Genomic DNA, 49,017 nt, shown 5'->3' with positions numbered 1-49,017 from the left:
TCTTTTTCTAAAGCCTGCAACTTTGAGTAAACTACAAAGACCAAGAACAGAAAAAAGAGAAGAAAATGTATCAGTAAAATTGCTAGAAGAGGTATTTTTAGGTATCATATTCATGGTGTGTTTTTTTATGTTAACTTTTTGTTTTAGCAGATAAAATTATAACATATTAAACACACCTTTTCATCGATATCTATCAGATATATAAGCCTTTTTTGCTTATAATCACACCTCTTCCCAAAAATAAATCAATACAAGTTTTTAAAGAGCATCAAACCTAGAGTGAATCTAGTTTTGTTTTAAATTTCCATGTGGGAAACTAGAGTTAGTAATAAATCCACAGTCTTTTAGCCTGATTGCCTTTTCTGGGGGATATTCTCCACTAAGGAAACTTTCAACTATATTCTCTGTCATTTTTTTCACATCCCTATTCTGTTTGTTATAAAAAAACTTTATAAATTATATAGATAAACAAAACGGTTTAAAAGATTTTATTGATATATAAGGATTTTTTTAGACTAATAAAAATGCTCTGAGCTTTGTGCTGTTAGAGGGATGGAATTCTTATAACTTGCTGATTTACTGATTATTTTAAGTTTATTGAAAAGACTTATGCAGGAAGGTTGCCCACCAGCTTTCACCGGTGAGCAGTACATGAGGTAAGGATTACAGCTTTGAATTAGCCCATCTGGTCAGAGGCTGCTCCAACAGATGATGAGCTGCAACTGCGGCAGCCAGAATACCGATACATACTAGGGAAATCAGCAGTACAGGATTCTCATAGCTCCACTTAAGGTCTGGCAGATTTACATAGTCTCTTAAAGCTCTGATCACAATGGTGTGAACCAGGAAGATAGCGTATGAGTACTTGCCTAAGGTTACTGACAGAGGATTGTTTAGACCTCTTGAGATGAAACCGCGGTTGCACAGGAACAGCCAGAACAGAGCCACAAAGCAGATCTGAAGCCATACTCCGTCTAAAGCCCAGCGGGTCAGCTCAGGGAACCAGGTCTGAGCGGTGAGAGTTGCAATCTGATCTGGTGGCACAGTAAGTCCCTCTGGGGTAGGAATTCCGGTTGAACCTCCGAAAAGACTGATAACTATTGTTAAAAGCAGAACCGCCTCAAGCGCACTAACCCCAGGATGTACCTTTGTCTGTGTCTCTGGCTTTCTGTCTGCGGTATATGATTTCCATACCTCACAGAGCAGGATGCCGAAACCGATGTAGGCAAAACCTCTTACCATAGGGAAGATGAAAGGCACGACGATAAATACACGTCTTGAATACATGTAGAAGCAGATAAAGGTAATGGTACCGATTGCCAGAAGAGCCTTGTCATGACCTAATGCTTTGAAAATACAGAAATATATTACAGATACAAAGAACAGGGCATTTGCAAACCAGGCTACATACAGGATGGTTGCATCAGGACCGAAGTGATGGGTATTCCAGTCTAAAAGCAGCAGAGAGTTGAAGATGTTGACGGACAGCGGATACTGCATGATGTCAAAACCGGCTGCAATATAGCCTACTATGGTCAGGGCAATAATGAATGGTGCCAGACGTAGCCACTTTCTTAATGCAAAGTGAAGCACAGTCTCCTCTGTTCTTACCTTGTAGAACAGGAAAAAGCCAGACATCAGGAAGAACATCTCCACAGCCTGCCAGCCGGAGGTCCATTTTACAAGCCAGGAGAACTGCTCGGCCCCTGACAGGTTCAGGTAGGCGATATGTACACCTACTACGGCCCAGATTAAAAGAAAGCGTAAAAATTCGAGGTTTTTAAAGCCTCTTTCACTGTATTTTCTCATTTGTTATCTCGATAATCTTTGTTTTTATGAATGTTTGCTGGTTAAGAAAATTGTTGGGAGATTGTATATGAAAACGTTTACATTCAGTGTTATTCAGATCACACATTATTAAACTGCCAAAAAAATTGCCTAACTGAAAATACAGCTTGAAAGCTACTTTTGGTCAAAATAGACTACAATGTCTTTCGGTATTCAGAACGATTTAACAATGGTCAGCCAACGGCTGCACCTGGCAGATTTTTATGGAATTTCTAACAGAACACGGCCTGGAACTTTTTACTACCTTTTTAGGCCTGATTTATCTTTACTATGAGTACAAAGCCTCTATCTGGCTGTGGCTTTTAGGTATCATCATGCCGATGATTGATATCTACCTGTTTGCTACCAGCGGCATGTATGCCTATGCCTTCATTTCCTTTGTATTCGTGCTGGTTGCAGTTTACGGTGTATTAAACTGGAAGTTTGGCGGAAAGGGACATACCGAGCGACTTATTACTCATATGACGTTTAAAAAGATTGTCCGTTATCTTCTGGCGACAGCTGTTATTTTTGGAATTACTTATCAGGTACTTGTCACCTTTACCGACAGTGAGGTTCCTGTAATGGACAGCTTTACCACAGCTGCCTCCTTTGTCGGTGTATTTGCGCTGGCCTATAAATATGTGGAGCAGTGGCTCGTATGGATTGTGGTGGATATTATTTCGGTGATTCTCTTTATCCATCAGGGCCTGCCTTTTAGAGCCGCACTTTATGCATTTTATGTGTTTGTAGCAATTCAGGGATATCGTAAATGGAACAGCATGGCAGTAACATTCCGGTAATTCTGGCAAACGGTGATTTTCCAACCCACAGAATTCCTCTGGGCATTCTAAAGAATGCCGACTATCTGGTCTGTACCGATGGCTCCTTAAATGCGCTGTTAAGATTTAAAAAGGAGCATTTATCCGATCTCAGCATTGTAGAACTTGAACCTTCTGCTGTGGTTGGAGACGGAGACTCTCTGTCAGATGAGCTGAAGGAAAAGTATTCTCATATCTATGTCGAATACGCAGAGCAGGATTACAACGACCTCACCAAGGCTACCCGTTTCTGTATAGAAAAGGGCTACTCTGAGATTAACTATCTTGGAATCAGCGGCAAGCGTGATGATCATGCCTTGGCCAATGTCTCTCTTTTAGTCTGGTATCTTAAGAACTTTAAGATAAAGGTTCGTGCCTATACCGATCATGGTGTCTTTATTCCCTGCTGCGGTGATAACACCTTTGAGGCGAAGAAGGGCACACAGGTAAGTATCTTTAATTTCGGAGCAAAAGGTCTTAAGAGTACAAATCTCAAATGGGATATCTACGATTTTGATGAGCTCTGGCAGGGAACCTTGAATGAGGTGACCTCTGAATCCTTCTCCATTAAGGCTGAAGGCTACTATCTGGTGTTTCTGAACTATTAGGCTTGGCTTTATGATCTCACGAAATAATCTCACCACTCTCTGCTATCTTGAACAGAACGGCTGCTATCTGATGCTGCATCGAACCAAAAAGGAAAAGGATATCAATAAGGACAAGTGGATCGGGATCGGTGGACATCTTGAAGAAGGAGAATCTCCTGAGGAATGTCTTGTCCGTGAGATGAGGGAGGAGACCGGTGTGACTCCTCTGTCACCAAAGCTTCGTGGAATCATCACCTTTGTTTCGGACAGGTACGGAACTGAGTATATGTTCCTGTATTCAGCCGAAGCTTATCAGGGGGAGTTAAGCTCTGACTGTCCTGAAGGTGATCTTCAATGGGTTGAAAAGGATAGAATTTCCTCTCTGCCTCTGTGGGAGGGAGATAAGATTTTTTTACGACTCATGTCTGAAAATCACCCATTTTTCTCTCTGAAACTCTCATATCAGGGGGATAATCTTGTCTATGCGGCCTTAGACGGAGAGGAGCTTAGGCTTTAATCTGTCTCTGGCCATATCTTCACAAAGAGAGGTTCGCATGATTAAGGTTTACTGCTACGAGAGGTGTACCACCTGCAAAAAGGCTCTTAAATGGCTGGATGATCATGGTGTCAGCTACGAGCTGCTTGATATCAAGACCGAGCATCCGGATGAGAAGACTCTAAGGGAGCTTCACGCTAAAAGCGGTCTGCCTCTAAAACGCTTCTTCAACACCAGCGGTCTTCTCTACAAGTCTCTTGAACTTTCCAAAAAGCTGCCTTCAATGCCTGAGGATGAGCAGTACCGACTTCTATCCTCCGATGGTATGCTCGTTAAGCGTCCTCTGGTGGTAACAGGATCTTCTGTACTGGTTGGTTTCAAAGAGCCTGAATGGCAGGTACTTCTGAAAAAATAGTCTATACAGGACTTCAGTGTTTAATTGAAGATTCGGTATTCTGGAGTGTAAGTGAAAGGTTATGACGTTATAGGTGATGTTCACGGCTGTTATGATGAACTGTGTGAGCTTCTGGATAAGATAGGGGAATCCTCCGAGCGTAAGCTTATATTTGTGGGTGATCTAATTGACCGCGGTCCTAAACAGAAGGAATGTGTCACTCTGGTTCGAAAGCTTGTGGAGCAGAACAAAGCTCTGTGTATCATGGGTAACCACGAATATAACGCCATTCTCAAACGTATGAACCTGAGACTTAAAAAAGATCTGTTCGCCCTTCCTTTCTGCGATTTTGTAGATTCCGACAGGGATTTCTACTATGACGCCATTGAGTGGATGAAGACTCTACCTCTATGGCTTGATCTACCATCTCTGGGTGTGGTTCATGCCTGCTGGAACTCCCGTCTGATGAGAATTCTGGCCTCATATCTGGACTCAGAGCGCCGCGTTAAGAACGATTCCTTTTTTGTTGATTCCTCTAAGGAAGCTTCCGGCTGTACTATCACCAAGATTGCCGATGCTGCTGAAATCATTCTCAAAGGCTCTGAACTTATCCTGCCTGAAGGGGAGTTCTTTGTGGATAAGGATGGCAAAAAACGTAAGGAAATCAGATATAAATGGTGGCAGACGGTAACAGAGGATACCCGCTACTGCGATATTGCCCTAAGTGTTGGCGATGCTGTAATCACCGATAAAAAACTGGGGCAGATAAAGGGCTGGATCGGCAAGGAGCCGCCTAAGCTTATTGTTGTAGGTCACTACTGGCTTCGCAGCCGTTCCCCGGACAATGTTTCTCTTGAGGATGCGGCCTTTTCTGATAAGGTCTTCTGCAGTGATTTCTCCTGCGTGAAACAGGGAAGACTTGCAGCCATCAGAGTTGATCTGAATTCTGATGACAGTGTAGGTGGCGTGTCTGTGGAAAGTGTGGCTTCAAGAGAGTTTTAACTCATAAATCTGCATAAATTTCACGATTTAAGAGGATTTTCCGTTATTTCTCCTCAATCGGAAAAGAAAATATATTTCTCCCAACATAAAAAAGCTCTTTTTCTGTTTTCTTTAAATTTCCATACCCAGGCTTTAAAAGAAAAATCTCTTAAGGACCTGGGTATGCTAAATTTCATTAAAAATGACAGAAAAGAGCCTAAAAAACACAAAAAATCTAATAAAAATGAATAAAAACGCTAAAAAATCTAAATTCTAGCGGTCGTTATTCATTCTCCAGGTGATACATCTCTGCAGATACTTGACGTAGTCAGGATTCTTGCACATTTCCTTGCCCTTAACATCGGAAATCTTGGCTACATCCATGCCGTTGCAGGCGGTAGTCTTCATTACAATGTTCAGAGGTTCCACCTTGGTATCATTTGACAGATAGGTGCCGATACCAAAGGCTACCTTGGCCTTGTGCTTGAAGTAGTGATACAGATCGTTTGCTCTCTTGAAATCCAGACTGTCACTAAAGAGTAGAGTCTTGTTCTTAGCATCAATTCCCAGTCGGTTATAGTGGGCCAGCATCTTGTCTCCCCACTCGAAAGGATCACCTGAGTCATGACGGGCTCCTGAGAACAGGGTAGCGTAGGTAAGCTGGAAGTCTCTTAAGAAACAGTCGGTGGTGATGGTATCGGTCAGACAGGTTCCGTTTAGAACTCCGTACTCCTTAACCCAGGCCTCCAGGGCAAACCAGTTGGAGTAGGCTGGATTGTGCTTGTGATTTCCCTGACCTACACACATAATCCACTCATGGGCCATGGTACCGATAGGGGCAACATTGAATTTCTTAGCCAGATAGACATTTGAGGTTCCGGCAAAGAAGCTGTCCTTAAGGTCTGCCTCTTTAAATCTCTGAACCACCATAGCCTGTGCCTCAGCAGACAGACGACGTCTTAAACCGAATTCACTGAAGCTTGAAATCTGGTATTTTCCGCTTGAAAGCCATTCAATCTTTTCATCAAGCTTGTCGCTGAAACTCTTTAGCAGATCGTCATAATCGTACTGATATCTGAAATAGACCTCATTGATGATGGCCAGGGTTGGAATTTCGTACATACTGGTGTTCAGCCAGGTACCCTTGGTCTCAATGGAAAGTCCGCAGTCACCTTCGTTGGTGATGGTGAAATCCTCATAGCGAGGGGACCAGAGTCTTAAAAAGTCCACATAGGAACCTTTAATCCAGCGGATCTTGTGGAGGTAATCCAGTTCCTCCTCGGTAAATCTCAAGGAGCAGTAAAGCTGAATCTGAGCTTTGATTTCCTCAACCATTTCAGGGGTGAAGAAGATCTCCTTATTGCGGCATTTGAAGGACCAGGTGGTTTTGTAGTCACTGAACTGGTGGTAGATAGCCTGTCCCATTGAAAACTTGTACATGTCGTTCTCAAGCAGGCTGGAAATAATCTTGGGTAGTTTATTTTCTAGCATAATATTTTTTTAGTTATATTTAATAGTGAATTCGGATTCCTCATCTTAACGCAAAAACGGCATTGCGGTGGGATTTTTATGTATATTTTGTCCCAAATCCGTGACCGGTCACAAATGTGAGGCTTCTCTCAGATTCATCCCTTGTTTAATAGAAAAAACACTCCTTCAGAATTTTCTGTTTTCTTATAAATCAAAAGGATATTGAGAATTCACGAAAAAAATAAAGCCTTATTTTCCGCCCCTAAAATTTCAGCCTTATGATCGCGGCCTCTATGGGGGAAAAATGCGACAGAGTAATTTGGCAAAATCAGATCCTAAAAACATCTACCTTTTTATAATGATCTTCAATTTAAGCTGGTTTATGGTGAATTTTATATTCACAGACCTGCTTTTTATGGTTTTTAACGGTATATTTCTATGTTTTACCGTAATTTCCTGTACCGTGTTCCTGGGCTTTGAGGAGTTCTACTTCTCCTCGAAGAATGTTTCCTCATTTTTTGAAATATCGGTTAAAAAACTTCAAAAAAAGCTCAAAAATGAGCTGATTTCTTTCAAAAACCGTAAATTTACCTCAAAACCTGTATATCTTGGGGTGGGCTATGAGTTCAAACCCAAGCACAGCAGAGAACTTCATACGCTGCTTGATCATGGCCTGACTGGGGCTACCGGTCCTAATCAGGGCAGCTTTCAGATACAGAATCTAGGCAGAAACAGAGATATCTTTACCCATGTAAAAGATCTTGAAGGTCATACCCTGATCTTCGGAACTCCAGGCTCGGGCAAGACCAGGTTCTTTGATCTGCTGATTACTCAGGCCATCTTCAGGGATGATGTGGTAGTTGTGATTGATCCTAAAGGAGACAGTGAGCTTAAAGATAAGGCCAAAAGGGCAGCAGAGAGTATGGGCAAACGCTTTGAGGTTCTGGATACCTATACTTTAGAGAACAACACCTCAGCCTTCAATCTTTTAGGCTCCTCCTCAAAGCCTACAGAGATTGCCGATCGTCTGACCTCCCTGCTTGATACCAAGTCGGATTTCTCCAACTACGCCTCGGAGGCTATCTGTGCGGCGGTGATCTCCCTTCATTATATGAGAAGAGCGGTTACCATCTCTGCTATCAAGAACGCCATGTCGCTGAAGTTCTACTTTCAGGGGCTGATTGCAAGGCTTATCAGCTATGCCTTTGAGAACAGCTCAAAGGAGGCGTTAGAGCAGCTTGCAGCCTTCTTTATTAAGAACAGAATACCTTTCTCTGATTTTCCCAAGCTGGAAAAATACATGAATATAAGCGGAAAGGATATTGAGGTTTCAAAGTCTGAAAAGACTGAAAATGCGGATACAGAGGAGGATAGTGCCGAGGAGGAGCCTAAGTCAGGGAAAACCTTAAGAAAGGGGACAAAAAAGAGTGCATCAAAGTCGGCCTCCTCCTCTGATCCCTATTCAGGGAGCTTAAAGACCAAGGCCAGACACCTCTATCAGATTTATGAGCTTATCCGCTCCCAGAATAAAAACAGCTCTCCTGCCGAGGAGGAGTTTGAGCATCTGTATTCCATGTGCTGCAAGGATGAGACCTATTTCCTCAAGGTATCCTCTTCGGTCAATCCGATTATGAGTACCCTGTCCATGTCCTCGCTGAGTACCTATTTTTCAAAGGAGAGCGGGGCTATCAGTATCCGTGACATCTATATGTCCAATGCGGTGCTGTATGTTTCCCTGAATTCCCTTAAAAACTCGCTTTTATGCTCCTATGTGGGAAGACTCATTCTCTCTGATCTCTGCTCCTTCTGCGGTGATATCTATGCCAGAAATCATCATGGTCCCAATATCAGTATCTTTGTGGATGAGGCCGCCGAGGTCTGCAACGAGTATCTGGTGCAGCTTTTAAATAAAGGTCGTGGTGCTAAAGCCTCGGTCACCCTGGCAACCCAGACCTTAAGTGACTTTAAAAAGAAGTTCGGATCGGATTATGCGGCAACCCAGTTTATAGGTAACTGCAACAACATGATTGCCCTGCGCATCAAGGATGCCGATACCGCCAGAGCCTTTACCTCAACTCTGGCTAAAACCTCGGTATACCGTCGCTCCAAAGCCGTCGCCTCAAGATATGACGTTTACACCCGAGGTGTCTCCGAGACCTGCAACTATGGAGTCTCTGCAGGGGAGGAGCCTATCTTTCCAGACTCAGCTCTTATGATGCTGCCTAACTTTGAGTATGTGGCAAAGCTCAATGACGGACGTTTCATCAAGGGAGTAATTCCGGTAGTGACTGAGTAGGAGGCGACTATGCTCTTTTATGTGATTGAAAAGCTTTTCTTCTTTACACTAGCCTGTGTGCTCTTTTCTCTGCTCCTTATGGGGCTGGATTTAAGGGATGAGCCTTCGGTAACCTTTATTTATCCTGAGCTGGATACTCTTAACAACTGTTTTGCCGAGGTATTCTTTGACAGACTTAAAGCTGCCCATCACCTGATGGAGCCTTTTGTCTTTTTAAGGAATACCGTGCTTTATGACATGCTGAACCTTGCGGTTATGCGTACGCTGTTTTTAGTATACGGCCACCCTCATATCCTTCTGCAGGTGCTGCTTTTAGGTGTCAGCTTCGGCTATGCCCTGGTCAGTATGTTCAGAAGCTCCATGTTCTCCCTTAAAAGTACCATCACGCTGATTAACTTCTGCTACAGACTTTTAAAGTATCTCTCGGTCTTTCTGCTGTTTCAGTGTTTTGCTGATCTGATTTATCTGACCGCCTTTGTGCTCCTGTTAAGTCTGTTTATCTTCGGGTGCAGGCTTGCCGTGATTTTCTTTGTAGGCTAGATACAAAATTTAGTGAGTTTTATATGTTTGATTTTATTAAGAATATATTTAAATCCTCCGAGAGAAATGTACTTATTTCAAGACAGGTTATCTCCCTTGAGGATAATGTGTTTGCAGACGGTTCCGTGTTTTACTCTGCAGAGGGAGACTGTGTCAGACGGGTAAGGGGGACCGAGGAGCTGATGGAGGAGTACGCCTTTTTAATTGAACTTATTAGAAACAGGGCCTTAAGCTCAGACTGTTTTATTGATTTTGAGCTGGAGGTACTGCCGGTTATAAGACGCTTTATCAGCATTGTAAGTATTGCCCCTTCAGAGCATGCCCTGAGCAATGTCTTCTCCACTTCTCTCATCCGTCAGGCGCTGCTGGGCATCCTGAGATTCTCAGATATCTATGACCGATCATCTCTGGCTGTCTCCACCGGCTCTCAGAATTTCTTTGAAAGTCTGTATCTGATGCTGACCTTAAATCTTTATCGTTTCTATAACCGCTTCAGGATAACGACTCCGGGGCGAAACTATGAATTTAAACTCTTTCGTCACGACTCCCTTGAGGAGTTTATAAGAATTCACAAAGCTACGCATTTAAGGTTCTATTTAAAAAAGGCCTTTGAGCCTGACATCAGCTTTGACAACTGCTTTATGCACCTTGCCGCAAAATGTGCTCAGACTCATGAGAGCCTCAGACGCTCACCTGAATATCTTAAAATCAGGAATCTAACCGCTACCCTTTGTTTTACAAAGGATGAGCTGCGCTTTAACTCGCCGGAGAAAAAGCCAGAAATTGATAATCTCTTTTTAATGGAGAACAACCTTAAGAACATGCTCTTAAAGGCTGATGAAATCAGTGCCTTTCTGTGTGCCCATGAGGGAGATATGGTTCTTGATCTGGGCGTCTATTTAAGACGCTTTTTATCCAGCGGTATTATCAGTGAAAAGACAGAGGGGGCCTTTGTACTTGAGGATGGCTTTGTCATCGAGGAAGGTTCGCCTGCGCATTTTCTTATCTATAAAGCCGTGGAACGTTATTACACGGATTTGAGCTTTTTTGCTGATTTTAGTGAAAATCTGAAGGATTTTGACCTGAAAAATGAATTTTCAGAGCTAAAAAATGAAAAATTCAGCAAAATTGATATGGAGGATAGCAGAAAGAATTTCTATGAACTCATTCTAAACAGTGAGTATCTGTTTTCCAATCTCTATAAAAAGAAAGCCCGCTGGATTTCCCTTTTAAGACAGCGTAAAACCTATCTGGTCCGAGGTTTTGAGATATATTTTGGTCATAATCAGGAGAGTCTCTCCGCTGATCCCTATACCGTGGTGGAGCTTCGCAGCATGAATGATCCTGCTCCTCTTTTAAAGACACTGCGCTGTACCACCATACGTGCCTATGATCCGACCTATATCGAGTTTAAGTCCATGAAAGGTCCGCTGCATTTCTACTTTTTAAAGGAGCCTTTAGACTCACTTATAGAACTCGATAAAATCCGCTTCTCGGTGATCCCTGAGGAGAGCGCCCTCAAGGTTAAAAAGGCGACATATGAGGAGGTGGAGGAGTTTATGCTGGATAATGCCGCTTTTAGTGATGAGGCTGAGACTAAAGCTGATAAGGCGGAGGCGGGAGCTTCAGAGGAGAAGAGGGGGTCTTCTAAGAGTGCCTCCTCAGTGAACAGAAAAACTAACTCAAGAAGTAAAAAGGACAATGTAAAAAGTGAAGCTGCCGTCAGTGCAGCAGAGATTAAGGTTAGTGCTGCCTCCTCAATGTCTGACTCTACCGGCTCTGATCTCAGTACCATGTCCTCGGAGGAGCATTGTGATCTGGAAAGATCACTAATTGAGAGTTTCAACTCAGAGCATAAGCTTGATACTGAGGCAGAGCATGTGAAGACTTCTGCATCTGCCAAAACTTGTCGCAGAACCGCCTAGTAAAGTAAGATGTTTCACTCTTTTGTAAGCCGCTGTCTTAAGCTTTATCATCACAATCCTCTATCCTCGGAGAGAGGGGCCGGATATTCCTTTATCAGAGGAAAAAGGTCAAAGGCTTCTACTGGTCTCGAGGATAACCGCTTTGAGGATTATAAACTTCTTCTAAAGGATGGCAGTGAGCTTTTTGAGGTTCTGCCCATAAAGCGTCTTATTGAGAATAACCGGGCACTTATCGCCTCCATAAGAGAGCGCTCCATGCTCGATGAGAGACTGTACATAAGGTATATAAGACCAGCCATCTGGACTCTTGCCGGCACGGTTTTCAATGCTCCGGCCTCCCATGTGCTGCATGATTCTGAGTGCGGAGGGCTTCTCTCCCACTCTCTTTTAACCGCTTTTCTGATCCTGGATTCCGCCCGAAGATTTGAGATCTTTGAGACTGTTTGTGCGGAGGATTATGAAAGGCTGGAGGTGTTTTTACTTATATTAGCCCTGATGCATGATGTGGGTAAGATAATATCGGACTACGAAATCACCACTCCGGGAAAGAAATATGTCTTTAGGACGGATGATATCTTAAAGGATACTCTGGAGGCTTTTGCCAGATACCATCGGGCGGATTATCTGCGCTATCAGTTCAAGGCAGGCCGCTCCAAGGTGCATGACAGGATTTTCTCGGTACTGATGCTGCAGTATCTAAACGACCGTCCAAAGCTTTGCAGCTATCTCTCCTGTGTCAGAAGAAAGGATGGCTCTACCCTAAACCTGTATCGGGAACTTATTGATTTTGATGAAAAATCTGAGTTTTATGAGGTTTTAAAGTCAGCTGATTCCAGAGCCTGCTGTGCCAGTATCTGCCGTTTCTCCTCCATGTACGGGGCAGGGCAGTATCTATTATCTCTGTTTTTAAATGACAGAATTGATCCTGCCCTGGAGGGCTTTTATCGTCTTAAAAACGGCTATCTGGTGGAGCATGGCTCTGAGGCCTATAGAGCTCTGGCGGTGGCCCTTGATCTCTATGGGGAAATTGAGCAGAAGGCTGCAGGCGCACTTGCCTTCTATGAGGAACATGAGGGAACTGAAGTTCCTGTGGCCATAAGAGATCACAGACAGCGCAGCTATGAGGTAAGTTCAGCCTACAGGAAAAGACTATTAGGCTGTGATTATGATACATATGCAGGTATAAACACCGATGTACTGGTCTTCAAGCGGGAGTCTTTCTTTAAAAGGCTGGCCTCCACAGGTTTTCTTATCAAAAAAGGCTACATCTCCTGCTTTAACTGGAATGAGGTGAAGTTCCGAGGTCAGAAACGCTATGTCTACGGTTTCTGTATCAATACCGGAAACAATCAGGGGGATAACTGCTATTCCCTTGTAGATCTTGAGTTTGACCGGCTGATAAAACAGCTTAAAAAGTCCATTCGTGTGGATAATGCCGAAAATATAACCTCTTTTTGTTTTAAAGAGGGGATGAATCTTAACAAGGTTCTGATGCATCTTAATGATCCGGATTATCTTGATCGGGCCATTGATAAAGACTCATTAAGGTTCAACTTCTATACGTCAATCAGAGCGTCTGAGCGTATTCGCCAGAAAAGATAGCGTACAGAAGTGCTCATTTTTTTCCTGGAACAGGAGCATTTTTCTATTCCTGCAAGTTCAATTTATAAAAATGTGAAATACCTTGCAAAATAACCTTTCATCATTTTGTTTTATAAGGATTTATATGGGTAGACTGTAGTGTAAAAAGATGCGTTAAAACGTGATGTTTATCTCATCTTTTAACAAAATAAGATTATCTTTAAAAGTAGGTAAAATATACGAGAATTTTTGTATTATACTTAAGTCAAAGGTTAAGGAAAGGAATCTGATTAAAACTTAAAAACAGCTTCCGCAAAGATTTTCTACATTAATAGGTGATTATCATGACAGTTTCAGCAGTATCTACTTCAGGTGTTAATGCAATCAAGGGTACCGAGTTCGAGGGCATGTCAATCCAGATGATGGCCGCAATGGTTATGCTGGAAGTAGGTGCTACCAAGAAGAAAGAAGCCGAGATGAAGATTTCTGATATGAAGGGCCAGAACGATAAAGCAAAGGCACTGAATAATCTTCTGGACAGAATGAATGCCAAACTTGGTGGCGTTACCAAGGATGAGGATTCAGATAAAGTCACAAGAGGTGTTATTCTTGGAACCTTTATGAAAGAAGCAAAAGATTTAGGTATAGACGTATCAGGCTGGAATAGCTCAAAGAGTTCAGAGCAGGTACGAGCAATTACCTCAGGTATCCAGCACATGGCTGAAAACTGCAACTCTGACAACCAGACTCAGATGGTTAAGCTTCAGGACTTTATGGGCCAGTACAACAGCTTTATCAGTGGCGCAAGTGATCAGGTTAAGAACGCCAATCAGATTCTGCAGGGGTTGGCAAAGAACTAAAGAATATAATCACCTTAGTGGAGGATGCCTTCAACACACAAAAGGCATCCTTTTTTATGATTTAAAAAATAATTAACTATCAGTTTCTTATAGCTTTAATAAGCTTATGTGAATCCTGTTACAAATCTAATCTAAACAGATAAAATTATCTAAAGTAGATGCAACAAATATAGAAAAGTATACTATACTTAAATCAAAGAGTTTTTAAGGAAGCTGTCTTTTGTACTTCCACAAAGTTTTTCTTTCAAGAGGGCACGACCATGACAGATTCAACCATTTACACTTCATATGTAAAATCAACCACAGTTGCAGATGTACAACAAATAGGCGTTAAGATGGCCACAGTGGTACATCTAATGGCAGCGTGTGGATCTGAGCAGAGTAAAGCCGTGGCATTTGTGAATGAGGTTAAGTCTGAACTCGGTAAAGCTCTGAAACTGAATGACTTTGCCTTCAGAATGGAGCGTCAGCTGAACAATGTTACCGGTGACAGTATTCAAGACAATAAGGAGAGACAAAGAATTATTAGCTCTTTCCAACAGGAGGCTGATGCTTTAGGAGTTGATACTTCTTCCTGGAAAGGAAACTCTGGAACAATTGAAAAGGATAAGTCTCAATCTATCGTCAAAACTATCGAGAATATGGCAAACAACTGTAAGGACAATGTCAAGAACACGATCATTAAGGCAGTAGATTCTCTTGGTAAGCTTGACAGCGTTATGAACAGTACAATAGAAGCCTTAAAAGAGTTTTAACCGCAGTTATCCGCTCTAAAAAAGATGTCCCATATACGGGATGTCTTTTTTTTCTGTCTGATACACTTCCTCTCTTATAGATCACCTCAAAATCTGACCTTATACAGATCCTCGGATTTTTAATGTGATTAAGGTCAATTTCTACTACTTTTACTAAAACATGAATCAACTCTATCACTTATACTGTATAATATTCCATTGCAACGTATTTCGACATAAGAGAGCTTTTATGAATACCGATTACGCAGAATTCAGTCGACTTGTAAGGGAGTCGTATCCAGATACCGTAGAAAGCAATGGCGGTGTGCTGTCACTGACCTTTGATACAGTAAGCCTTTCTATTATTCCTGTTCCTGCAGATCCTAATGCCGTACTCTTCAGACTCAGAGTACTTGATCTAAGAGGCCTCGCCCGTCCTTTTGAGTTTGCCCTTGCAGCCTTAAAAGGTAATTTCTTCTGGTCAGGAACCTCTGGCGCCACTCTTTCTGTAGGCAAGGACAACATCCTGTATCTAACAGAGAGACGTTATCTTAATGAGTTTCCTAATGCCCAGATTCTTGAGAACTGTTTTGAAGAATATGCACGCAGTGTCAATGACTGGCGTATGAGAGGTCAGACCTATGCTTAGAGATCAGTTTGCATCAGTTTTAAAGGAATTCGGCTCTCTGGTAATGGAAGATCTTTCACTGGATGAGACTGACAATACTGCAACCTTTACCGTGGATGATGACATCATCATCAATCTTAACTATCTGAATGAATCCGATACGATTCTGCTTTTCTCGCCTGTGGGTGCTTTTGGTGACCTTAATGCCTCTGATGCCGGTCAGAAGGCTCTGGCTCTTTTAAAGCTCAATGATTTAAGCGGAGCTGCCTGTGAGGTTACCCTGATGCTCGATGGAGAAGGTGAACTTGTGCTTGCCGCCGACAGACGCAGTGCCAATACCATCAGTTCTGCTGATGCCTTCGCCGCATGGGTGGAGATTATGGTTCGCTCAGTCAGAGCAACCAGAGAGTATTTTGCAAAATATTTTCCTCTTGAGAGTTAGGAGGATGAGCTATGAGCGAGCGTATTAACAACGGCCTCAATCCAGGCTTAAACAACATTATTCCTCAGGGTGAGAATGTCGTTAACAATAATATTATCAATGATAATTCCAACCCTAACGTTCAGCGTCAGGAGCAGATAAACGGAAATCAGCCTCCACTTGTGAATGAGCCTGATTCCGGTGTTCATGACTATCTGAACGGTAATGCTAATTCCTCGTTCATAGCAGGAAGAGGTCAGGCCCAGAATTTTGCCAACCGTCATGAGGTTATCTCCGGCAAGGACTGGGACTTTACCGATGCTGAAAATGTAAGAGATCTGGTCAAGGAATCCTTTAACAACATCAAGAAATCCATCGAAGGAACAGATGTATTAAACGAGCTTGATAAAAAGGTTTCCACCCAGATTGCAGAGCTTCTGAAAAACAACGGCATGACCGACAAATTCAATGACAAGCTCTTAGATGATCTGACAAAGGTAAAGCAGGACATCAGTAATCTGAGAAAAGCCAGAGCCAAGCTTACAAAGGGATTATCCTCTGATGGAGGAAAAGATCCTATTGCTGATCTTGCGATCATGAAGAAGACTCTGCGTGTTTTCCGTTATGAAACCCAGAGTATTCTGAACAAGAACAAGCCTGGCTCCAAACAGATGGATTTCTTTGAGGGCAAGCTTCGTGCCATTCAGAATTTCTTCACCTTTGGCATAAAGGATCATGTAACCGAGCAGGACTTTGCCGATGTTGCCGCTCTGGAGAAGAAGCTTCAGGACAGTCTGGATGCTCTACAGTCCAGAATGAAGGTGGCTGATTCCCAGGCTAAGCCTATTAAACTTCCGGAGAAATTCAGTCTTGAGTCCTCCATTGAAGATACTTTAGAGCTCTCTCATCGTACCAACGATCAGATCCGTATTTTTGAGAAGGAGCATTCTGAGAAGGCGGTTCTAAGAGAGATCATAACTCCCTATGCAGAAAAGGGCGGCAAACGTACTGTAGAATTTACCGCTGGTGTCGGTGCCTTTATCGGTCTTGGTTTAGAGTCTGTGAATGCCGGTGTCCGTGCAGGAGCCCGTTTCAGGGTGATTGGTGAAATCAACTGTAAGGGCAAGGGACATCCTCTGGAGGTTACCTTCAGAATCGGTGGCGGTATTGAGGCAAAAGCCCTGGCCAAATTCGGTAACGAACAGGCTAAGACCGGAATTAAGGCAGAGGCTGGTGTGGGCGGTCAGATGACCTATTTTGTTACCCGCTCCTATCCAACCGTAGAGGATATGCTCCTTGATTGCGATCGCTGCAAGCTTGCTACTTCAAGAACCTTAGGTGCTGCGATACTTGGCGGTTTGAAGAAGTTAGGAAAAGCCGTAGGCGGTCTTGGCGTAAGTTTCTTCAAATTCCTGGGCCGTCACTCAGGTGAGGTTATGCAGAGCAACAAGGAATATCTTGATAGCTTAAAGACCCGCGGTGTGATCAACGTGTTAGATGCTGTCATGGCCAAACGCGCAAATCCTCTGGTTGTTGCTGAGCAGACAGGCTGGACCGGACAGATTCTGGAAAATGCTTCAGCTAATTTTGGTCTTGGTGTCACCGGAAGTCTTGGCGTCGGAGCCTCGGCCACCCAGGCGCGAGATTTCAATGTTCAGTCAAAAATATATGTTCCTTTTGCTAAGATGGTTACCTCAGCCAAGGATGCGGATAACTTAAAGCAGCTTTTAAGACCTGGACCAGATGGACAGACTGTACCGGTACTTCCTGGTGATAACGAGGATCTGTCTGTATTTTTTGATGAAGCTGTCAAGGCTCAGCAGGATAAGGAAAAGCCTACCACTGAGGACTGGGCTAATTTTGCCAATAAGATCCGAACTCTTATGGTTGCAACCGAGCTTCGATGCCGCAGTGGAAATATGTCAAGAGAGGTTGCTGACCGACTTTTAAACCGTATGACTTCTCCAACGGTAAAAATTCCTCAGGATATTTTCCGTGAGTATCTGATGGAAGGATCACCAGCAGGAAAACCTCCAAAGATTAGAACCTCAGCTCAGGTTAAACTGAAACTCTCTGTATTAAATGATGTTACCGGCGGCATGACCAAGGGTATCGGCAATGTCTTTGTGAAGGCGGTTGCTGACGGTGCTGTAAAGGAAATGCGTCACCAGATAGGTCTGGATTCCTCATATCAGTATGTATATAGCACGGAGATGCCGGCTCCTTCAAGTCAGGATATCAGACCATGGGAGCAGGATAATAAATCTTCCCATGCTATTGTTGTCACCAACACCGCTCCTTTCAGAGCCATTATTGATATTGCAACCAAAATTGCAGCCGGAAAAGGACAGCCTCCTGAGCTTCAGGAAGAAAATACCATCCTGAATAACGCCAAGCAGGCGGGTATTGATTCTCTTAAGGATGCCGGCAAGGGAGCCGCTACCAAGATGATCATCAATACTCTTATCGCAGGTGTCAAGGAAGGAGCAAAGGCGGCAGTTATAAGCTGGCTGTCCAATCCTGATAATATTGATAAGCTTTTTGCCTGGCTTGAAAAGAATGCGGGAAAAGCCTTTGATATGGTTGTCAATGTTCTGGAGTGGGTTGCAACTCATCCTGAAAAGGCACTTGCGATTGCCGAGCAGGCTGTTGCCATGGTTAAGGGTACCAACGTTATTATGGATTCGGAGAGAACTAAAACAGTCAGGTTCGACTTTGTGAATGGTGAGCTTGAATCTGTGCTGGTTTCCACTAACCAGAAGTCCGATCTTGGAATCAATGTTGATCCTTTGGGCGTTGGTCTGGGCGTGGGCTTTGATCTGAAGTACAGCGTAAGCGAATCTCTCAACGACCGTCGTATTATGGTTAAACCAACTCTCAATACTCTTCTGGCCAGAACCGAGAGCTATACTCTGAGCGATACCTCTCTGAGAATGGTTGAGAACAGTGAGCCTCTCAAGAATTATCTTGCAAAGAATCTCAGCTCTATCAAGGATAATTTTGAAGCCTTTACCGGAGAGAATGCTACTAAGACCTATAATCAGGCCAGAGCCTTATGCTCAGGTGATCCTCTGCTTTTAGAGAAACTTGAAAGTTCCTGGGCTAAACTTAAGGGGGTAAACGCGAATACTCCTGACAATGAGCGCGTGGATGCACTGCATGATTTTCTGATAGCTACCACCAGAGCCTATCGTATTACTCTTCCTGTGGAGGAGGCTCCTGTAAAGCAGAACAACGTGAATGCTGTACCAGAAAATCGTAACAATCCTGAACCTCCTCAGATTCAGCAGCAGATTCTTATGGTCTGACCGATAGGGAGCAGAAGAAAGGCGATGCATTTTGCATCGCCTTAAAAAATCTTTTTGCTCTTGTCTAGCTTTCCGCATCAAGGAATCCACTGTCCTCTATAAGCTCTCTCATATTATCCTTATCCACAAATTTTGGAGAACATAAGAGAGTAGGTATCCTGTTTTTTCCATCGGGAGTGTTACTTTCGGTAGCGTTGACCTGTACAGGTTCTCCGTTGATGAGCTGCAGCACCATATGAGCTGCTGAGTAGGCCAGAACACGGGCATCCTTGAAGATACACATGGACTGCATACCGCGCTTGATGTATTTAAGGTTGTTAACCATACAGTCCTGTCCGGTTACAACCGGGAAGTTGTTCTTTCTGTAGCCTGCGTTGGTATAAAGTGCCTCTATGACACCGATTGCCAGACCGTCACTGTGACAGAGTACGGCATCAAGACTGTTTTTTCCCTCATCAGGTCCGATGTTCAGCTGATCGATAAGGCTTATCATTCTCTTTTTTGCCTCATCTGGAAGCCAGTTTGGGGTATAGGTTCCTTCCTTGGCTTCTACTCCTGAGCGGCAGAGCAGCTTTCCCTGATCAAGATAAGGCTTTAGTATTTCCATGGAGCCGTTCCAGAAGGACTCAACATTGTGATCGTGCTGGTCTCCTGAGAAGAACTCAATATATTTAGGATCATCGGAGGTATTCTTCAGATTGAGTTTCTGTTCCAGATAATCTCCAAAGATCTGACCAACCTTGTAATTATCAAAGGTAACATAGTAGGAAACAGCATCTGAATCCATAATCAGACGATCATAGGAGATGACAGGAATGTTCTTTGCCTTGGCCTTTTTTAATACCTCGGTCAGTGCACTGCCGTCCACAGGGATAATTACGAGATAGTTACAGCCTTCATCTATCAGGCCTTCAATATCCTTAATCTGGGTTTCTACAGTTCTGTCTGCTGTTTTGACAACCGCCTCATGACCGTTCTCCTCAATTTCACTCTTCATGACTTCTCCGTCCAGATTAAAACGTGGTTTATCCGGGTTAGGCAGGGAAATACCTACCTTCTGTGCTTCAGATGGAAGCGAGAATGACATCAGAGTAACGGATACGGCCACAGTCAGGATTTTTTTTACAGAAGAGAACTGCATGTTATGTACCTCGGAAAAACAGTCACACTTCAAGTGTAGGTCAGATTCAGCAATAAGGATAATAGGTAGACGATCTGAATTTTGTTCTGCTGAAAAGCAGTTGAGAAAATTAATCACAACTTAATTGTTTTGTATTTCAAAAGGATCGGAATTATTTTGAATTTTATAATATATTAAACAGGAAAACTTGACGAAGATCACCTATAATACTGCACAAAGGTTTGAGACCTTTGTTTATTTTTCAATCCTTCACGGAGAGTTTATGAGTTTAGCTATTTCTACTTCTGGTCTTGATGTTAATCAGTTTAGAATGAACAGCACTGGTCACAATGTTGCCAATGCAAATACTGAGAACTTTCATGCTCAGCAGGTAGTATCATCAGAGAATGCTTCTGAAAAAAATACAGCTGCCGGTACCTCTGTAAACGCAGTAAAGAAATCAGCAGAGACTGGTGTAAACATCTCTTCAGAAATGACTGATATGAAGCAGAGCGAAGTTGTCTACAAGGCAAATGCTAAAGCTGTTCAGGTTCAGAACAAGGCTATGGGATCACTTCTTGATACCGTGGCTTAACTGAATACCACAGATTTTTCTATCTCCAAACTAATAATAACAATGGCAAAAAAAATAATACACTGACCTAGAGGCAACTTTAGGTCACGTATTTTTTAGATTCTACTCAGGAGAATTTATATCAATGCTGTTAATGTTATCTCTACTATTAGTGACTGTTACCGTAACCAGATTATTTACTCCAGCTGCAGCAAAGGCTGTTAGCTCAAATCGTAATCGATAATCTTTTTTCTCTAATCTCTAAGAATACCTTTGGTAGTGCAGGCTTTGGGTGTGCACTATTTGTATTGTGAATAAGCTGATGATGTATACAATCATGTATATGTGAAATGATGTAATTATAAGAGATTGATTTCAATTACCAGTCGATTACATCAAAGAACTCATCTAAGTTACTGTTTCTTTGATTTAACATATCCTCGTTATAAACGGTGGACTTTATTGTTATCTCAAAAGTCTTTTTCTTGATTTCATATCAGTTTTTTATCAGTTTTTCCTGATTGCGAATTGTCTCAAGCATATTAACAAAAGACTTCCTTCCTGAATTTAAAAAATCATATATCTCAGTGTTATTCTTGAATGAATCAAGATCCTTATATTTCCAGTTTTTCTCTATATAATTTTTTGTATCCTGACCATTGTAATCATTGTCATGGAGACAGGCTACATATTCAAAGTCAGGATTGTTTGTAATAACAAATATTGCAGTGTTTCCTTTATTGTTTTGAATTTTGCAGTATTCCAACAGTTTCAGGAAGTTTTCTCTTTCGCCTTGAACCTTTTGGATCCTGTCTGCATCAACAATAATAAATTTGGCTAAGTAATTTGACTGTGATTCTTTTTTTATCTGCCGAAGAAAATTGGAATATCCTCCGCCTCTCATATTAATAGGCTTCAGTACAAGCTCAACTCCTTGATTTTTTCTCATCTTTTCGGTGTAGTTGTATTCGGTATCGCCTTCGCAGAAAATGGCATACCGTTTTTTTAGTACGCGTATTTTTCTACTCAAAAGCAGTTCCTCCCAAAATACCTTTCATATAGAATTCGTATATTTTTGCTGTTTCGTATCTTACTTCTGGAAAGTCTGCCAGAGAGTAAAGTTCAGAAGTAAGGAATTCCTTATTTTTCGTTACAAAGTATATTTGTTCTTTCATATAGGTCTTTAAATTCAAATGGAGCACGTTATGAGTTGAGAAAACAAATTGTCCCTGATGTTCTGAGCCATTAATAAAGGCAACAACTCTATCTGAGAGGATTGGATTTAAAACTCGGTCCATCTCGTCTGCAAAAACAACTTTGTTCTCATAGACTACACGGAATATCTGCACCGCCCACGCGAAAAATTCTTTAACACCAGTAGAATCCTGCTGAAGTTCTCTTTTGATCTCATTTCCATCAGAATCTTTTCTGATAATTAGCGATTTACCATAAGGTTTGTCGTTATCTACTTCTATCCTGTTGATACTGTAATCAACCATACGGAATATATCCAGATAGCGAGGATCTTTCAAAATTCTGATTTCATCTTCTTTGCCAGCGGGATCGTTTTCTCTGTCTTCTGGTACAGCTCCTGCAAGCAGGATGTCCTTAAACCAATATACTGTTTCGATTGCGTCCTTATTTCCTAAAAGAGCCATTTTGCTTACAAAGAGACCATAGCTATTATTACTGTTCTTTAATGCTACAGTCAGTTCACTCGCCTTTCCCTTCTTCTTTTCAAAGAGTCCTTCGGAGTTACGCTCAACTTCAAAAATACATGAGAAGGCGGCCCTTCTCTTGTTCTGTTTGCAGAGTGCTTCTTCGACAATGCCTTTCCTGTCTATAGAAAGAGCATATCTGTAAATCTGTCCTGACTTAGAGATAAATGTGATTTTAAATTTCTGGACAGGTTCTGTTTCTGAGAGGATACTCTTAGCATTAACATATGCTCCTACAGACTGAACCTGGAAATTGGTATCTACAAGGTTCTTAAGAAACTTAAGACTTCCTATGAAATTAGATTTACCTCCTGCATTTTCACCAACAATGACAGCTGTTTTAAGTAGATCATAATCTGTGTTTGTAGAGGTGAAATTATCTGGGAAGCGCTGTTTTATTTTTCCTGAAGGTGCTTCTAGGCTGAATTCACTGTTGATATTAAAAGAGCAGAAGTTATTAAATTTAAAATCGATCAGCATATGTTTTCTCCTTTTCAGGATCTCTTCTCTATATGTATTATATAATATTTTAACAACTAAAACGGATTTCTGTTTTAGAATAAGATTTTTGATGCTATTTGGAGATAATTTTTGCTAGTAAATGTTGATTTTTGCGTTTAGGTGTTAACTCTCCCTTTTATCCAAAAATGCTTATAGCAATGCTTTGTAAATGGCTGGTTGCAACTATTTGTTTTATAAATATATTTCTGAAAAATATCCTTTTTTCCAATAATATCTTTATCCGTTCACCAATTATTTTTAATTTCTCTATAAATGGTCCTCATTATTTTATTTATGTGAATATTCTTATCTAAAACAGCAAAAAAACTACAATAATTCAAAGGCTAATTCCTTTTGTTGTTGGATAGTGATCAAAAAAATATACAAAAGCCGGTGCTAGAATAATTTACGGTGCCTGAATTTAATCTTTATTTACAACAGACAATAACGACACATAAAGAAATAGGCTTTTTACACCTCAGTAAGGTTAAATACATTAAGGAGTAAACTATTATGCAACGTCTTTTAAACAAACCAGAGAATTACGTTGATGAGATGCTTGAAGGTTTATATGCAGCATCTCCTGACAAGGTTACCTATGTAAATGATGACAAGCGCTGCCTGGTTTCCAAGTATAAGAAAAAGGGCAAGGTAGGCTTAGCCACCGGTGGCGGTTCAGGTCATCTTCCTCTGTTTTTAGGCTATGTGGGCAAAGGCCTTTTAGACGGCTGCTGTGTCGGCGGTGTATTCCAGTCCCCAAGTCCGGAGCAGATGCTGAATGTAACCAAAGAGATTGATCAGGGGGCCGGTGTTCTATATATCTACGGTAACTATGGCGGCGATATCATGAACTTCGATATGGCCAAAGATATGGCTGATATGGAGGATATCGAAGTCCGTCAGGTGGTTGCAGGTGAAGATGTTCTGTCTGCTCCTAAGGATAAGGCTGACAAGCGTCGTGGCGTTGCCGGTATCTTCTATGTGTACAAGATTGCAGGCGCTGCAGCCGAGGCAATGAAATCCTTAGATGAGGTTGAGCGTCTGGCCCGCAAGACCTGTGAGAATGTCCGTACTGTGGGTATGGCTTTATCTCCTTGCATTATCCCAGAGAAGGGTAAGGCAAACTTCGAGCTTCCTGAGGGCAAGATGGAAATCGGTATGGGTATTCATGGCGAGCCTGGCATTAAGCTAGAGGATTTAAAGAGTGCCGATGAGATTGTGGATACCATGCTTGATCCTATTCTAGCTGATCTTCCATACAAGAGCGGTGATGAGGTTTCTGTGCTGGTTAACGGTCTAGGCGCAACTCCACGTGAGGAGCTTTATATCGTCTACCGTCGTGTAAGTCAGATCCTAAAGGAAAAGGGTATCAAGGTCTTCAATGTCTATGTTGGTGAGTATGCAACCTCCATGGATATGGCCGGTATGTCAATTTCTCTTCTGAAACTCGATGAGGAGCTTAAGACCTACCTGAAGATGCCTTTTGACACTCCGTTCATGACTCAGAATCAGCTGTAGTGAAAGGAGCTTGATATGGCATTTACCAAAGAGAATTTTATAGCCTTTCTTGAGGCTGCCTCCGCTCTTATGGAGGAGAATAAGCAGTTACTGATTGATCTTGATTCTGCACTAGGTGACGGTGATCTGGGCCTTACCATGACCGCAGGCTTTGCTGAGGCTCTCTCCTTTGCAAAGAGCAGTGCCGAAACTGATTTAGGCAAGCTTGCTGCTCAGACCGGTATGGCAATGTCCAAAAAGGTTCCTTCCACCATGGGAACACTTGTTGCCAGCGGCTTTATGGGAGCCGGCAAGGCTGTTAAAGGTAAGAGTGAGCTTAGTGATGAGGAGACTGCGCTCTTTTTCACTGCCTTTTCTGATGGCGTATGCAACCGTGGCAAGGCAGCCGTTGGTGACAGAACCATTGTGGATGCTTTAAAGCCAGGCTCTGAAGCCTTTGCTACCGCCATAAAGGAAGGTAATGGTCTGCATGAGGCTGCCGAATTAGCTTATGAGGAGGCAGAGGCCGGCAAAGAGAGTACCAAAGAGCTTTTAGGTAAGTTCGGCCGTGCCGTCTATTATGGTGATAAGGTACTAGGCGTAGTTGATCAGGGGGCTGTTGTCGGTGCCTTAATCTTCAAGGCTTTGGCAAAGACTCTATAAAGCATCGATATTAGAAATTTCTCCTTACTCAAGACTGTAGTTTCTGTTCTGGAAACTGCAGTTTTTTTTACTCGATCACAAAATCGAAAGAAAGTTCTTTCACCCCAGTTATTTACATAAAAAGGCAAAAAACCTTTATTTATCACGGTAGTTTTCTTAGAACATCGTTCTCTAATTTAGAAAATCGTTGTAATTTTTTTTACCCCAAAGATAAGAATATTCACCTTTTTTTGCTCAAAGCCGGATAAGGTTATAACTCGCTTAATTTTTTGGGAATCCGTCACACATCTGCGATTTAATTTAATCCAAACTAGAATTGTAAAAAATTTTTTCTTTAAGAAATTTTACATAAGGAGTTTTTACTATGTTAGGAAAGTTTGTTAAGTGCGCTCTAGTAGGTGCCTGCCTTGCTACCTTTGGTCTGCAGGCAGCTAATGCTGATGCTAATTTCCCACGCAAGCAGCTGAATATCGTTGTTCCATATGCTCCAGGTGGAGCTTCTGACACCGTAGCCAGAATCTACGGCAAGGAGATGGAGAAGGTATTAGGTAAGCCTGTAACTGTTACCAACAGAACCGGTGCTTCTGGTGCAGTTGGTCTTGAGTCTGTAAAGAACAGCCGTCCAGACGGTTACACCTTAGCTTACATGCCTGTTGAGTCAACCATGATTTCAGCTTTAGGCCTATCAACCATTTCAAGTGAAGATTTCACCTTCGTATGCCGTGTTATGACCATCCCTGCAGCTATCACCGTTAAGGCAGATGCTCCATGGAACACTCTTGAAGAGTTCTTAGCTGATGCCAAGAAGAACCCAGGCAAGATCATGGTTGGTAACTCAGGTGCAGGTTCAATCTGGCACGTAGCTTCAGCTGCTTTAGGCCAGGCTGCAGGTGTTCAGTTCAACTATGTTCCATTTGACGGTGCAGCTCCAGCTGTTGCAGCTTTACTAGGCGGCAACATTCAGGCTGTAGCAGTATCTCCATCAGAGGTTAAGGCTAACGTTGATGCAGGTCAGTTCAAGGTATTAGCAGTATTAGGCGACAAGAGATCAAATGTTGTTCCTGATGTAAAGACTTCTAAGGAATTAGGCCTAGACGTTACCGCTATGGGCTGGGGTGGCTTCGCTGTTCCAAAGGGAACTCCTGAGGACGTAGTTAAGGTTCTGGTTGATGCTTCAGCAAAGGCTGTTCAGACTGACGCTGTTAAGAACCTTCTAAAGGAGCGCGGATTTGAGTATGCATACCTAAACGGTGCTGATGCAGATGCTTTCGCAAAAGATCAGCTTGCTAAATACAACGCTCTAATCCCACAGCTGTTAAGCAAGTAATTTCAATAAAGCCCCTTGATAAACAAGGGGTTTTAAATTTAACCGCATATAACATCAAAATAATAATAACTAACAAACAGATAAATATAAGGAAAGTCTTATGAAGGGAAACGGAGATGCCATCATTGGTGGACTCTTTGTACTCGCAGGACTTGCGTTTCTGGTCCCTGCCATCGGGTACGGTCTGCTTCCACCTCCTGGTTTATTCGGTCTGGGAGCCGGTTTCTTTCCAACGGTAACTTCAGCGTTTGTAATCTTCTTTGGATTATGGATTGTCTATGACGCCATCTCCAAAGGCAGCAGTATCTATTTTCAGGGTGAGGAAGATCTGAAGAGAAAAGGCAAGATTATGGCCTTTATGTTTGCAGTATTTGTATCTTTCCTGGCTCTATGGGTAATTGTCGACAGATTTATGGAAAGCTCCATGGGGTTCTTTGTCGGCTGTTCAGCCATGCTTTTAACTTTTAATCATATATTCGGTAGAACCTTAAAGTTCAATATTATCTTTACCGCAATATTTATCGGCCTTCTATACGGAATCTTCTATAAGCTTCTGTATATTCAGTTTACATTGTAGGAGAACATCACATGGATCTGTCATTATGGATGAGCTCCTTGATGGCGCTTTTAACACCGGAGGTTATCGCCTTTAACCTGTTCGGTGTGGTTGTAGGTTTACTAATCGGTGCTCTGCCTGGTCTTTCAGCCACCATGGCAATTGCAATTCTAACCCCAATTACTTTCTGGTTTGAGCCTCAGTGCGGCTTTGCCATGCTGATCGGTGTCTGGAACGCAGCAATCTTTGCAGGCGGTATCTCAGCAATTCTGATCAATACTCCAGGTACTCCGGCTTCAATCGTATCAACCTTTGACGGTTACAGAATGTTCAAGCAGGGAAAGGGCGGTCTGGCCTTAGGACTTAATGTGCTGTATTCAGCCTTCGGCGGTATTCTGTCCACTATCTTCCTGATTTTCCTTTCTTTCCAGATTGCAAAGTTCACTGTAACCTTCGGTCCTACCGAGTACTTCATGCTGGCTTTCTTCGGCCTTATCATGATGATTTCGGTATCCGAGAACAATGTTGTAAAGGGAATGGCCATGGGCTTTTTAGGTCTGACCATTTCCTGCGTAGGTATTGATCCTATTCTGGCTTCAAAGCGTTTCACTATGGATACCACCGCTCTGGTTGCAGGCGTAAGCTTCCTGCCTGCCATGATCGGTATGTTCGGTATCGGTGAAATCCTCAATCAGATTTTCGAATTCAGCAAGAAAAAGGAAGCTGAGGCCAATGCTCAGATTGAGCTGGTTAAGAAAGGCGGAAATCTTGGTCGTATACTGCCAACCTGGGCTCAGGTAAAGCAGTTCTTCAGACCAACCCTGATTGCAGGTACCGAATCCACCATTATCGGTGCTATTCCTGCAGCTGGCGGTGACATTGCCTCAATTATCTGCTGGGGACAGGCAAAGCGTATGTCCAAGCATCCTGAGGAGTACGGTAACGGTTCCCCTGAGGGCTTTGCGGTGTCCTGTACTGCTAACAACGGTGTTTTAGGCGGTGCTCTGACCACTATGCTGACTCTGGGTATTCCTGGTGATGCCGTAACTGCAATTCTGATTGGCTCTCTGATGATGTACGGTATGCAGCCTGGTCCTAAGATGTTTACCGAGCACGCTGACTTTGTAATGCAGATTATGCAGCTGATGCTTTTATCCAACCTGGTATTCATCGTAATCGGTCTGCTCTCTGCAAAGCTATCAGCAAGAATCCTAAATGCAAAGCCTCAGACCATCTGGGTATCTGTAATTGCTCTGTGCGTGGTTGGTTCCTATGCTCTGAACAACTCCTTCACCGATGTGCTGATCATGGCTTTCTTCGGTATCGCAGGTTTCTTCTTCAAACGCGGTAAATATCCGGCAGGACCTTTCATCCTTGGTCTGCTTTTAGGTGGAATGCTTGAATCCAATCTGCGTAGAGCCCTGGTTATGTCTCACGGAAGTCTGATGATTTTCTTAGAGCGTCCTGTAACTTTAGTACTGTGCATCATGATTCTTCTGACCCTGTTCTATCCTCTGATAAAAAAGAAGCTCAAGGGCAAGAGATTCTACTAGCTCAGAAATAATGGAATAAGAAGGTAAAAAATGACTGTTGATAAAAACAACATCCTAAAGCAGATTTCTGAGATCGGAATGATTCCGGTACTCACAATCGACAAGAAGGAAAGAGCTCTGCCACTTGCAAAGGCTCTTTCAAAAGGCGGTCTTCCTCTGATGGAGGTTATGCTCAGATCAGAGGATGCTCTGGCCTGTATTGAGATTATTTCAAAGGAACTGCCTGATTTTATTATCGGTGCCGGAACTGTGCTCACTGTAGAGCTTGCCCAAAAGGCTATTGATGCTGGCGCTATGTTCCTGGTTGCCCCGGGCTTTAACCCTGAAGTGGTCAAATATGCCCTGGAGCGTAATATTCCTATTGTGCCTGGAACTGTAACTCCAACCGAGGTTGAGGCTGCAAGAGCTTTAGGAGTACATACCTTAAAGTTCTTCCCTGCAGTTCAGCAGGGCGGTCTTGATACCATGAAGCTTTTAAGCGGTTCCTATCCTGATGTGCGCTGGGTTCCTACAGGAGATATGACCAGAGATCTGGTTAGGGAATATCTTCCATTCTGCAAGATTGCTGCAACAGGTGGTGATTTCATGCTCAAGTATGACGATATCCACTCTGACAACTATGAAAAGATTGCTGCTGATGTGGAAGAAACCATTCTTCAGTATCTTGATCTGAGAATTGATCATTTCGGTTTCAATTCCAGCGGTTCTGTTGAGGCCAACGCACTTGCCTCAAAGCTTGGGAGTGTGTTCCATCTTGGAATCGATCATCATGCCCACAGTACCTTTGCCGGCAAGCTCTTTGAGGTCTGTCATGAACCGGTTGCTGAGTCTTTAGCTCATATCGGTATCGGTTCAAGGGATGCTCTTCGTGCCTATCACTATCTGAAGCGCTGCGGAATTGAGTTTGATGAGAACTCCCTTAAGTTTAAGGAAGATGGCCGTCTTTATAAGGCTTATCTTAAGGAGAGAATCGGTGGCTTTGCCTTCCATCTCTTCCAGAGCTGATATGAAAGAATAACTTTTAACTTTTTGTAAATAAGAATAAAAATCCAATAGGAGTAATATCATGAAAAAAATGTTTGGCGTTATCAATGCTATGACAACACCTTTCAAAGAGGATGGTTCAATTGATGTGGAGAGCCTGAAGAAGCAGGTTGACTTCCAGATTGAACACGGCACCAACTGTTTGTATCCACTGGGCACAACCGGTGAGATGTACCTTCTGTCTGTTGAGGAGCGTAAGCTGGTTGCTGAGACTGTTGTTAAGCATGCTAATGGTCGTGCCATTGTCTATATTCATGTTGGCGCTATGACCACCAAGGACGCCTGTGAGCTTGCAGCTCACGCTGAGAAGATTGGTGCAGACGGTATCGGTGCTGTAACTCCAAGCTTCTTCGGTGCCAATGAGAGAGCTCTTCTACAGTATTACAAGGATATCTCTGCTTCTGTAAGCCGTGATTTCCCAATCTACCTATATTCAATTCCTCAGTGCTCCGGTAACGATATTCTTCCAGAGGTTGCTGAGAAGATTGCCAAGGCTTGTCCAAATGTTATTGGTATCAAGTACAGCTACCCAGATATGGTTCGCATCTTAAACTACATCAACATCAATAACGGTGATTTCTCCGTTCTTGTTGGTCCTGACCGTCTGTTCTATGCAGGCCTGTGCTCAGGTGCTGAAGGTACAGTTTCAGGCTGTGCAGGTCCTGTACCAGAGGTATTCACTGCAATCTATAAAGCATGGAAGGAAGGCAAACATGATGAGTGCCGTAAGCTTCAGAAGAAGGCTAATGAGGTTATCTCCATCATCAAGGCCGGTGCAGACATGGGTATCTTCAAGGATGTGTTAAAGCGTCGTGGTGTTGTAGCTAACGGCTTAATGCGCAGACCATTGGTTGAGATTGAAAAATCTGAAGGCGATGAGATCTGGAAGGCATTACAGCCATACCTGGAGAAGTAATTCTCTTTAGGTTGTAAGTCCGTTGTTTGGGGAAGCAACGGACTTGAAGAAGGTCAGATGTAACAGTCTGGCCTTTTGTTTTTTTAATTTGTGTTCTGATTGTGTACAGATATGTGTAACTTTTGCTTTAATTAATAAAAAGCAAAGACTTTGAAAAATATTAAGTAGAAAAGGATATGGAATATCTTTGAACGAATAACGTTGATCTTTTCATCAAATCCATTGAGCAAAAGCGAATAAAGGATAATTTGTCATCCATTCATCGTTTCTATAATCTGACATAGAAAGTCTTGCTCCTTTTAATGGTAAAGACATTTATATGTATGACTTTATGTAATGTTTTGCATTTAAATGTAGGAGTTGGATAAAAAATTTAAATCGCTTGTACTATAATTAATATTATTCAAAGACTTTGAAAAATATTAAGTAGAAATTATATGGAATACAGAAGAACAAAATACGTTAATCGTTTAATAGATAGAAAAAATAACGGTCTGATTAAAGTCATTACCGGAGCAAGACGTTCTGGCAAGTCCTACTTATTAAATGAACTATTTTATTCAAGCCTTATTGCTCAGGGAATTTCTAAGAAAAACATCATTAGGTTCTCTTTTGATTCTGATGAGGATATTGATTTACTTGATGAGTACCTTAAAGACACTCCGTCAAAAATCAAAAGTACGAATAATGAGATAGAAGTTAATTCCAAAAAGTTCAGAGCATATATAAAAGACAAAACAAACGAAAACGAGGACTTTTATCTGTTTTTAGATGAGATTCAGATTCTTGAGAATTTTATCGGCACATTAAATGGTCTTTTAAAACACAAGAATTTTGATATTTATGTTACAGGTTCGAATTCAAGATTCTTATCATCTGATATCGCAACTGAATTTAAAGGAAGAGGAACAATTATTCATGTTTTGCCGCTGGTTTTCTCTGAATATGTGGAAAATACCCAGCAGGATATTACTAAAGCCTGGAAAGACTATATTGTAACAGGAGGAATTCCGCTTGTTGCAAATATGCAAAGCGATGAAGAAAAGAATAATTACCTTAAGCTGTTAGCTGAGGAAACATACCTTAAGGATATCATTCAAAGACACAATTTAAAAAAGAAGAATGAGATAGGGGATACTTTCAATATATTAGCCTCAACAATTGGAGCTCCATTAAATATCAGGAGAATAACCAACACCTTTAAAAGTGTTATGAATAAAGATATCTCTGAGTTGACCATTTCAAATTTTATTGATTATTTTGAGGATGCATTTGTTATTTCTAAAGCTCAAAAATATAACATCAAAGGAAGAAAATACATCGGCTCTCCATTTAAGCTTTATTTTGAGGATGTTGGAGTTAGAAATGCTCGTTTAAACTTTCGTCAGATAGAAGAAACTCACCTTATGGAAAACATTATTTACAACGAGCTAAGATATAGAGGCTTCAATGTTGATGTTGGAGAAGTGAATGTCAGCGAAAAAACAGAGCGAACAGATGTAAACGGCAAAAATATTTATGAACAGAAAAAACTAGAAGTCGATTTCGTAGCAACCAAAGGAAACGAGAAATATTATATTCAATCCGCTCTATCAATGAGTGATCCTGAAAAACAGCTTCAGGAAAAAAGAAGTCTTTACTATATTGATGATTCATTTAAAAAAATTGTTGTGTCCAGAACCGGACTTAAACCTTCTTTTGATGAGAAAGGAATTCTTGTTGTGGATCTCTTTGATTTCCTTTTAGATGAAAGGTATATGACTTAACAAATTTACAAAAAAAACCACTATCAATGGATAGTGGCAAAACATATGAAATTACAACAATGTAAGGTTAACTGGAAGCTTTCGCCTTCATAATGGAAAATCTTTCCTTAAGCTGTGGGCCTGCAACCTGAATCAGGATAACAATAATCAGGATGATTCCCTTAACAGCATCGTTGATCAGTGAGTCCATCTTCAGGGCGATAATAATCTTGTCGATTACGGTATATGACAGGGCTCCGAAAAGAATACCCAGACATCTGCCTTTACCGCCGGCCATACTGATACCGCCAAGTACTACTGCAGCAATTGCGTACATCTCATAGCCTGAACCTGTGGTTGCAGGATCAGAGGATGCGTTCATGGCAATCCACAGGAAGGATGCTACACCCACCAGACCACCGGTAATCACGAATACTGAGGTCTTAATCAGACGTACATTGATACCGGCCATAAAGGCACCCTTGTAGGAGCTTCCCACTGCATATACTTTCTTGCCGTACTTGGTTGACTCAAGGAGGTATACGAAAGCCAGGGTAAATACAATCAGTACGATTCCGACTATTGGCAGGGTGATGAACTTGGAGTTACCGAAGGTGAACATGCTCTGGAACATGTCATGCTTGGTGATCATTCTGTAAACTGAGCTGCCGCCACCTGCTAAAGCCTTGTCTATATGCTGGCAGATATACTGTGCAAAAGAGCGGAAAATCAGCATGGTAGCCAGGGTTACGATAAAGGAAGGCATTTTTACAATACCCACCAGTACACCGTTGATAAGTCCGCAGAAGCAGCCAAACAGAACTGAGAACAGCAGGGTTAAGGTAATACTGTCTGTGGCATTGAAGACTATAACACTAAGTCCGCTTACCATGGCCAGCATGGAGCCCACAGATAGGTCGATTTCTGCGGTTATACAGACCATACCCATACCGATGGCAATTACACCGATAACAGCTGAGTGACGCAGAATATTCATGGTGGCATTCAGAGTAAGTCCACTACTGCTTGAGGCGTAAACCAGAAATATTACTATAAAAACAAATACATAGCTGTATTCGCGCCAGGCACTGGCAAGCAGCGAATTATTCTTCATTTTCTACCTCTGTCTGTTCTTGTATTGAATTTGTTGAATACATCATGATGGTGTGTTCCTCAATCTGCTCATGAGGAAGTACCTTCACGATTTTTCCGTCGCAGAATACGGCGCAGTAGTCCGCCACCTTCTGCAGTTCCGGAATCTCAAGGGTATTAACCAGGATGGTCTTGCCTTTTTTTGCCAGCTCTAAAATCAGTTTATAGATTTCAGCCTTGGCACCCACGTCGATACCCTGAGTAGGATTGTCAAAAAGCAGGATCTGCGCATCAGTGTTCAGCCATCTTGCAATGAAAACCTTCTGCTGATTACCGCCTGATAAGGAGGTTATAGGCAGAGTTGCTGATTCGGCCTTAAGATTCATCAGATCACGATATTTCTTGTATTTCTTCATCTCTTCCATATTGTTGATATGGAATTTGCCTGCACTTAAGGTATGCTCTGCCAGATACATATTCTCAAGGATATTCATATCCGGAATTACAGAGTTCTCCTTTCGGTTTGCTGGGAGCAGGGCAATGCCGTGCTTCATGGCCGCATGTACGGAGGCAGGAGGCAGTTCGTGGCCTAAGACTTTTACGCTTCCGCCAGAGCGCAGAGTAGTACCGAACAGGCACTGCATCAGCTCACTGCTGCCGGAGCCTTCAAGTCCGGTCATACCGACAATCTGTCCTTTCTTTACCTCAAGATTTACATCATGGAACCCTGGACCTGTAAGATTCTTAATTTCAAGGACTGTTTCACCGGTTTCACGTTTTTCATAGATGTCAGAAGAAGTTCCGCTTTTTCCGACCATAAGTTTGGTAATCTCGTCCGGAGTGGTCTCGCTGATTTTTCCTTCAGCGATATACTGTCCGTTTCTGAATACTGTGTATGTATCACAGTACTTAAAGATTTCAGGCATCTTGTGGGAAATGAAAATAAAGGAGATGCCCTGTTTCTTCAGTCCTTCGACGATGGAGAACAGATGTTCTACCTCTTCGTTGTTGAGCGCGGTTGTAGGCTCATCGAGAATTAGAAGTTTTGCTTTGAAAAACAAAGCTTTGCTGATTTCCAGAAGCTGCTTGTCACTGGTTTTCAGATCAGCGACCAGAGCCTTTGGATCAATTGATACGCCAAGTTCTGCAAAGAGCTCTTCGCATCTTTTAATCATCTCCTTCTTTTTCAGATGACCAAGAAAACCGGAGAGTTCCTTACAGATAAAAATGTTTTCAAATACCTTCAGATCGTTGAAAAGATTAAGCTCCTGATGCACGAAGGCTATGCCCAGCTCTTCAGTTCTGCTTACGGAGAGCTTTTCAAGTTTCTGACCTTCAAAATAAATCTCACCGCTGTCCTTTGGTATGGTACCGGTAAGAATATTCATCAATGTAGATTTACCTGCTCCGTTTTCACCGAGAAGGGCGTGAACTACGCCCTCCTCAACTTCGAGCTCTACATCTTTTAGCACAGGGACTCCGTTGAAGGATTTACAGATCCTGTGCATCTGCAGCAGAGGCATAATCAGTATCTCCTGATCTTAATTGAAGGACTTGAAGTCTTTAACGTTTTCAGCGGTTACGTTGTGGCACTCGATCACGTGATCCTGAGTAACCTTCTTGCCGTCAAGATAATCAACCATATCCTGCTCAGCAGTCTGGATCATTGATGGGCTGTAGGTAACTGACATGATGCCGCCTAGCTTTGAAGCGATATCCTTGTAATCTTCACCGCGGATTACGCTGTAGATTTCCTCAAGACCTCCGCAGCCGGTAATGAAAGGCTTGTGAGAGTAGAACTTGTCCTTGGTGCTCTCATCGATACCGCCGCCACGCAGAGCCTCTAAGATACCCATAGCCAGCTCGTCATCCTCAGCGTAGAACCACTTGATGTCAGCATTTGAAACTTCACCCATTAGAGACTCAAAGGAGGTCTTGGTGGATGAACGGCTCCAGTTCATAGCACCTGAGTAGGTTATGTTCTTTAGCTGTTCCTCTGTCCACTTCTTATTGTCAGCAATCTTCTTGCCGTTGAACTCTTTCTTGCCGGATAGGTACTCAACAAAGCCTCTGTTGCGAAGTGTGGTAACAGATGAGGTATCACCCTCGTAAACGTAAATCTTGTCACCTGGTTTCAGACCGTTGTCAACAAAGTATGAAGCTGCACCGGCACCGATACCCTCGTTGTCACCCTTAACGTTTGAAACAGCGGTATTGGCAACGCCGTCAATGATACGGTCGAAGGCAACATATGGGATCTCAGCGTTTACAATCTGCTGGATGCCTGACATTACGGTATCATCGATAGGCTGAATTACGATACCTGCAAGCTTCTTGTCGCCCTGAGCGATGATATCCTCGATCTGATTGATCTGATAGCCGGCGTTGTCACAGGTGATAACATTAACGTCATACTTGCCCTGAGCTGTGATTTCCTTTGCCTTCTCCTTAGCGAAGGTTGCAACTGAACCTGTCCAGCCGTGATCTTCTGGTGAGGTTAAAACAATGATGTTCTTGTCTGCAGCAAAAGCAGGTGCACTGAACATAGCGGATAAACCGCCGGCAACAACTGCTGCAATAACGCTTTTCTTGAAGTTATTCATATGTAGCTCCTTAGTTTGTCTGATTTTTTAGATAACGAAATTTCTCATATAGTGGTAAGACAGTTTGAGGCTGTCCAGAATTCTTTCCTTTGAATCCTCAAAGGCGCGATCCTCGACCTCTACACAGGCGTAGCCGTTGTAGCCGATATCGGTAAGAGCGCTTACAAATCTTGAGAAGTTGACATCGCCAAGACCTGGCAGCTTAGGTGCCATGAAATCCAGAGGATAGGCAAGAATGCCGACCTGGTTGAGCTTGCTCTTTATAACCTTGAGGTCTTTGAAGTGAACGTGGAAGATTCTGTCCTTAAACTCATAGACAGGCTCAACATAGTCAATCATCTGCCATACAAAATGGGAAGGATCGTAGTTGATTCCCAGATTGTCATAGTCAAGGATTTCAAAAATCTTCTTCCAGTTGTGAGGGGTGGTCATCAGATTCTGACCGCCCGGCCACTGATCCGGACCAAAAAGCATAGGGCAGTTTTCAATTGCGACCTTTACTCCCTGCTCCTTTGCAAGATCCATAATCTCAGGCCAGACTTCCTTAACAATCAGAAGGTTATCCTCAAAGTTCTTGGTCTGGTCACGTCCGATGAAGGTGGTTACCATGTTGATGCCTAGAGCGTGACTTGCTCTGATGACATTCTTTAAATGCTCTACATTGTCGTGACGTTTCTTTAAGTCAGGATCAAGTGTATTTGGATAGAAGGCCAGAGATGAGATTTCAACCCCGTTGTCTTTTGCTACAGTAAGCACATGCTTTGCATAGCTTTCATCCTGTAATACCTTCTCACAGTTGATGTGGGATACACCTGCATAACGTCTTTCTGCCTTAGCCTCAGGCCAGCAGGCTACCTCAACACACTGATAACCGATTTTCTTGGCTGTGGCCATCATCTCTTCGTATGAATAGCCATCTAAAATAGCACTGACAAATCCCAGTTTCATATCTGCTCCTAATCCTTAATCTCGATTCTTCTGCCGCTCTCTGAGGACTCTATTGCGGCAAATACCGCCTTCATGGCTCCAAGCACGGATTCACCGTCAATTAAAGGCTTGTGACTGTTTTCAATGCAGTCCACAAAAGCATCGATAATGCCGGTGGAGGTCTGATTGTCATTGGTCTGAATCTTGTCCAGATCGTATTTGACGGTGCTGCCGTCAGCGCCTACAAGTTCAATTGAACAGTCCTTTGAATCATAGATTCTCAGTATTCCCTTCTGTCCGTAGATAATTGTGGAGTTGTCCTCTCTGCCGTAGAAGGTCCAGGACGCGGTCATGGTGCCGATTACTCCGTTCTCCATTTCATAGATACAGAATGCATTGTCATCCACGCTTACAGGATTGCCCTTGGCATCCTTCTTATCGATGGTTGCAATCTTTGCGGTGACAGCCTTAATTCTTGAGCCCACCAGATAGGAAATCAGGTCGGTCTTGTGAACACCGAGATCACCTAAAGCGCCCATTGCAGAACGATTCTTGTCAAAGAACCAGCTGGTAATGCCCGGATCAATACTCCAGGTCTCAGGACCGCCGTGACCGAAGGTGGTTCTAAAGGAGATAATCTTTCCGATTTCACCTTTTTCAATAAGCTCTTTTGCCTTTGCATGAGCCTTGGCCAGACGCTGGTTCTGATCAATCATGAGCTTGAGGTTGTTCTTCCTGGCAAGCTCAACTATCTTTATACAGTCCTCAAGACTTGTGGCCATTGGCTTTTCTAAAAGCACATGCTTATGATTCTCTAAAGCCTTCAGAGCATGCTCAGCGTGTACGGTATTGGCACTGCAGATGCTGACAGCATCAAGCTTTGGATCTTTAAGCATTTCATCCAGAGAATCATAGGCCTTTCCATGATATTTCTCTGCAAGAGCCTGTGCTCTTTCTTTGTTCAAATCGAAGAAAGAGGTAATTTTTACATTATTATTGTTAAGATATTCTGGAATATGGCGAATCTGTGCGATCTTGCCGCAACCGATTATTCCTACATTCAACATAAAATCACCTTTGTTTGTCTGATAAGTTTTCTGAAATATTTTGAAATAATTTCATAAAATTTTCAGTAAATATAATTTTTAGAAATCGTTTTTACAAATGAATTAGTTTTATAATTGGCGTCAAATCACAGTTTAAAGATTATTTGAACTTAAAATGGATTATTCTGAAATGTTTCATGGATTTTGAAATATGATTTTGCTTTATAATATCTGCCATTATTTCTGAAATCATTTCAATACAAGAATTACATAAACCAAAAATACAAACTGGGGATATATATGAGAAACACACGCTATAAGACACATGAGATTGCAAAGCAGGCAGGAGTTTCACCTGCAAGTGTTTCCCGCGCCATCAATCATCCTGAGCTTCTAAGCGAGGAATCCTTAGAGAAGATCAAAGCCACCATGCAGGCTATGGGCTATGATCTGAATGAAATCTTTCATAATGAGTTCAAGGACATCATTCTTATCAACTTTCCTCATGGAACCAATCCTTTCTACGAGGAGGTTATTGCCGGCATAATCAGTTCCGCTGAATGTAACGGCTATTACACTCTTTTAAACTACACCAAGCTGGATGAGAACAATATCGACGACTTTATCAGAATGCTGCGTGTGGCCAAGGTTAAGGGAATTATCACCCTAAGTCAGATCTCATCTGAGATTCTGTACATGATTAACGCTGTGGTACCGGTGGTTCAGTGCTGCGAGTTCAATGACCGCACCACACTTCCATATGTAAGTATTGATGACTATATGGCAGCAAAGAATGCGGTTAAATATCTGATTGCCTCGGGCAGAAAGAAAATTGCCTTTTTAAACGGACCAAAACGCTATAAGTATTCCCGTGAGCGTCTTAGAGGTTTTCTGGATGCCTTAGCTGAAGAGGAAATCACCATTCCTGAAGAGTGGATTATGCATGTTCCTCATATTGAATATCAGATGGCAGATACTCTTATCAGCAGGGTGCTTGCAGATGACAACAAACCTGATGCCGTATTTGCTTCCTCGGATGTTCTGGCTGCAGCTGTGGTGAACCGTGCTGTCTACAGTGAGCTTAAGGTTCCGGATGATCTGATGGTAATCGGTTTTGACAACATCTCTTTGTGTCAGGTTGTAAGACCTTCCTTGACTTCGGTACATCAGCCTAAGCACAAGCTGGGCTTTACCGCCTGTGAAATGCTCAATGAGAAGATTAAGGGAAAGACTTTAAAGGTTAACGAAGTGCTGCTCTCTACAGAGCTGGTGATAAGAGGCTCAACAGAGCATCAGTAATCTCAGGTTGCAAATCCATTAATGTAAAAAGGCACAGAGCATTAAATACTAATGTTTCTGTGCCTTGTGGTATTCTGAATCTCTGTTATTTCTGTCCGGGCGGCTCCACTCTGGAGTCAGTCTGTAATTTGTATAGTGTTCCATAAAGGTCATTTGCATTCTTATATAGCTGGCATCGGTATTCGCAGTTTTCAAAGGTGCTGCTGTTTTCTCTCAGCTCTTTATCGTACTTGTTTCTGGCTAGAAGCCTCTGATGTTTATTGTAGATATATTCAGCAGTGAACACGTTCTTATTGAGTATCTCATCCAGATCAAGGGTAATTCTGGCTTCATTCTTTATAAAGAAATATTTCTTTTCAACCCAGGCTGCGCCTGAGAACTTATAGTTTCTGACAACATTGTTATCGTCTAGCTCAAGAAATATATTCTTGGTCATCTTAGGGATCAGGGTAGATTTCTGACCGAAGGACATGGTTCCTTTTATGACGTTGTTGCTGAAATCCTCAGTAAAGGCTTTGTTTACAAGGTTAAAGCCGGCAATCTTTCTACCATCTTCGGTAACTGAGATAAAGGCAGGCTCTCCTAGTAACAGCATGGCATCACTGAGAGTGGTTTTGTTTTTCTCGATGGAGGCTGCAACACGTCCTGCATCGAGATTGTTATCCTGGTTGGAGGTGTTCTTGCAGCCGGAAATGAGTGCAAGAGCTACTCCTATAGGAATAAAGAGTTTTAGCATGTCCAAAATCCTTGAAGTTCAAATATTTTTGTTCTAATTATTTTCTAAGTCTTTTCTGATATGGAAAATCAAAAAAGCGCCTAATACTAGCACCTAAAAATATGTTTGACAATTAGATTTTGGGGCAAAAATTAAAAAAATATTATTGAATAATAAAGAAAAATTTAAAAATATTTACATTTGCACTTTAAATAAAAAGTGCAATATTTATTGCCTTTTTAGCTTAAAACTGCAATCTATTAAGATAGGGTAATATGTATTTTTTTATATCTGAATCTCAACAAAGTGTGATTTAACCGGCATCTGAAAGATAAGTATGGTGAATTTTGTTATCGGTTATATGAATTTTTGTTATAGATTATTTTCAGTTGAATATTATGTATTGTCGGGTTTGTATTGTTTAATATTCATAAAAAATGACAGGCTTAAAGCCTGTCTCTAGCAAAACTTAGGGAAATGAGAATATTACAGAATCTCACCGTCAGTCATGGTATAACCTTCAAGTGAGTTGCGCTTGGTCTGAATACAGATGTAGCAGAGGCCTTTATCTCCTGATGACAACTTGCGCACACCTTGTGGATCAATTCTCATTACAGATCCTTCCTTCAGTGAATAATCCCTGCCATCTACGGTCATGGTGCCGTTTCCAGAAAGTACCAGATATACTTCTTCATTGAGCTTGTGTTTGTGAGAAAATGGTCCAACTGAGTTTGGTTCCATGTAACCAAAGGACATTTCCATTCCTGTAAATTTCAGAAGATCCTTTAAGAAAAGCTTTGCATTCATGGTCAGTTTGGCATCAGGACACTCCATGACATAGTCCTTAATACCGGTAAATTCACCGATATCTGCAAAGGATACGTTCTCTGCATTAACCTGATTCTCTGGTTTCTTTGAGTTTTCGGATAAGATACATTCTAATGACATTTTTTGTTTCCTTTAATTTGAAAATCCTGATATAGCCTTTTCGAGAAGTTTCTCCAGAAGTAAGGCCTCATCTTCTGTAAGATTCTTTGTAACCTTGCGATTTATTTCTGTGCCGATCCTGTTAAATAGATCTTCGTAATCCAGACCTTTCTGCGTAAGAGTTACCAGGGTAATTCGACTGTCCCTGTCAGATTTGCTTCTCACGACAAGTCCTAGTTTTTCCAGTTTGTCTACAAGGACAGTTGTTGTTGCTTTAGTCCTTTTTATACGTGCTGCCAGTTCCTGCATTGATAGAGTCTTGTCATGATATAGGTTTAAAAGAATTCCTCCATGAGAGGGTACAATTCCTTTAAGCCCATTATCTTTTAGCAGTTCTTCGATATATTCGTTTGCATAACGTCGAAGATTTGAGGATAAATCAACAATATTGTGTTCCATAATAATCTCAATTACTTTTTGAATAGCATGGATGCGGACATTTCCAGATAGTTCTCTCCTTTGTATGAAGGAAAGGCTTCTTTTACCGCACTAATGAATTCCTGTCGGTTTAGGCTTTTATCTGCAAGTTCCTTAACTTTCTTAAGATAAACCAGCTTCTGCATAACACCTGCCTGGGTTTCCGGCATATAGTGTGATGTCATAATCAGATCATAATTATCATTCTGTATCTTTTCAAATCTTAAAATTTCAGATTCGATAGCTTCCTTTGAAGGCAGAATGTTGTGAACATCTGACCCCATCATATGCGTATAGACTGCATTGATTTCTGGAATAGCCACATCAAAATGACCTTCGGTGGTTTTACCGTCAAGGATCTTGAAGTTTATTCCTGCAAGAGAAAGTTCATCTCCGATTTTTATTTTGTTTGCTGTTTCTGGCATATCAGAGGCCACTTTATCTTCGCCGAATCCTGATACAAACTGTTCGGTCAGAGACTTAACACTGCCTTCGTTCCAGCTTTTTACAGCTCCGTCAGTGGCGTAGACGGTACTCTTATAAGTCGTGTAGCCATTAGGATGATAGGATAGAAGTTCACCTTTCAGATTTTTATTAAGTCCTTTCAGGTAGTCATTAAAGCATTCGACATTCTTCTTTAAAACTGTGGATTCTAATAGCACCAGACCTTTGTCTGTTTCAAAAGCATATAAGACATCACCCAGAGGATCCTGTGTATTGTATACGTGCATTTTTATATTTTTGTAATCATATACATAAACAATGCCCTCAGATAGCTTAGTCTCTGTAACGTTGTAGTCAGAAGCCACTGCAGCTGGACCGGTTGTTATAAGTAATGAAAGAGCAGAAAGCTTTAGTACGGAATTCATAATCATCACCTCAAAAGGAAATTACTAAAAAAAAGATTAGATGTCTAACTAACCTGTAAATAAATATAATTAGATATCTAACTAAATGCAAGTAAAAAATGTTATCTATGTCTGTTTCTGTTTGTTTTTGCAGAAAATATTCTTGATATAAATCTGTGTTTGAGAGCTTGATCGGTTAATTATTTTCTCTGTCTGTTAAAATTTTTAATTAGCTTATCTAAGCTAATATACCCATAAAAATAAAGACAGGATTTCAAGAATGATAACTCTGAACAAACTAAGTAAGGCATGTGTTGTCTCTTCTCTTTTATTTATGGGCTCTCTTGCTTACGCAGAGACTTCCTGTGTTGAGGGCTGGGATTTTCAGGCAGAATATTTAAAGCACAAAAAGTCTAATAAACACGTGGATAACTATAATCTGCATGTTTATAAACATTTCTGGAACAACGACTATCTTTCCTTCTATTACGGTGGTACCGCAACCATAGCAAACGGTTATATGAATAATAAAGGAATTAAAGATAATTCAGATGCTTTTGGTATCGGTCCTTCTATTCTAGGTCGTCTTGAATTTAATCCATTTGGAAACTTCTATACCGGTCTTGAGCTCGGAGGCACTATGCGTTTCTTCACCAAGTCTCATCCAGCAGGAGGCCGTGCCTACGATTTTCTGTGGAGAGTCGGTCCTCGTTTTAGCTATAAGCTGAATAATGATTCTGCAATTGGTTTAAGCTTCCTGTATGCTCATGCATCTAATGGTATGAGTTCACATAACCCTGGCTATGAGATGCTGGGTGTAAATCTTGATCTTGAGTATAAGTTCTAAGACAAAAAATGCCTGAAAGTCTCTTTCAGGCATAGGATACTGTTGGTTATTTTTAGTTCTCTTGCTTACTACAGGTAGGTCTTTACGATCTCACCTAGATCCTGCTTGGAAAGGGCTCCGACCTTTCTTAAAACTTCCTTTTTGTCCTTGAATACAAGTGTAGTTGGTATGCTGGTGATTCCAAAACTGCTTACAAGATCAGCTGCTTCATCTGCATCTGCATAGCACAGCTTAATCTCTGGATTTTCAGCTGAAAACTCCATTACGCCTGGTCTCATGACCTTGCAGTGACCACACCACTCGGCACCGACAAACATCATCTTGAAGCTGTCATCACCTAATACTTCCTTATCAAAATTATCAGAATTAACTGGCATCATTGACATAATAAATTCCTCTCACTTGTATAATTAACTTTACTGTGTATAATTATATAGTAAAATTTAATTGTGTCAAATTAAATCTAATAAAATATCAAAATAATTTTAGAGCAGTATTCAGAATAAGCTGTTCAAAGCCTGTAAAAGCTAGAAAGAACAGAGAAAACTGCTAAAATAAAAAACATAAGAGTGAATTAGCTCTGTCTTCAGGACAGAGGACTTAAAGTTTTTTTTCACCTTGGATTATTAAGCTATGACTAAAAAAGATAAGAACGATCCTCTGCTTTTGGAAAATCAGGTCTGTTTTCCCCTTTATGCCTGTGCCAGAAGAGTAGTTAACTCCTATGTGGGCTTACTTAAGGATCTTGATCTGACCTACACCCAGTATGTAACCATGATGGTGATGTGGGAGCATGAGAAGATTTCAGTAAAGGATTTGGGTGCAAAGCTTTATCTGGATTCAGGCACTCTGACTCCGGTCATCAAGAAACTCTGCACCATGGGACTTATCAGGAAATACCGTGATGAGACAGATGAGCGTGTGGTAATAGCTGAAATTACTGATGAAGGCCGTATGCTCAAGGCAAAGGCTCATGATATTCCCGAGAAAATCTGCTGCAAAATCACTGATAACTGCAGCAGTTTTACCATGGAGGATGCTCAGCAGCTCAAAGCCCTGTTATTAAAGCTGCTCTGCAGTGTGGACTAGCAGACATCCAGCGGTACCTTATGATCCGGGGCAGGAAAGGCCTGATTTAAAAGCTCCAGCTCCTCCTCGGATAAGGTAATGTTTCTTACCGCCGCATTTTCAAGAGTATGTCTGGCGCTTGAACTTCTTGGAATTGCAATCATATCTTCATTTGCCAGTACAAAGGCCAGCAGTACCTGAGACGGACTCAGGTTATGATTGCGGGCTATCTTAAGGACGGTTTCATCCTGAAGAATTCCCCTTGAAAGAGAGCCGCCCTGAGCTAGCGGACAGTAGCTCATTGGATAGATGTCCTGCTTTTTCATGTAAGGCAGGAGATCGTACTCAATTCCACGGGAGCCCAGATGGTATAGTACCTGATTTACAACGCAGTTCTTACCGCCGCTGTGTTCAACCAGCTCAATCATATCCCCGGTATCAAAATTGGAAACACCCCAGGAGCGGATTATCCCCTCCTCAACAAAGCGTTCCATGCTCTCTACCACTTCAGGGAAGGGAGTATCTCCAATCCAGTGATAGAGATACATATCAAGATAATCAGTCTGAAGACGTCTCAGAGAGTGCTCCAGGGCTGAACGGATGTGGTTGCGTCCGGCATTGGATGGCAGCACCTTTGAAACCAGAAACAGAGAGTTTCGGTCATAATTTTTGATGGCACGTCCGACAAAGGACTCTGAACGGCCCATACCGTACATTTCAGCCGTATCAATCAGTTTTACACCGGAATCTATACCCATGCGGATAGCCTCATATTCGCCGCGGGCTTTTGAGGATTCTTCGCCGATATACCACATACCCATGCCAAGACGAGGCATTTTTAATCCGTTCTTTAAGGTTACAAATTCTTTCATACAAATAAATAGCCTTAGGTTAGTGACTGGTGAAAGCTGTGTCTGCTCAAACTGCGGTAGAGTTCTTTTGAGCATTGTCTGGCTGATATATGCCGGAGTTGATTGCTGCGGCACATAATATTCATGATACCAAAGCAGTGCTTATTCGTCTTGTTTTCAGAGCACAGTTTTGAAATTGCACTGTTTTGCACAAGATAAAAGAACTAAATCCATGATGTATTCAGGACCATAACATATATATCCGCTAACCTCTTGCCAGACATGGTTCTAAGCAAGACCTATAGTCTTAGGACAGGTTCTGCAAAGAGAGTTTTTTTAACTGTTTCTCAGTTTTTATGGAAAAACAAAAACTTTTGTGACGTGAATTCAATTATTTATTTTCATAGGCCTTAGATTTATTTACAATCAAGATAGCTAGGAGAAAATGCATGGTAAATAACGTTACCCTCTGTAGAGAATATATTTATTTACGTGAACTATTGACTGCTGCACATTTGAAATACGAGACAGTTCGTATATCAGGAGGTCATAGATATGTGCACAGAGACTTTGTCACCCCGATGTTAAACAGTCAGACATTACCGAGCGCAGACCGTTACACTTTATAGTTAACGGTTTTTTTGTGCCCGTAAGGAGCAAACATGGTCAGAGTCAAACAGTTTTTAGACGACTTTAAGAGTGGGTCTAAAAGAAGAAAGACATCTCTAGCGTTACAGCAGTTTGAGGAATGGCAGCGACAGAATTCCAATGTCATGATCATCAGACTTGAAGAATATGGAGAGAAGGGGAAAAGCTCAGTGATCTTCGTGGTATACGACGATCTGATATAGCCTGTAACCTCTACTGATAATGCAACAATAATACAGAGCCTGAGGTTCTGTAAGACTCCGTCATCACAAAAAAGCGGCATTTAAACTGCTTTCTCAGACAATCCATCACATCTCTTTTTTTTTAAGCATTTCTAGTGAAAAAATGTAAAAAAGGGAGAACTGCCAAAAATGAGGCTGTTCTCCCGGAATTGAGTGCTGAGAAATAATTAAACTCTGAATCTTGCCACCATATCTCTTAGTGAGTTCAGATTATGTACGGAATCATTAACCATTTCCTGTGCGCTGTTGACCATGGCTCGCAGATCCTGAGACTCACCGGTGATTCCCTGCATATTGGTTGAAATCTCTGATGTTGCTGTAGTCTGCTGTTCAGCAGCTGTAGCAATCTGAGTGATCTGACTGTTTACACTGGAAACCTGATCAATGATGCTGCCCAGCATTCCCTGAATATTGGTGGTCTGTCCTGACAGATTATCCATATTCTGCAGAGACTGCATCATAGACTCATTGGCAGTGTTGGCATCATTCTGGATGTTGGTAACCATCTTGATGATATCCTGAGTAGAGGTTGCTGTTCTTGATGCCAGGGCACGAACCTCATCCGCTACCACCGCGAAGCCCTTACCGGCCTCACCTGCACGGGCAGCTTCAATGGCGGCATTCAGAGCCAGCAGGTTGGTCTGAGAGGCGATATCCTCAATTGTCTGAACAATGGTACCGACTTTCTGGGACTGATCTACCAGAGCCTTAATCTGATCTGCATTCTGTCTTGTAGCCTCAACCTGAGCCTGAATGCTTTCAATGGTTCCGTTGATTTCGCTTACACCCTGCTCGGTTGTATTATTGGCATGTTCAGAAGCTGAAGCTGCACTCTGACAGTTCTTGGCGATGTCTCCTGTGGTTGAAACCATCTCATCAGAGGCTGCTGCAACTGTTACAGCCTTGCTTTCGGTGGTTTCTGCTGAATTATTGATTTTTATGGTGATGTTATTGATTTCATTGAAATCTGATACTGCTGTTGCCACAGAATCCTTGATCTTTGATACCAGATCATTCAGTTCCTGACGCATCGCATCGGTTGCACGAATCAGGGTTCCGAATTCATCCTTGCTGTTTGAGGAAATCTTGTGGGTAAGATTGCCGTCAGCAATTTCAGTTGCAGCCTTAACAGCCTTATCCAGGTTGTTAACTGTATAGTTGGTTACGGCATAGGCAATGATAATTGCCACTATACATGCGAAAATCAGTAGTCCTAAGGTGCAGTAGAAAGGTACGGTTGAAGTGTTTGACTCAATAGCCTGACCAGCCAGCTGCAGATGTGCCTCACCAAGCTTTGACTGATTGGTTTCTGCAATTTCAAAATTAGGATAGATTACCTTTCGGTATATGTTGGTGGCTCGTTCCTGATTCTTCTCCAATACTGCTGGAAGAAATTCTGAATTGAAGGCATCGTTAATTGCATTTACAGAGCCTTTAATAGCATTGGTGATCTGTGGATCGGTCTTGCCGGTCATGGCTTTCATGGAGTCGACAATGGTTGTAACCGCATCCTTCAGTTCTGTAACCTGTTTGTCACTAAGAGAGGCTACATCCCACTGGTAGTTGAAGAACAGTTTTGAAGCCTTGGTTAGAGCCTGCTGTCGGTTGTAGGTTCGACCATGTTTTACATTGATAATCTCGTTGACATAGGCAGAGGCATTATTGAAGTTATTCATGATGATAAGCGCTGTGATACCGATTATCAGCGTGAATAGAATTACAAGAAAGAAACCGCCCATGACTTTGAGTTTTACTGACAGTTTATTAAACATCTAACACCTCATCAGGTAACATGTCTTGTTTTGACAATACAAAAACTTTCTCAGTTAAGAGAATTTTCATATAAACAGTATAGTTGGAAATTTGAGAATTTTTTTTAATCAGACCTAATTTATTGAAATTTATCTGTAAATTATTTTTCTTAAGTAAATCCCAATATTAGCCTTAAATGCTGATTAAAAAAAAACATCTTCCTTATAAAACAAATAATTATCCGGAATTCTCGAAAAAAATGATATGGTTACGCGTAGGCCTGAAAATTTGTCGTTTATTATTTTTGTCCTAATCAGTCTAATCATTTTTGAGAGATATATGAATGAAAAATTTACATAACGATAATCGCGAAAAAATAATTCTAGCTGAGATTAATGCTGCAGGTCATATCAGTACCACTAACGATGCTTTTGCCAAGAAGCTTTTCTCTCATAAGGACATTCTCATTGATTTTTTAAATGCTATCTTACAACGAGATGGTGATAATCTAATTACCGATCTTATTTACACCGATACAGAGCAGCACGCAGAAAATTCTTATGAGAAAATCTCCAGACTCGATATCTGCTGTTCTCTGGCATCAGGAGAAAAAATTGATATTGAAGTTCAGGTTGCAAATGATCGCGGCTGGATAGGAAGAAGTCTTTTCTACTGGTCAAAACTTTATGTAGGATCGTTAATTAAAGGACAAAGCTACGATAAACTTAAACCGGTTATCTGTATCAATGTGCTGAGGTTCAATATATTTAAAGATGATGCAAGTCAGAATCCTCACTGTACTGCTAAAATCTGTAACGTAGAGAACAAAAATCCAATTACGAATCTGCTGGAGCTGCACTTTCTGGAACTTCAGAAGTTTAAGAAAAAGAAAGTCTCTGAAATGAGTCGCGCTGAAAAGTGGCTTGCCTACTTTTCTGGTAAGCTTACAATACAAGAGGAAGAGGCGATGCAGAGCGACCAGATTCTTGGTAAGGCAATCGATATAAGGAATAGCTTTATGAAAGATCCTGAAAATTATGAAGCATATTTGAATCGAGAGATGGAAATTCTTGATTATCAGAGCATGATGAGTCAGAAAATAGAAGAAGGACGTGAGGAAGGTCGAGAGGAAGCAACAATTAAGCACCTAAGAAGTTTGGTAAAGAACAAAAAGTTCAGTGTAGAAGATGCATTGACTTCTTTGGATATCCCAAAAGACCAGTGGGAGTCACTGAAAGCAAAGCTAAAGTAATCTCAAAAAATAAGAGGCTGACTAAAAAGTATGTCAGCCTCTTTCATTTTTCAAACATAGAATTTTGTTATTTCTAGGGAATTGAAATTTTCAAATACGATTTTGTTGAGATATTTATTTTGATTGGAGATTTTTAGAACTTTTAGAGAGATAAGGTGGGAAGCTTAAGGTATTTCTTGTTCTTTTTTAACTTATTACCGCATTCATTTCATTTCTTATATTGGCCCATTTTCTTATATTATGAGCCAGAGCCACAAGCCCAAATTCAATTATTACCTTCGCTTTAGATCGCAGTCTGAATCTTTTGAAACCGTGATTATATTTGATATCACCGAATACA

The 49,017-nt window shown here is 41.7% G+C and carries 46 protein-coding genes; 28 read left to right on the top strand and 18 right to left on the bottom strand.

What is annotated here, in order from left to right; all coding sequences use genetic code 11:
* Positions 1 to 663: 663 nt before the first annotated feature.
* Positions 664 to 1,809, bottom strand: coding sequence for an acyltransferase family protein (locus BM308_RS07545; protein WP_074944198.1), 1,146 nt, complete (start codon positions 1,807 to 1,809; stop codon positions 664 to 666).
* Positions 1,810 to 2,051: 242 nt separating this feature from the next.
* Between BM308_RS07545 and pnuC the strand changes: the two genes are divergently transcribed.
* Genes pnuC through BM308_RS07520 form a run of 5 tightly spaced genes read left to right on the top strand, consistent with a single transcriptional unit; the run spans position 2,052 to position 5,127 of the window.
* Positions 2,052 to 2,630: a nicotinamide riboside transporter PnuC gene (pnuC, locus tag BM308_RS07540; RefSeq protein WP_074944196.1), complete on the top strand. Its 579-nt coding sequence runs from the start codon at positions 2,052 to 2,054 to the stop codon at positions 2,628 to 2,630.
* Entirely contained in the window at positions 2,600 to 3,256 is a 657-nt protein-coding gene (locus BM308_RS07535; protein ID WP_074944194.1) for a thiamine diphosphokinase, read from the top strand. The genes pnuC and BM308_RS07535 overlap by 31 nt, the downstream gene beginning before the upstream one ends.
* A gap of 10 nt (positions 3,257 to 3,266) precedes the next feature.
* A complete protein-coding gene (locus BM308_RS07530; protein WP_074944192.1) occupies positions 3,267 to 3,752 on the top strand; it encodes an NUDIX hydrolase in 486 nt (161 codons plus the stop codon).
* Between the two features lie 37 nt (positions 3,753 to 3,789).
* Complete coding sequence (locus tag BM308_RS07525; RefSeq protein ID WP_074944190.1) at positions 3,790 to 4,146, top strand: arsenate reductase family protein; 357 nt, start codon at positions 3,790 to 3,792, stop codon at positions 4,144 to 4,146.
* Positions 4,147 to 4,197: 51 nt separating this feature from the next.
* On the top strand, positions 4,198 to 5,127 hold the full coding sequence (locus tag BM308_RS07520; RefSeq protein ID WP_074944188.1) for a metallophosphoesterase: 930 nt from the start codon (positions 4,198 to 4,200) through the stop codon (positions 5,125 to 5,127).
* A gap of 252 nt (positions 5,128 to 5,379) precedes the next feature.
* On the opposite strand, the gene pncB is transcribed toward BM308_RS07520, so the two are convergent.
* Positions 5,380 to 6,597, bottom strand: coding sequence for a nicotinate phosphoribosyltransferase (gene pncB, locus BM308_RS07515; RefSeq protein WP_074944186.1), 1,218 nt, complete (start codon positions 6,595 to 6,597; stop codon positions 5,380 to 5,382).
* A 283-nt stretch (positions 6,598 to 6,880) separates the two neighbouring features.
* Here pncB and BM308_RS07510 point away from each other — a divergent pair, with 283 nt between their 5' ends.
* From BM308_RS07510 to BM308_RS07470, 9 genes are all read left to right on the top strand, one after another.
* Positions 6,881 to 8,872, top strand: coding sequence for a type IV secretion system DNA-binding domain-containing protein (locus tag BM308_RS07510; RefSeq protein WP_074944184.1), 1,992 nt, complete (start codon positions 6,881 to 6,883; stop codon positions 8,870 to 8,872).
* Positions 8,873 to 8,881: 9 nt separating this feature from the next.
* Entirely contained in the window at positions 8,882 to 9,412 is a 531-nt protein-coding gene (locus BM308_RS07505) for a hypothetical protein (RefSeq protein ID WP_074944182.1), read from the top strand.
* A 23-nt stretch (positions 9,413 to 9,435) separates the two neighbouring features.
* The gene (locus BM308_RS07500) at positions 9,436 to 11,337 is read left to right on the top strand and encodes a hypothetical protein (protein ID WP_074944180.1); all 1,902 of its coding nucleotides are present in this window, start codon (positions 9,436 to 9,438) and stop codon (positions 11,335 to 11,337) included.
* A 9-nt stretch (positions 11,338 to 11,346) separates the two neighbouring features.
* Positions 11,347 to 12,939, top strand: a complete 1,593-nt coding sequence (locus BM308_RS07495; RefSeq protein WP_074944178.1) for a TraI domain-containing protein — start codon at positions 11,347 to 11,349, stop codon at positions 12,937 to 12,939.
* A 323-nt stretch (positions 12,940 to 13,262) separates the two neighbouring features.
* Positions 13,263 to 13,778: a hypothetical protein gene (locus tag BM308_RS07490; RefSeq protein ID WP_074944177.1), complete on the top strand. Its 516-nt coding sequence runs from the start codon at positions 13,263 to 13,265 to the stop codon at positions 13,776 to 13,778.
* 260 nt (positions 13,779 to 14,038) lie between these two features.
* Positions 14,039 to 14,533 (top strand): hypothetical protein, encoded by a 495-nt coding sequence (locus tag BM308_RS07485; RefSeq protein WP_074944175.1) that lies wholly within the window; start codon positions 14,039 to 14,041, stop codon positions 14,531 to 14,533.
* A gap of 229 nt (positions 14,534 to 14,762) precedes the next feature.
* A complete protein-coding gene (locus BM308_RS07480) occupies positions 14,763 to 15,161 on the top strand; it encodes a type III secretion system chaperone (protein ID WP_074944174.1) in 399 nt (132 codons plus the stop codon).
* Complete coding sequence (locus tag BM308_RS07475; protein ID WP_074944172.1) at positions 15,154 to 15,582, top strand: type III secretion system chaperone; 429 nt, start codon at positions 15,154 to 15,156, stop codon at positions 15,580 to 15,582. The genes BM308_RS07480 and BM308_RS07475 overlap by 8 nt, the downstream gene beginning before the upstream one ends.
* A gap of 11 nt (positions 15,583 to 15,593) precedes the next feature.
* Positions 15,594 to 18,869, top strand: coding sequence for a hypothetical protein (locus BM308_RS07470; protein ID WP_074944171.1), 3,276 nt, complete (start codon positions 15,594 to 15,596; stop codon positions 18,867 to 18,869).
* Between the two features lie 64 nt (positions 18,870 to 18,933).
* Here BM308_RS07470 and BM308_RS07465 read toward each other — a convergent pair whose 3' ends face one another.
* On the bottom strand, positions 18,934 to 20,010 hold the full coding sequence (locus BM308_RS07465) for a substrate-binding domain-containing protein (RefSeq protein WP_074944169.1): 1,077 nt from the start codon (positions 20,008 to 20,010) through the stop codon (positions 18,934 to 18,936).
* 262 nt (positions 20,011 to 20,272) lie between these two features.
* On the opposite strand from BM308_RS07465, the gene BM308_RS07460 reads away from it, so the two are divergent.
* Positions 20,273 to 20,584, top strand: coding sequence for a flagellar basal body rod protein FlgC (locus BM308_RS07460; RefSeq protein WP_074944168.1), 312 nt, complete (start codon positions 20,273 to 20,275; stop codon positions 20,582 to 20,584).
* Between the two features lie 475 nt (positions 20,585 to 21,059).
* Here BM308_RS07460 and BM308_RS07455 read toward each other — a convergent pair whose 3' ends face one another.
* The gene (locus BM308_RS07455) at positions 21,060 to 21,593 is read right to left on the bottom strand and encodes an RloB domain-containing protein (RefSeq protein WP_074944166.1); all 534 of its coding nucleotides are present in this window, start codon (positions 21,591 to 21,593) and stop codon (positions 21,060 to 21,062) included.
* A complete protein-coding gene (locus BM308_RS07450; protein ID WP_074944165.1) occupies positions 21,586 to 22,761 on the bottom strand; it encodes an AAA family ATPase in 1,176 nt (391 codons plus the stop codon). The genes BM308_RS07455 and BM308_RS07450 overlap by 8 nt, the downstream gene beginning before the upstream one ends.
* Before the next feature lie 534 nt (positions 22,762 to 23,295).
* Here BM308_RS07450 and BM308_RS07445 point away from each other — a divergent pair.
* The 8 genes from BM308_RS07445 (at position 23,296) to BM308_RS07410 (ending at position 32,104) form a co-directional block, all read left to right on the top strand.
* Positions 23,296 to 24,300 (top strand): dihydroxyacetone kinase subunit DhaK, encoded by a 1,005-nt coding sequence (locus tag BM308_RS07445; protein WP_074944163.1) that lies wholly within the window; start codon positions 23,296 to 23,298, stop codon positions 24,298 to 24,300.
* A gap of 15 nt (positions 24,301 to 24,315) precedes the next feature.
* Positions 24,316 to 24,942, top strand: coding sequence for a dihydroxyacetone kinase subunit L (locus BM308_RS07440; RefSeq protein ID WP_074944161.1), 627 nt, complete (start codon positions 24,316 to 24,318; stop codon positions 24,940 to 24,942).
* Positions 24,943 to 25,306: 364 nt separating this feature from the next.
* Positions 25,307 to 26,269 (top strand): tripartite tricarboxylate transporter substrate binding protein, encoded by a 963-nt coding sequence (locus tag BM308_RS07435; protein WP_074944159.1) that lies wholly within the window; start codon positions 25,307 to 25,309, stop codon positions 26,267 to 26,269.
* Positions 26,270 to 26,369: 100 nt separating this feature from the next.
* Complete coding sequence (locus tag BM308_RS07430; RefSeq protein WP_074944157.1) at positions 26,370 to 26,846, top strand: tripartite tricarboxylate transporter TctB family protein; 477 nt, start codon at positions 26,370 to 26,372, stop codon at positions 26,844 to 26,846.
* 11 nt (positions 26,847 to 26,857) lie between these two features.
* The gene (locus tag BM308_RS07425) at positions 26,858 to 28,378 is read left to right on the top strand and encodes a tripartite tricarboxylate transporter permease (protein ID WP_074944154.1); all 1,521 of its coding nucleotides are present in this window, start codon (positions 26,858 to 26,860) and stop codon (positions 28,376 to 28,378) included.
* A 30-nt stretch (positions 28,379 to 28,408) separates the two neighbouring features.
* Positions 28,409 to 29,383: a bifunctional 4-hydroxy-2-oxoglutarate aldolase/2-dehydro-3-deoxy-phosphogluconate aldolase gene (gene eda, locus BM308_RS07420; protein WP_074944152.1), complete on the top strand. Its 975-nt coding sequence runs from the start codon at positions 28,409 to 28,411 to the stop codon at positions 29,381 to 29,383.
* Between the two features lie 61 nt (positions 29,384 to 29,444).
* A complete protein-coding gene (locus BM308_RS07415) occupies positions 29,445 to 30,338 on the top strand; it encodes a dihydrodipicolinate synthase family protein (RefSeq protein ID WP_074841204.1) in 894 nt (297 codons plus the stop codon).
* A gap of 437 nt (positions 30,339 to 30,775) precedes the next feature.
* Positions 30,776 to 32,104: an ATP-binding protein gene (locus tag BM308_RS07410; protein ID WP_074944150.1), complete on the top strand. Its 1,329-nt coding sequence runs from the start codon at positions 30,776 to 30,778 to the stop codon at positions 32,102 to 32,104.
* Positions 32,105 to 32,171: 67 nt separating this feature from the next.
* On the opposite strand, the gene BM308_RS07405 is transcribed toward BM308_RS07410, so the two are convergent.
* Genes BM308_RS07405 through BM308_RS07385 form a run of 5 tightly spaced genes read right to left on the bottom strand, consistent with a single transcriptional unit; the run spans position 32,172 to position 37,772 of the window.
* On the bottom strand, positions 32,172 to 33,197 hold the full coding sequence (locus BM308_RS07405) for an ABC transporter permease (RefSeq protein ID WP_074944149.1): 1,026 nt from the start codon (positions 33,195 to 33,197) through the stop codon (positions 32,172 to 32,174).
* Entirely contained in the window at positions 33,187 to 34,698 is a 1,512-nt protein-coding gene (locus BM308_RS07400) for a sugar ABC transporter ATP-binding protein (protein ID WP_074944147.1), read from the bottom strand. The genes BM308_RS07405 and BM308_RS07400 overlap by 11 nt, the downstream gene beginning before the upstream one ends.
* Positions 34,699 to 34,716: 18 nt before the next feature.
* Positions 34,717 to 35,778 carry a substrate-binding domain-containing protein gene (locus tag BM308_RS07395; protein ID WP_074944145.1) on the bottom strand — a complete coding sequence of 354 codons (1,062 nt, stop codon included), beginning with the start codon at positions 35,776 to 35,778 and terminating at the stop codon, positions 34,717 to 34,719.
* Between the two features lie 27 nt (positions 35,779 to 35,805).
* Positions 35,806 to 36,726 (bottom strand): sugar phosphate isomerase/epimerase family protein, encoded by a 921-nt coding sequence (locus BM308_RS07390; protein ID WP_074944143.1) that lies wholly within the window; start codon positions 36,724 to 36,726, stop codon positions 35,806 to 35,808.
* 8 nt (positions 36,727 to 36,734) lie between these two features.
* Positions 36,735 to 37,772: a Gfo/Idh/MocA family protein gene (locus BM308_RS07385; RefSeq protein ID WP_074944142.1), complete on the bottom strand. Its 1,038-nt coding sequence runs from the start codon at positions 37,770 to 37,772 to the stop codon at positions 36,735 to 36,737.
* A gap of 279 nt (positions 37,773 to 38,051) precedes the next feature.
* Between BM308_RS07385 and BM308_RS07380 the strand changes: the two genes are divergently transcribed.
* Positions 38,052 to 39,050, top strand: a complete 999-nt coding sequence (locus BM308_RS07380) for a LacI family DNA-binding transcriptional regulator (RefSeq protein WP_074944140.1) — start codon at positions 38,052 to 38,054, stop codon at positions 39,048 to 39,050.
* Positions 39,051 to 39,135: 85 nt separating this feature from the next.
* Here the strand turns inward: BM308_RS07380 and BM308_RS07375 are convergent, their stop codons facing one another.
* From BM308_RS07375 to BM308_RS07360, 4 genes are all read right to left on the bottom strand, one after another.
* The gene (locus BM308_RS07375) at positions 39,136 to 39,786 is read right to left on the bottom strand and encodes a hypothetical protein (RefSeq protein WP_074944138.1); all 651 of its coding nucleotides are present in this window, start codon (positions 39,784 to 39,786) and stop codon (positions 39,136 to 39,138) included.
* A gap of 465 nt (positions 39,787 to 40,251) precedes the next feature.
* Positions 40,252 to 40,713, bottom strand: a complete 462-nt coding sequence (locus BM308_RS07370) for a cupin domain-containing protein (protein WP_083425490.1) — start codon at positions 40,711 to 40,713, stop codon at positions 40,252 to 40,254.
* Positions 40,714 to 40,725: 12 nt separating this feature from the next.
* On the bottom strand, positions 40,726 to 41,151 hold the full coding sequence (locus BM308_RS07365) for a MarR family winged helix-turn-helix transcriptional regulator (protein ID WP_074944136.1): 426 nt from the start codon (positions 41,149 to 41,151) through the stop codon (positions 40,726 to 40,728).
* 11 nt (positions 41,152 to 41,162) lie between these two features.
* Complete coding sequence (locus BM308_RS07360; RefSeq protein ID WP_074944134.1) at positions 41,163 to 42,038, bottom strand: hypothetical protein; 876 nt, start codon at positions 42,036 to 42,038, stop codon at positions 41,163 to 41,165.
* Positions 42,039 to 42,297: 259 nt separating this feature from the next.
* Here BM308_RS07360 and BM308_RS07355 point away from each other — a divergent pair, with 259 nt between their 5' ends.
* Positions 42,298 to 42,864: an acyloxyacyl hydrolase gene (locus tag BM308_RS07355; RefSeq protein ID WP_074944132.1), complete on the top strand. Its 567-nt coding sequence runs from the start codon at positions 42,298 to 42,300 to the stop codon at positions 42,862 to 42,864.
* A 68-nt stretch (positions 42,865 to 42,932) separates the two neighbouring features.
* Here BM308_RS07355 and BM308_RS07350 read toward each other — a convergent pair whose 3' ends face one another.
* Positions 42,933 to 43,250, bottom strand: a complete 318-nt coding sequence (locus tag BM308_RS07350) for a thioredoxin family protein (RefSeq protein WP_074944130.1) — start codon at positions 43,248 to 43,250, stop codon at positions 42,933 to 42,935.
* 247 nt (positions 43,251 to 43,497) lie between these two features.
* Here BM308_RS07350 and BM308_RS07345 point away from each other — a divergent pair, with 247 nt between their 5' ends.
* Entirely contained in the window at positions 43,498 to 43,953 is a 456-nt protein-coding gene (locus BM308_RS07345; RefSeq protein WP_074944128.1) for a MarR family winged helix-turn-helix transcriptional regulator, read from the top strand.
* Here BM308_RS07345 and BM308_RS07340 read toward each other — a convergent pair.
* Positions 43,950 to 44,804, bottom strand: coding sequence for an aldo/keto reductase (locus BM308_RS07340; RefSeq protein WP_074944126.1), 855 nt, complete (start codon positions 44,802 to 44,804; stop codon positions 43,950 to 43,952). The two genes, BM308_RS07345 and BM308_RS07340, sit on opposite strands and share 4 nt — an antisense overlap.
* Positions 44,805 to 45,445: 641 nt before the next feature.
* Between BM308_RS07340 and BM308_RS07335 the strand changes: the two genes are divergently transcribed.
* Positions 45,446 to 45,634 (top strand): hypothetical protein, encoded by a 189-nt coding sequence (locus BM308_RS07335; protein WP_074944124.1) that lies wholly within the window; start codon positions 45,446 to 45,448, stop codon positions 45,632 to 45,634.
* A 206-nt stretch (positions 45,635 to 45,840) separates the two neighbouring features.
* On the opposite strand, the gene BM308_RS07330 is transcribed toward BM308_RS07335, so the two are convergent.
* Complete coding sequence (locus BM308_RS07330; protein WP_074944123.1) at positions 45,841 to 47,445, bottom strand: methyl-accepting chemotaxis protein; 1,605 nt, start codon at positions 47,443 to 47,445, stop codon at positions 45,841 to 45,843.
* 323 nt (positions 47,446 to 47,768) lie between these two features.
* Between BM308_RS07330 and BM308_RS07325 the strand changes: the two genes are divergently transcribed.
* Complete coding sequence (locus BM308_RS07325) at positions 47,769 to 48,677, top strand: Rpn family recombination-promoting nuclease/putative transposase (RefSeq protein WP_074944121.1); 909 nt, start codon at positions 47,769 to 47,771, stop codon at positions 48,675 to 48,677.
* 186 nt (positions 48,678 to 48,863) lie between these two features.
* On the opposite strand, the gene BM308_RS07320 is transcribed toward BM308_RS07325, so the two are convergent.
* Positions 48,864 to 49,004: a transposase gene (locus BM308_RS07320; RefSeq protein ID WP_373604445.1), complete on the bottom strand. Its 141-nt coding sequence runs from the start codon at positions 49,002 to 49,004 to the stop codon at positions 48,864 to 48,866.
* Positions 49,005 to 49,017 lie beyond the last annotated feature (13 nt).

Source organism: Succinivibrio dextrinosolvens, assembly GCF_900116345.1.
Classification (GTDB): Bacteria; Pseudomonadota; Gammaproteobacteria; order Enterobacterales; family Succinivibrionaceae; genus Succinivibrio; species Succinivibrio dextrinosolvens_B.
This window is presented reverse-complemented; position numbering and strand designations above follow the sequence as displayed.

What these genes read in the sequence shown, in the direction of transcription:
- BM308_RS07545 (WP_074944198.1), bottom strand. Translation starts at nt 1,809, where the DNA reads ATGAGAAAATACAGTGAAAGAGGCTTTAAAAACCTCGAATTTTTACGC.
- BM308_RS07500 (WP_074944180.1), top strand. Translation starts at nt 9,436, where the DNA reads ATGTTTGATTTTATTAAGAATATATTTAAATCCTCCGAGAGAAATGTA.
- BM308_RS07475 (WP_074944172.1), top strand. Translation starts at nt 15,154, where the DNA reads ATGCTTAGAGATCAGTTTGCATCAGTTTTAAAGGAATTCGGCTCTCTG.
- BM308_RS07415 (WP_074841204.1), top strand. Translation starts at nt 29,445, where the DNA reads ATGAAAAAAATGTTTGGCGTTATCAATGCTATGACAACACCTTTCAAA.
- BM308_RS07525 (WP_074944190.1), top strand. Translation starts at nt 3,790, where the DNA reads ATGATTAAGGTTTACTGCTACGAGAGGTGTACCACCTGCAAAAAGGCT.
- BM308_RS07345 (WP_074944128.1), top strand. Translation starts at nt 43,498, where the DNA reads ATGACTAAAAAAGATAAGAACGATCCTCTGCTTTTGGAAAATCAGGTC.
- BM308_RS07350 (WP_074944130.1), bottom strand. Translation starts at nt 43,250, where the DNA reads ATGTCAATGATGCCAGTTAATTCTGATAATTTTGATAAGGAAGTATTA.
- pnuC (WP_074944196.1), top strand. Translation starts at nt 2,052, where the DNA reads ATGGAATTTCTAACAGAACACGGCCTGGAACTTTTTACTACCTTTTTA.
- BM308_RS07530 (WP_074944192.1), top strand. Translation starts at nt 3,267, where the DNA reads ATGATCTCACGAAATAATCTCACCACTCTCTGCTATCTTGAACAGAAC.
- BM308_RS07410 (WP_074944150.1), top strand. Translation starts at nt 30,776, where the DNA reads ATGGAATACAGAAGAACAAAATACGTTAATCGTTTAATAGATAGAAAA.
- BM308_RS07425 (WP_074944154.1), top strand. Translation starts at nt 26,858, where the DNA reads ATGGATCTGTCATTATGGATGAGCTCCTTGATGGCGCTTTTAACACCG.
- BM308_RS07325 (WP_074944121.1), top strand. Translation starts at nt 47,769, where the DNA reads ATGAAAAATTTACATAACGATAATCGCGAAAAAATAATTCTAGCTGAG.
- BM308_RS07470 (WP_074944171.1), top strand. Translation starts at nt 15,594, where the DNA reads ATGAGCGAGCGTATTAACAACGGCCTCAATCCAGGCTTAAACAACATT.
- BM308_RS07405 (WP_074944149.1), bottom strand. Translation starts at nt 33,197, where the DNA reads ATGAAGAATAATTCGCTGCTTGCCAGTGCCTGGCGCGAATACAGCTAT.
- BM308_RS07360 (WP_074944134.1), bottom strand. Translation starts at nt 42,038, where the DNA reads ATGAATTCCGTACTAAAGCTTTCTGCTCTTTCATTACTTATAACAACC.
- BM308_RS07510 (WP_074944184.1), top strand. Translation starts at nt 6,881, where the DNA reads ATGCGACAGAGTAATTTGGCAAAATCAGATCCTAAAAACATCTACCTT.
- BM308_RS07430 (WP_074944157.1), top strand. Translation starts at nt 26,370, where the DNA reads ATGAAGGGAAACGGAGATGCCATCATTGGTGGACTCTTTGTACTCGCA.
- BM308_RS07355 (WP_074944132.1), top strand. Translation starts at nt 42,298, where the DNA reads ATGATAACTCTGAACAAACTAAGTAAGGCATGTGTTGTCTCTTCTCTT.
- pncB (WP_074944186.1), bottom strand. Translation starts at nt 6,597, where the DNA reads ATGCTAGAAAATAAACTACCCAAGATTATTTCCAGCCTGCTTGAGAAC.
- BM308_RS07390 (WP_074944143.1), bottom strand. Translation starts at nt 36,726, where the DNA reads ATGAAACTGGGATTTGTCAGTGCTATTTTAGATGGCTATTCATACGAA.
- BM308_RS07480 (WP_074944174.1), top strand. Translation starts at nt 14,763, where the DNA reads ATGAATACCGATTACGCAGAATTCAGTCGACTTGTAAGGGAGTCGTAT.
- BM308_RS07365 (WP_074944136.1), bottom strand. Translation starts at nt 41,151, where the DNA reads ATGGAACACAATATTGTTGATTTATCCTCAAATCTTCGACGTTATGCA.
- BM308_RS07490 (WP_074944177.1), top strand. Translation starts at nt 13,263, where the DNA reads ATGACAGTTTCAGCAGTATCTACTTCAGGTGTTAATGCAATCAAGGGT.
- BM308_RS07435 (WP_074944159.1), top strand. Translation starts at nt 25,307, where the DNA reads ATGTTAGGAAAGTTTGTTAAGTGCGCTCTAGTAGGTGCCTGCCTTGCT.
- BM308_RS07385 (WP_074944142.1), bottom strand. Translation starts at nt 37,772, where the DNA reads ATGTTGAATGTAGGAATAATCGGTTGCGGCAAGATCGCACAGATTCGC.
- BM308_RS07460 (WP_074944168.1), top strand. Translation starts at nt 20,273, where the DNA reads ATGAGTTTAGCTATTTCTACTTCTGGTCTTGATGTTAATCAGTTTAGA.
- BM308_RS07370 (WP_083425490.1), bottom strand. Translation starts at nt 40,713, where the DNA reads ATGTCATTAGAATGTATCTTATCCGAAAACTCAAAGAAACCAGAGAAT.
- BM308_RS07380 (WP_074944140.1), top strand. Translation starts at nt 38,052, where the DNA reads ATGAGAAACACACGCTATAAGACACATGAGATTGCAAAGCAGGCAGGA.
- BM308_RS07395 (WP_074944145.1), bottom strand. Translation starts at nt 35,778, where the DNA reads ATGAATAACTTCAAGAAAAGCGTTATTGCAGCAGTTGTTGCCGGCGGT.
- BM308_RS07495 (WP_074944178.1), top strand. Translation starts at nt 11,347, where the DNA reads ATGTTTCACTCTTTTGTAAGCCGCTGTCTTAAGCTTTATCATCACAAT.
- BM308_RS07450 (WP_074944165.1), bottom strand. Translation starts at nt 22,761, where the DNA reads ATGCTGATCGATTTTAAATTTAATAACTTCTGCTCTTTTAATATCAAC.
- BM308_RS07375 (WP_074944138.1), bottom strand. Translation starts at nt 39,786, where the DNA reads ATGCTAAAACTCTTTATTCCTATAGGAGTAGCTCTTGCACTCATTTCC.
- BM308_RS07505 (WP_074944182.1), top strand. Translation starts at nt 8,882, where the DNA reads ATGCTCTTTTATGTGATTGAAAAGCTTTTCTTCTTTACACTAGCCTGT.
- BM308_RS07535 (WP_074944194.1), top strand. Translation starts at nt 2,600, where the DNA reads ATGGAACAGCATGGCAGTAACATTCCGGTAATTCTGGCAAACGGTGAT.
- BM308_RS07330 (WP_074944123.1), bottom strand. Translation starts at nt 47,445, where the DNA reads ATGTTTAATAAACTGTCAGTAAAACTCAAAGTCATGGGCGGTTTCTTT.
- BM308_RS07340 (WP_074944126.1), bottom strand. Translation starts at nt 44,804, where the DNA reads ATGAAAGAATTTGTAACCTTAAAGAACGGATTAAAAATGCCTCGTCTT.
- BM308_RS07485 (WP_074944175.1), top strand. Translation starts at nt 14,039, where the DNA reads ATGACAGATTCAACCATTTACACTTCATATGTAAAATCAACCACAGTT.
- BM308_RS07445 (WP_074944163.1), top strand. Translation starts at nt 23,296, where the DNA reads ATGCAACGTCTTTTAAACAAACCAGAGAATTACGTTGATGAGATGCTT.
- BM308_RS07335 (WP_074944124.1), top strand. Translation starts at nt 45,446, where the DNA reads ATGGTCAGAGTCAAACAGTTTTTAGACGACTTTAAGAGTGGGTCTAAA.
- BM308_RS07465 (WP_074944169.1), bottom strand. Translation starts at nt 20,010, where the DNA reads ATGCAGTTCTCTTCTGTAAAAAAAATCCTGACTGTGGCCGTATCCGTT.
- BM308_RS07440 (WP_074944161.1), top strand. Translation starts at nt 24,316, where the DNA reads ATGGCATTTACCAAAGAGAATTTTATAGCCTTTCTTGAGGCTGCCTCC.
- BM308_RS07400 (WP_074944147.1), bottom strand. Translation starts at nt 34,698, where the DNA reads ATGCCTCTGCTGCAGATGCACAGGATCTGTAAATCCTTCAACGGAGTC.
- eda (WP_074944152.1), top strand. Translation starts at nt 28,409, where the DNA reads ATGACTGTTGATAAAAACAACATCCTAAAGCAGATTTCTGAGATCGGA.